At 60.1% G+C, this 57,671-nt stretch carries 47 protein-coding genes, 1 tRNA gene and 2 pseudogenes (1 of these 50 running past the window's edge); 21 read left to right on the forward strand and 29 right to left on the reverse strand.

The genetic code is table 11. From position 1 onward, the window contains the following. The 5 genes and pseudogenes from ACTD9P_RS09760 to ACTD9P_RS09780 all read left to right on the forward strand — a co-directional run. Positions 1–140, forward strand: a pseudogene (locus ACTD9P_RS09760) (group II intron reverse transcriptase/maturase); the annotation flags it as partial. 645 nt (positions 141–785) lie between these two features. Then, a pseudogene (locus tag ACTD9P_RS09765) lies at positions 786–1,295 on the forward strand (group II intron maturase-specific domain-containing protein); the annotation flags it as partial. 219 nt (positions 1,296–1,514) lie between these two features. Beyond that, a complete protein-coding gene (locus tag ACTD9P_RS09770; protein WP_438867569.1) occupies positions 1,515–2,804 on the forward strand; it encodes a GGDEF domain-containing protein in 1,290 nt (429 codons plus the stop codon). 90 nt (positions 2,805–2,894) lie between these two features. Further along, complete coding sequence (locus tag ACTD9P_RS09775) at positions 2,895–4,664, forward strand: acyl-CoA dehydrogenase C-terminal domain-containing protein (protein ID WP_438867570.1); 1,770 nt, start codon at positions 2,895–2,897, stop codon at positions 4,662–4,664. Positions 4,665–4,833: 169 nt separating this feature from the next. After that, entirely contained in the window at positions 4,834–6,612 is a 1,779-nt protein-coding gene (locus tag ACTD9P_RS09780; protein ID WP_438867571.1) for an acyl-CoA dehydrogenase C-terminal domain-containing protein, read from the forward strand. 226 nt (positions 6,613–6,838) lie between these two features. On the opposite strand, the gene ACTD9P_RS09785 is transcribed toward ACTD9P_RS09780, so the two are convergent. Further along, on the reverse strand, positions 6,839–7,738 hold the full coding sequence (locus ACTD9P_RS09785; protein WP_138813587.1) for a LysR family transcriptional regulator: 900 nt from the start codon (positions 7,736–7,738) through the stop codon (positions 6,839–6,841). 209 nt (positions 7,739–7,947) lie between these two features. Here ACTD9P_RS09785 and ACTD9P_RS09790 point away from each other — a divergent pair, with 209 nt between their 5' ends. Further along, on the forward strand, positions 7,948–9,210 hold the full coding sequence (locus ACTD9P_RS09790) for an aspartate aminotransferase family protein (protein ID WP_438867572.1): 1,263 nt from the start codon (positions 7,948–7,950) through the stop codon (positions 9,208–9,210). Between the two features lie 181 nt (positions 9,211–9,391). Further along, positions 9,392–9,550, forward strand: coding sequence for a YqaE/Pmp3 family membrane protein (locus tag ACTD9P_RS09795; protein WP_003194776.1), 159 nt, complete (start codon positions 9,392–9,394; stop codon positions 9,548–9,550). A gap of 5 nt (positions 9,551–9,555) precedes the next feature. Here the strand turns inward: ACTD9P_RS09795 and pqqE are convergent, their stop codons facing one another. The 14 genes from pqqE to rpsU all read right to left on the reverse strand — a co-directional run bounded on the left by pqqE (position 9,556) and on the right by rpsU (position 27,055). Further along, positions 9,556–10,686 carry a pyrroloquinoline quinone biosynthesis protein PqqE gene (gene pqqE / locus ACTD9P_RS09800; protein WP_017138040.1) on the reverse strand — a complete coding sequence of 377 codons (1,131 nt, stop codon included), beginning with the start codon at positions 10,684–10,686 and terminating at the stop codon, positions 9,556–9,558. Continuing rightward, positions 10,679–10,954, reverse strand: a complete 276-nt coding sequence (gene pqqD, locus ACTD9P_RS09805; RefSeq protein ID WP_438867573.1) for a pyrroloquinoline quinone biosynthesis peptide chaperone PqqD — start codon at positions 10,952–10,954, stop codon at positions 10,679–10,681. The genes pqqE and pqqD overlap by 8 nt, the downstream gene beginning before the upstream one ends. Then, positions 10,951–11,703, reverse strand: coding sequence for a pyrroloquinoline-quinone synthase PqqC (gene pqqC / locus ACTD9P_RS09810; protein ID WP_017138042.1), 753 nt, complete (start codon positions 11,701–11,703; stop codon positions 10,951–10,953). The genes pqqD and pqqC overlap by 4 nt, the downstream gene beginning before the upstream one ends. Before the next feature lie 11 nt (positions 11,704–11,714). Continuing rightward, positions 11,715–12,626, reverse strand: coding sequence for a pyrroloquinoline quinone biosynthesis protein PqqB (gene pqqB / locus ACTD9P_RS09815; protein ID WP_032883902.1), 912 nt, complete (start codon positions 12,624–12,626; stop codon positions 11,715–11,717). 71 nt (positions 12,627–12,697) lie between these two features. Further along, complete coding sequence (gene pqqA / locus ACTD9P_RS09820) at positions 12,698–12,772, reverse strand: pyrroloquinoline quinone precursor peptide PqqA (protein ID WP_003194766.1); 75 nt, start codon at positions 12,770–12,772, stop codon at positions 12,698–12,700. A 158-nt stretch (positions 12,773–12,930) separates the two neighbouring features. Continuing rightward, positions 12,931–15,288 carry a pyrroloquinoline quinone biosynthesis protein PqqF gene (gene pqqF, locus ACTD9P_RS09825; protein ID WP_438867575.1) on the reverse strand — a complete coding sequence of 786 codons (2,358 nt, stop codon included), beginning with the start codon at positions 15,286–15,288 and terminating at the stop codon, positions 12,931–12,933. 48 nt (positions 15,289–15,336) lie between these two features. Beyond that, the gene (locus tag ACTD9P_RS09830) at positions 15,337–16,131 is read right to left on the reverse strand and encodes a carbon-nitrogen hydrolase family protein (protein ID WP_438867576.1); all 795 of its coding nucleotides are present in this window, start codon (positions 16,129–16,131) and stop codon (positions 15,337–15,339) included. A 10-nt stretch (positions 16,132–16,141) separates the two neighbouring features. Beyond that, positions 16,142–17,845 (reverse strand): flavin monoamine oxidase family protein, encoded by a 1,704-nt coding sequence (locus ACTD9P_RS09835; RefSeq protein WP_438867577.1) that lies wholly within the window; start codon positions 17,843–17,845, stop codon positions 16,142–16,144. A gap of 146 nt (positions 17,846–17,991) precedes the next feature. Next, positions 17,992–18,438: an Lrp/AsnC family transcriptional regulator gene (locus ACTD9P_RS09840; protein WP_058420501.1), complete on the reverse strand. Its 447-nt coding sequence runs from the start codon at positions 18,436–18,438 to the stop codon at positions 17,992–17,994. Positions 18,439–18,525: 87 nt separating this feature from the next. Next, a tRNA-Ile gene (locus tag ACTD9P_RS09845) sits at positions 18,526–18,602 on the reverse strand. Positions 18,603–18,617: 15 nt separating this feature from the next. Then, positions 18,618–22,361: an EAL domain-containing protein gene (locus ACTD9P_RS09850; protein ID WP_438867578.1), complete on the reverse strand. Its 3,744-nt coding sequence runs from the start codon at positions 22,359–22,361 to the stop codon at positions 18,618–18,620. A 137-nt stretch (positions 22,362–22,498) separates the two neighbouring features. After that, entirely contained in the window at positions 22,499–24,349 is a 1,851-nt protein-coding gene (rpoD, locus tag ACTD9P_RS09855) for an RNA polymerase sigma factor RpoD (RefSeq protein WP_219269544.1), read from the reverse strand. Positions 24,350–24,416: 67 nt separating this feature from the next. Continuing rightward, positions 24,417–26,387, reverse strand: a complete 1,971-nt coding sequence (gene dnaG, locus ACTD9P_RS09860; RefSeq protein WP_438867580.1) for a DNA primase — start codon at positions 26,385–26,387, stop codon at positions 24,417–24,419. 452 nt (positions 26,388–26,839) lie between these two features. Further along, positions 26,840–27,055, reverse strand: a complete 216-nt coding sequence (rpsU, locus tag ACTD9P_RS09865) for a 30S ribosomal protein S21 (RefSeq protein ID WP_002551877.1) — start codon at positions 27,053–27,055, stop codon at positions 26,840–26,842. A 203-nt stretch (positions 27,056–27,258) separates the two neighbouring features. Here rpsU and tsaD point away from each other — a divergent pair, with 203 nt between their 5' ends. Beyond that, entirely contained in the window at positions 27,259–28,284 is a 1,026-nt protein-coding gene (tsaD, locus tag ACTD9P_RS09870; RefSeq protein ID WP_438867581.1) for a tRNA (adenosine(37)-N6)-threonylcarbamoyltransferase complex transferase subunit TsaD, read from the forward strand. 34 nt (positions 28,285–28,318) lie between these two features. On the opposite strand, the gene plsY is transcribed toward tsaD, so the two are convergent. Further along, positions 28,319–28,888, reverse strand: coding sequence for a glycerol-3-phosphate 1-O-acyltransferase PlsY (plsY, locus tag ACTD9P_RS09875; protein ID WP_438867582.1), 570 nt, complete (start codon positions 28,886–28,888; stop codon positions 28,319–28,321). 72 nt (positions 28,889–28,960) lie between these two features. On the opposite strand from plsY, the gene folB reads away from it, so the two are divergent. Beyond that, positions 28,961–29,314, forward strand: a complete 354-nt coding sequence (folB, locus tag ACTD9P_RS09880) for a dihydroneopterin aldolase (protein WP_017138053.1) — start codon at positions 28,961–28,963, stop codon at positions 29,312–29,314. Then, positions 29,305–29,823 (forward strand): 2-amino-4-hydroxy-6-hydroxymethyldihydropteridine diphosphokinase, encoded by a 519-nt coding sequence (folK, locus tag ACTD9P_RS09885; RefSeq protein WP_438867583.1) that lies wholly within the window; start codon positions 29,305–29,307, stop codon positions 29,821–29,823. Before folB ends, folK begins: the two co-directional genes overlap by 10 nt. A 117-nt stretch (positions 29,824–29,940) precedes the next feature. Here folK and ACTD9P_RS09890 read toward each other — a convergent pair whose 3' ends face one another. The 11 genes from ACTD9P_RS09890 to ACTD9P_RS09940 all read right to left on the reverse strand — a co-directional run bounded on the left by ACTD9P_RS09890 (position 29,941) and on the right by ACTD9P_RS09940 (position 44,117). Then, a complete protein-coding gene (locus ACTD9P_RS09890; RefSeq protein WP_438867585.1) occupies positions 29,941–31,170 on the reverse strand; it encodes a multifunctional CCA addition/repair protein in 1,230 nt (409 codons plus the stop codon). Between the two features lie 63 nt (positions 31,171–31,233). Continuing rightward, on the reverse strand, positions 31,234–32,799 hold the full coding sequence (locus ACTD9P_RS09895) for a SpoVR family protein (RefSeq protein ID WP_438867586.1): 1,566 nt from the start codon (positions 32,797–32,799) through the stop codon (positions 31,234–31,236). Further along, positions 32,796–34,067 carry a YeaH/YhbH family protein gene (locus ACTD9P_RS09900; protein ID WP_017138057.1) on the reverse strand — a complete coding sequence of 424 codons (1,272 nt, stop codon included), beginning with the start codon at positions 34,065–34,067 and terminating at the stop codon, positions 32,796–32,798. The genes ACTD9P_RS09895 and ACTD9P_RS09900 overlap by 4 nt, the downstream gene beginning before the upstream one ends. A 100-nt stretch (positions 34,068–34,167) precedes the next feature. After that, positions 34,168–36,090 carry a PrkA family serine protein kinase gene (locus ACTD9P_RS09905; protein ID WP_026013778.1) on the reverse strand — a complete coding sequence of 641 codons (1,923 nt, stop codon included), beginning with the start codon at positions 36,088–36,090 and terminating at the stop codon, positions 34,168–34,170. Between the two features lie 285 nt (positions 36,091–36,375). Beyond that, a complete protein-coding gene (gene glpE, locus ACTD9P_RS09910) occupies positions 36,376–36,705 on the reverse strand; it encodes a thiosulfate sulfurtransferase GlpE (protein WP_438867587.1) in 330 nt (109 codons plus the stop codon). A gap of 9 nt (positions 36,706–36,714) precedes the next feature. Then, complete coding sequence (locus ACTD9P_RS09915; protein WP_438867588.1) at positions 36,715–37,563, reverse strand: symmetrical bis(5'-nucleosyl)-tetraphosphatase; 849 nt, start codon at positions 37,561–37,563, stop codon at positions 36,715–36,717. Beyond that, entirely contained in the window at positions 37,563–37,943 is a 381-nt protein-coding gene (gene apaG / locus ACTD9P_RS09920; protein ID WP_438867589.1) for a Co2+/Mg2+ efflux facilitator ApaG/CorD, read from the reverse strand. Before apaG ends, ACTD9P_RS09915 begins: the two co-directional genes overlap by 1 nt. A gap of 238 nt (positions 37,944–38,181) precedes the next feature. Continuing rightward, the gene (gene rsmA / locus ACTD9P_RS09925; RefSeq protein ID WP_219269536.1) at positions 38,182–38,994 is read right to left on the reverse strand and encodes a 16S rRNA (adenine(1518)-N(6)/adenine(1519)-N(6))-dimethyltransferase RsmA; all 813 of its coding nucleotides are present in this window, start codon (positions 38,992–38,994) and stop codon (positions 38,182–38,184) included. Next, positions 38,991–39,980: a 4-hydroxythreonine-4-phosphate dehydrogenase PdxA gene (gene pdxA, locus ACTD9P_RS09930; protein WP_438867590.1), complete on the reverse strand. Its 990-nt coding sequence runs from the start codon at positions 39,978–39,980 to the stop codon at positions 38,991–38,993. The genes rsmA and pdxA overlap by 4 nt, the downstream gene beginning before the upstream one ends. Continuing rightward, complete coding sequence (locus tag ACTD9P_RS09935; RefSeq protein ID WP_200430317.1) at positions 39,977–41,317, reverse strand: peptidylprolyl isomerase; 1,341 nt, start codon at positions 41,315–41,317, stop codon at positions 39,977–39,979. The genes pdxA and ACTD9P_RS09935 overlap by 4 nt, the downstream gene beginning before the upstream one ends. Further along, positions 41,292–44,117 carry an LPS-assembly protein LptD gene (locus ACTD9P_RS09940; protein WP_438867591.1) on the reverse strand — a complete coding sequence of 942 codons (2,826 nt, stop codon included), beginning with the start codon at positions 44,115–44,117 and terminating at the stop codon, positions 41,292–41,294. The genes ACTD9P_RS09935 and ACTD9P_RS09940 overlap by 26 nt, the downstream gene beginning before the upstream one ends. 130 nt (positions 44,118–44,247) lie before the next feature. Here ACTD9P_RS09940 and ACTD9P_RS09945 point away from each other — a divergent pair, with 130 nt between their 5' ends. The 3 genes from ACTD9P_RS09945 to ACTD9P_RS09955 are packed head-to-tail and all read left to right on the forward strand — an operon-like array spanning position 44,248 to position 46,716. Next, entirely contained in the window at positions 44,248–45,273 is a 1,026-nt protein-coding gene (locus ACTD9P_RS09945; protein WP_438867592.1) for an aminoglycoside phosphotransferase family protein, read from the forward strand. After that, complete coding sequence (murU, locus tag ACTD9P_RS09950; protein WP_438867593.1) at positions 45,270–45,947, forward strand: N-acetylmuramate alpha-1-phosphate uridylyltransferase MurU; 678 nt, start codon at positions 45,270–45,272, stop codon at positions 45,945–45,947. Before ACTD9P_RS09945 ends, murU begins: the two co-directional genes overlap by 4 nt. A 1-nt stretch (position 45,948) precedes the next feature. Then, entirely contained in the window at positions 45,949–46,716 is a 768-nt protein-coding gene (locus ACTD9P_RS09955) for a TerB family tellurite resistance protein (protein WP_438867594.1), read from the forward strand. Positions 46,717–46,869: 153 nt separating this feature from the next. Here the strand turns inward: ACTD9P_RS09955 and ACTD9P_RS09960 are convergent, their stop codons facing one another. Beyond that, positions 46,870–47,844: an alpha/beta hydrolase family protein gene (locus ACTD9P_RS09960; protein ID WP_438867595.1), complete on the reverse strand. Its 975-nt coding sequence runs from the start codon at positions 47,842–47,844 to the stop codon at positions 46,870–46,872. Between the two features lie 176 nt (positions 47,845–48,020). On the opposite strand from ACTD9P_RS09960, the gene ACTD9P_RS09965 reads away from it, so the two are divergent. The 4 genes from ACTD9P_RS09965 (at position 48,021) to trpE (ending at position 52,293) form a co-directional block, all read left to right on the forward strand. After that, complete coding sequence (locus ACTD9P_RS09965; RefSeq protein ID WP_438867596.1) at positions 48,021–49,169, forward strand: iron-containing alcohol dehydrogenase; 1,149 nt, start codon at positions 48,021–48,023, stop codon at positions 49,167–49,169. A gap of 84 nt (positions 49,170–49,253) precedes the next feature. After that, positions 49,254–49,928, forward strand: a complete 675-nt coding sequence (rpe, locus tag ACTD9P_RS09970) for a ribulose-phosphate 3-epimerase (RefSeq protein WP_017138077.1) — start codon at positions 49,254–49,256, stop codon at positions 49,926–49,928. Continuing rightward, positions 49,925–50,743, forward strand: a complete 819-nt coding sequence (locus ACTD9P_RS09975; RefSeq protein WP_068931558.1) for a phosphoglycolate phosphatase — start codon at positions 49,925–49,927, stop codon at positions 50,741–50,743. Before rpe ends, ACTD9P_RS09975 begins: the two co-directional genes overlap by 4 nt. 68 nt (positions 50,744–50,811) lie before the next feature. Next, positions 50,812–52,293: an anthranilate synthase component I gene (trpE, locus tag ACTD9P_RS09980; protein WP_438867597.1), complete on the forward strand. Its 1,482-nt coding sequence runs from the start codon at positions 50,812–50,814 to the stop codon at positions 52,291–52,293. A 136-nt stretch (positions 52,294–52,429) separates the two neighbouring features. Here trpE and estP read toward each other — a convergent pair whose 3' ends face one another. After that, positions 52,430–54,352: an esterase EstP gene (gene estP, locus ACTD9P_RS09985; protein ID WP_438867598.1), complete on the reverse strand. Its 1,923-nt coding sequence runs from the start codon at positions 54,350–54,352 to the stop codon at positions 52,430–52,432. Between the two features lie 421 nt (positions 54,353–54,773). On the opposite strand from estP, the gene ACTD9P_RS09990 reads away from it, so the two are divergent. From ACTD9P_RS09990 to ACTD9P_RS10005, 4 genes are all read left to right on the forward strand, one after another. After that, positions 54,774–55,367, forward strand: a complete 594-nt coding sequence (locus ACTD9P_RS09990; RefSeq protein ID WP_053258301.1) for an aminodeoxychorismate/anthranilate synthase component II — start codon at positions 54,774–54,776, stop codon at positions 55,365–55,367. A 9-nt stretch (positions 55,368–55,376) separates the two neighbouring features. Next, entirely contained in the window at positions 55,377–56,426 is a 1,050-nt protein-coding gene (gene trpD / locus ACTD9P_RS09995; protein WP_106575502.1) for an anthranilate phosphoribosyltransferase, read from the forward strand. After that, positions 56,423–57,259: an indole-3-glycerol phosphate synthase TrpC gene (gene trpC / locus ACTD9P_RS10000; RefSeq protein ID WP_438867599.1), complete on the forward strand. Its 837-nt coding sequence runs from the start codon at positions 56,423–56,425 to the stop codon at positions 57,257–57,259. Before trpD ends, trpC begins: the two co-directional genes overlap by 4 nt. A 75-nt stretch (positions 57,260–57,334) precedes the next feature. After that, a protein-coding gene (locus ACTD9P_RS10005) for a lipoate--protein ligase family protein (protein ID WP_438867600.1) crosses the window boundary here: on the forward strand, positions 57,335–57,671 show its start. It continues 359 nt past the right edge of the window; the window shows 337 of its 696 coding nt (coding positions 1–337); the start codon lies at positions 57,335–57,337; its stop codon lies beyond the right edge, outside the window.

The raw sequence follows: 57,671 nt of genomic DNA on the forward strand, positions 1-57,671 counted from the left end.
AATCTGCCTTTAACGGTCGAGGCCCATGGTGGAACTCGGGAGCGTCACACATGAATCAGGCGCTGCCGAAGAAACTGTGGGACAGCCTCGGACTGGTCTCAATACTGGATACGATAAACCGGCTTAATCGCATAACCTGAACCGCCGTATACGGAACCGTACGTACGGTGGTGTGAGAGGACGGCGGATGTGAATCCGCCTCCTACTCTATGTGCGCCAGGCATGGCGCGTTGCGCGAAGCGCAACCAGCTTGGCTGTGGTGGCCTCGCTGGTGACTTGGAGGTGAAAGTCCTCTACACACCCGGCAAGGGGAAGTGTTAGCCAGAGGCAAGGGTGTCGCGGGTGACTGCGAATCTGAAGGAAGCCCGAGGCAAAATGCTGGCCTGACGAACAGGAAGCGGATAGAGGCGGCGTAGCGGGGTAAGACGGCATAAATCGTTAAAGCCCAATACTTGCACGGAATGCTACGACGTATATCCGACAGGCATAAGCAGGAAGGTCGCGCGAATTACCCTGGGAGATCTGTAGGTTTGCCACTGTGCTACCGGCGTCGAGAGGCGACGGGATGAGCCTGCAGAAGTCAGCCGAGGCCGTAGTAAGTGGCGAAAAAAAAACCACGCCACCAAGGGCCGAACAGGTTATGCCGCCAGTAGGCGTCAGAGTCTCGCTGAATGTTGAAACGCAGAATATTCTCCAAGAGAAAACTGTTATCCCAAGTCCCGGACGGTACCCGAGGATGACGGCTGACAGGGCGCAAACATCGGCGACGTCTGTGACGTGGACGAACGCGGAACCGGGAAAAGAGCCACGTGGCACGGCCATGGGGTTGCGATTACCTGGGTTACGGGATGAGCTGGCATCAACAGCCGAGGCTAAGAGTGGCAACGATGAGCCTGGGCCGCTTGCGTGATCGACTCAGAGTTCTTCTGCGCGGAGCGCGGGGTTGCAAGATGGTCAGGACTATCGAGCGAATAAACCCTGTTTTGCGCGGTTGGGCGGGCTACTTCAAGCTGAGTCAGGGCAAAAGGGCCCTCGAAAAGTTGGACGGCTGGGTGCGGCATAAACTTCGGTGTGTCCTGTGGCGCCAATGGAAACGGCCCTCCACGAGGGCGCGTAACCTAATACGCTTGGGGCTCACTGAAGATCGCGCCTGTAAATCTGCCTTTAACGGTCGAGGCCCATGGTGGAACTCGGGAGCGTCACACATGAATCAGGCGCTGCCGAAGAAACTGTGGGACAGCCTCGGACTGGTCTCAATACTGGATACGATAAACCGGCTTAATCGCATAACCTGAACCGCCGTATACGGAACCGTACGTACGGTGGTGTGAGAGGACGGCGGATGTGAATCCGCCTCCTACTCTATGCGCGATAAAAAACACAGCACAGCACTCAGGGATTGCCTTTGGCTGCCGTTACAGTGATGGCAATGTGATACAGGTCACATTGAATGTGCTTAACTGTGCTCAGTGAAGGCACTGTGCCATCTTTCTGAGCGGGTCGGAGCTTTACCCTTGTCACGCGTGTCCGCTGTACGTTTCAGTCATTTTCTTCCTTCGTTGCTGCTGTTGCTGGCCGGGCTCTCGGCTGCGTATATCAAAGACCTCAACGTGTTTTTCACCTCGCTGTTCAATGTGCTGCCGACCTTGGTGCTGTTGCTCGGCGGAGCCTATTGCGCGGTGTATCGGCGTCAGCGTGAACTGTTTTTGATGATCACGGTGTACGTCGTTTACTTCCTGCTCGACACCCAGACCGATTACTACCGCGACAACGGGCGCGTTCGCGAAGACGCCGCCGTGGTGTTCCATCTGTGTTGCTTGCTGTTGCCGTTGTTGTTCAGCATTTACGCGTTGTGGCAGGAGAAAACCCACCTGTTCCGCGACTTCGTGGCGCGCTGCGCCGTGCTCTTTGCGTTCGGCAGCGTGGCACTGGCGCTTGAACAGAGTTTTCCCCAGGCCTTGCTGAGCTGGCTGGCGGAGATTCGCTGGCCGGCGCTGCATGGCAGTTGGATGAGCCTGATCCAGCTGTCGTACCCGATGTTCCTGATTGGCTTTGTCACCCTGGCGGCGCAGTACTGGTATCAGCCGCGGCCCTTGCACGCGGCGCAACTGGTGGGTTTGCTGGGGTTGTTCTGGATGTTGCCGCAAACCTTCATCCTGCCGTTCACCCTGAACATCATGTGCAGCCAGGTAATGCTGATGATTGCCGCGGGTGTGGCACACGAGGCTTATCAGATGGCCTTTCGCGATGAACTCACCGGCCTGCCGGGGCGGCGCGCGCTCAATGAGCGCATGCAACGGCTGGGGCGCAATTACGTACTGGCGATGAGTGACGTCGATCACTTCAAGCGCTTCAACGACACCCACGGCCACGATGTCGGTGACCAGGTGCTGCGGCTGGTGGCCAGCAAGCTGTCGAAGGTCAATGGCGGCGGGCGTGCCTATCGCTATGGCGGGGAAGAGTTTGCCGTGGTGTTCGCCGGCAAGACGTTGGACGAGTGCATGCCGCACCTGGAAGAGATCCGCGAGATCATCGCCAACTACGACATCAAGCTGCGCAACCCGGACCGCCCCCACGACGACCAACAGGGCCGCCAACGCCGGGCGGGCAGTGGCGCCTCGAGTGTGTCGGTGACGGTCAGCATCGGCGTGGCCGAGCGCCAGGCCGAACAGCGCACGCCCGAAGAAGTGCTCAAGTCCGCCGACCAGGCGCTCTACGCCGCCAAGGGCGCCGGGCGTAACTGCGTGGTCGCGTCTGGCCAGAACCGCCGTGGCGCGGTGCGCATGGAGAGCGCTGCCGGTTGAGTGATGGCGGTGTATTCAGCGGTTCTACAGTGATTGTTCGGGGCGGTGGCCGGCAGTAGGTTGAAGGTATCTGCTGCCGGAGACATTGCCATGCCTGACTACAAAGCTCCCCTGCGCGATATGCGCTTTCTGATCGACAACGTGTTTGATTTTCACGGCCATTACGCCGCGCTGGGCGCCACCGACGCAAGCCCGGATATGGTCAGCGCGATCCTCGAAGAAGGCGCCAAATTCTGCGAAAACGTGTTGTCGCCGCTTAATCGCATTGGCGATGAAGAGGGTTGCCACTTCGACAACGGCGTGGTCACTACGCCCAAGGGCTTCAAGCAAGCCTTCGCCCAGTACGTGGAAGGCGGCTGGCATGGCGTGGCGGCGGACCCGGCCTATGGCGGCCAGGGCTTGCCGCTGTCCCTGGGCCTGGTGCTCAGCGAGATGATCGGCTCCAGCAACACCTCCTGGGGCATGTACCCGGGCCTCACCCACGGCGCCATGTCGGCGATCCACGCCCACGGCACCGAGGAGCAGAAAGCTACGTTCCTGAGCAAACTCACCGCCGGCGAATGGACCGGCACCATGTGCCTCACCGAAGCCCATTGCGGCACCGACCTGGGCCTGATCAAGACCCGCGCCGTGCCCCAGGCGGATGGCAGTTACGCGATCACCGGCAGCAAGATCTTCATCTCGGCCGGCGAACACGACATGAGCGCCAATATCATTCACTTGGTGCTGGCCAAACTGCCGGACGCTCCGGCGGGCACCAAAGGTATCTCGTTGTTTATCGTGCCCAAGTTCCACGCCGATTCAGGCGAGCGCAACGCGGTGCACTGCGGCTCTATCGAGCACAAGATGGGCATCAAGGCCTCGGCCACCTGCGTGTTGAACTTCGACGGCGCCAAGGGCTTTTTGATTGGCGAGGCGAACAAAGGCTTGAACTGCATGTTCACCATGATGAACCACGCACGCCTGGGCACTGGCATGCAGGGTTTGTGCAATGGCGAGGCAAGCTTCCAGGGTGCGATCAAATACGCCAACGACCGCCTGCAAATGCGCTCGCTGACCGGCGCCAAGGCCCCGGATAAAGCCGCCGACCCGATCATCGTGCACGCCGACGTGCGGCGCATGTTGCTGACCATGAAGGCCTTCAACGAAGGCAATCGGGCGCTGACCTACTTCACCGCGCAATTGCTCGACACCGCGCACTTGAGCAGTGACGCCGCCCAACGCCAGGAGGCCGAAGATCTGTTGGCGTTCCTCACACCTATCTGCAAAGCCTTTATGACCGAAACCGGGCTGGAGGTGACCAACCACGGTATGCAGGTGTTCGGTGGCCATGGCTACATTCGCGAATGGGGCATGGAGCAACTGGCGCGTGATGCGCGGATTGCGCCGATCTATGAAGGCACCAATGGCATTCAGGCGCTCGACTTGCTGGGCCGTAAGGTACTGGGCAGCCAGGGCAAGTTGCTGCGTGGGTTTACCAAGCTTGTGCATAAGTTCTGCGCGGCAAATGCCGAGCATCCGCAGCTCAAGGCCCAGGTGGAGCAGCTCAACCAACTGAACCAGCAATGGGGCGAGTTGACGATGAAGGTCGGCATGGCCGCCATGAAAAACCCGGATGAAGTGGGCGCGGCGGCGCTGGATTACTTGATGTACAGCGGTTACATCATTCTGGCGTACCTTTGGTTGCGCATGGCGATTGCGGCGCAGTCACAGGACGACGCAGAGTTCGCCCAGGCCAAATTGGCCACCTGCGATTTTTACTTCAAGCGCCTGTTGCCACGTACCGCAACGCACCGCGCCGCTGTGGAGGCGGGCAGTGAGTGCCTGATGAGTTTGCCGGCGCAGTTGTTTGCGCTGTAAAGGTGCCTGATTCACCGCTGGTCAAATGTGGGAGCGGGCTCTTTGTGTGACTTATAAATACTGTTTGGTCACTAACAGACCCTATGTGTCTCAAATGTTGTTCGGGTACACTCGGAGCCTGTAAAACCGATCCTATCGAATCACTTTTCATGTTCTCACGAGGTTTGCCATGGCTGATTACAAAGCGCCGCTGCGTGATATGCGCTTCGTCCTCAACGAAGTTTTTGAGGTCGCCAACACCTGGGCCCAATTGCCGGCATTGGCAGACACCGTAGATGCCGAAACCGTTGAGGCGATCCTTGAGGAAGCCGGCAAGGTCACGGCCAAATCCATCGCGCCGCTCAGCCGTAATGGCGACGAGCAAGGTTGCCGTTGGGCGGACACTGCTGTCAGCACGCCGGATGGTTTCCCACAGGCTTACAAGACCTACGCCGAAGGTGGCTGGGTGGGCGTAGGCGGCGACCCGATCTTCGGCGGCATGGGCATGCCCAAGGCAGTTTCGGCCCAGGTTGAAGAGATGATCAACTCGTCGAGCCTGGCGTTTGGCCTGTATCCGATGCTGACCTCCGGCGCCTGCGTTTCCATCAACACCCACGCCAGCGAAGAGCTCAAGGCCACCTACCTGCCGAAAATGTACTCGGGTGAGTGGGCCGGTTCCATGTGCCTGACCGAAGCGCATGCCGGCACCGACCTGGGAATGATCCGCACCAAGGCCGAGCCGCAGGCGGACGGGTCCTACACCATCAGTGGCACCAAGATCTTTATCACCGGCGGCGAGCATGACCTCACCGACAACATCATCCACCTGGTGCTGGCCAAGTTGCCGGATGCGCCGGCAGGGCCAAAGGGTATCTCGCTGTTCCTGGTGCCGAAGTTCATGGTCAATGCCGACGGCAGCCTGGGCGCGCGCAACCCGGTGAGCTGTGGCTCGATCGAGCACAAGATGGGTATTCAGGCATCCGCGACCTGCGTGATGAACTTCGATGCAGCCGTGGGTTACCTGGTGGGCGAGCCGAACCGTGGCTTGGCGGCGATGTTCACCATGATGAACTACGAGCGTTTGGGCGTGGGTATCCAGGGCCTGGCGTCGGGTGAGCGCTCCTACCAGAACGCAATTGAATATGCGCGCGATCGTCTGCAAAGCCGTTCGCCGACCGGTGCCCAGGCCAAGGACAAAGTGGCCGACCCGATCATCGTGCACCCGGATGTGCGCCGCATGTTGCTGACCATGAAAGCGTCGAACGAAGGCGGTCGCGCGTTCTCCACCTACGTGGCCACGCAATTGGACATCGCCAAGTTCAGTGAAGACGCCGCCGCCCGCGAACGTGCGGACAACCTGGTGGCGCTGCTGACCCCTGTTGCCAAAGCCTTCCTCAGCGACCTTGGCCTGGAAACCACCGTGCTCGGCCAGCAGATCTTCGGCGGCCACGGTTACATCCGCGAGTGGGGCCAGGAGCAGTTGGTGCGTGATGTGCGCATCACGCAGATCTACGAAGGCACCAACGGCATTCAGGCGCTGGACTTGATGGGGCGCAAGATCGTTGGCAGCGGCGGGGCGTTCTACACCCTGTTTGCCGACGAGATCCGCCAGTTCATCGCTGCTTCAGGCGCAGAACTCGGTGAGTTCACCCGACCGCTCAGCGCAGCCGTGGATAACCTCGATGAGTTGACCGCCTGGGTACTGGACCGCGCCAAGACCAACCCGAATGAAATCGGTGCGGCTTCGGTTGAGTACCTGCACGCCTTTGGCTACATGGCCTATGCCTATATGTGGGCGCGCATGGCCAAGGCCGCGCTGGGCAAAGAAGCGCAAGAAGACTTCTATGCCAGCAAGCTGGGCACCGCGCGTTTCTACTTTGCCCGCCTGCTGCCGCGTATTCATTCGCTGAGTGCGTCGGTAAAAGCCGGTAGCGAATCATTGTTTTTGCTGGATGAAGCACTGTTTTAAGGGCTTGGAGGGCGTGTAAGCATTCTCTTACATGACGTGCTGCTATTCGTCCTCTATCGCCAAATTGGATCCACGGATAATCTACTTCACATGGACGTCGCGCAGGAAGCGCAAAGCAACAACAGGGACACGTAGGATTCTGCCAGGATGGCGGAGTGAAATGGATGTCAGGGAAACAGTCTGCAAAGCCCCGCTTCGGCGGGGTTTTCTTTTGCCCGCGAAAAAGTCAGGCGCTTGCCGACGGGGCATTCATCACGTCTTCCAGCAAGGTGCGCAACAGCGCCACCGTCGCTTGCTGGCGCTGCACGTCGCGGCAGACCAACCCTACTTTCAGCGGCACCCTGGGTTCGCTCAAGGGCTTCCACAGCAGCGCCTTGCTGTTGTGCTCATCCTGGGAGCGCCCCGGCAATACCGTGGCGAGCTGGGTATGGGGCAAGCTGTCGAGAATCCCTGCCATGGTATTCAACTCCGCCTGCACCTGAGGCCGTCGCCCCAGGTTGGATAACTGGCCTTGCCAGATCTGGCGCACCTGAAACTCTTCCCCCAACAGCAGCATCGGCAACTCCGCCGCCTGCTTCAGCGAGACTTTCTTGAATTCCCGCAGTGGATGGTCTTCAGGGATGACGACCTTCAGTTCATCTTCGTACAGCAACACGCCAGTCAACCCCGGCTGCCGGGGTGGCAGGTAGCTGATGCCGATATCCAACGAGCCGTTGAGCAAACGCCGCTCAATCTCAAGCCCAGTCAATTCATAGATCTGCACCACCAGATGCGGTTGGGCTTTGCGCACGCGCTCGAGCATCTGCGGGACCAGGCTGGTGTGCACAGTTTGCAGCACGCCAATGGCCAGGGTGCGCATCGCCTGACCCTTGAAGTTGCGCAACGCCTCGACGGCTTGCTGCATGCCATCGATCAGCGGCAAGGCGTGGTTATATAAGGTGTGTGCCGCCAGTGTGGGCAACAGGCGCTTGCTGCTGCGCTCGAACAGGCTCACATCCAGGTTCTGTTCCAGCTGGCGGATCTGTTGCGACAAGGCCGGTTGTGAGATCGACAGGCGCTCGGCGGCTCGGCCCACGTGGCCTTCCTCATACACCGCGACGAAATAACGCAGTTGCTTGAAATCCATAAGACTTACTTATCGAAAAAGCTGGAAAATCGAAATGGCCGATGGCCCCTCGGACGCCTAGTCTAGCGCCTATTCGCAGGGCTTACAGGGCCGGATCGGGCAATGAATAGCGTTTATGTTGATGGCGTTTACATAGGCAAGGCAAAACACTCCGCGTCAAGGTCTGCTGGGCCTGTCGACCAAGGTCCGGTTGCTATCGGGGGTAAATTGTGAATTTGTTCCGTCGACCTGCACCGAGCCTGGACGATCTGGTTCTCGATATACCGCGTGATGATCTCTCCAGCGAATGCCTGATGCCCACTGTGGCGCGCCCGGCCCAAGTCTTCGTGCGGGGCCAAGGCTCGTGGCTTTCGGACAGCGATGATCGTGCCTATCTGGACTTCAACCAGGGCGGCGCCGCCAATAGCTTCGGCCACAGCTCGCAGGTCGTGCTCACGGCTTTGGCTGAGCAGATGCAAACGTTGATCAACCCCGGCGTTGGCCTGTACAACCGGGCGCAACTCAATTTGGTCGACCGTCTGTGCCATCGCACCGGCAGCGACCAGGCTTACTTGCTCAACAGCGGGTCTGAAGCCTGTGAGGCAGCGATCAAGCTGGCGCGCAAGTGGGGCCAACTGCATCGCGGCGGTGCCCATCACATCATCACGGCCAGCGGCGGTTGCCATGGTCGTAGTTTCGCCAGCATGGCCGCGTCGGCGGGTGCTGGTAACAATCGTTTCGAGCCGCAATTGCCAGGCTTCAGCCACGTGCCTTTCAACGACCTGCCGGCCTTGCACGCCGCCGTCGATGCGCAAACAGTCGCGATCATGCTGGAGCCGATCCAAGGCGCAGCCGGGGTGATTCCTGCGACTGAGCATTACCTCAAAGGCGTTGAACGCCTGTGCCGCGAGCTGGGTATTCTGCTGATTCTTGACGAAGTGCAAACCGGCATTGGCCGCTGCGGGACATTGCTCGCTGAAGAACAGTACGGCGTGCGCGCAGACATCATCACGCTCGGCAAGGGCCTGGGCGGCGGTGTGCCGCTGGCCGCGCTGCTGGCGCGGGGCAAGGCCTGCTGTTTTGAAGTGGGCGAGCTGGAAGGTACGCATCACGGCAATGCGCTGATGGCGTCGGCGGGTGTCGCGGTACTCGACGCTGTGCTGGAAAGTGGCTTTCTCGAGCAGGTCCGCGAAGCCGGCTTGTACTTGGGAGAAGGGCTTGCCCGTTTGGCCTACCGTTATGACCATGGGCAATTACGCGGCAACGGGCTGATGTGGGGCCTGACGCTGTCGGACGATTGCGCAGAGGCGGTGGTAAAGGCTGCGCTGCACGAAGGCTTGATCCTCACGGCCGCGCAGCCTGACTGCTTGCGTTTTACCCCTGCCTTGAACATCAGCAAAAGCCATATCGACGAAATGCTCCTGCGCCTGGCGCGCGCCTTCTCCCGCGTGCGCACCGCACAACTGCAATGCCGCAAGGGCATCGCTGTTTAACCTCATATCCTGAACCGTCTCGCGGCATACGCGGCGCCTCCAGCCTGATTCTTTTGGCTGGGGGCGTTTTTTTGTCTGCTCACTTCAGGATGGCCCAATGCCAGATCCCACTGAACCCTCACGAACGCCCACGGTCGATTAGCTACACGGCTCACACGAGCCGATTTTTCGGAGCTGACCCATGGACATCATTCGTATCATCATCGCTATCCTGCTGCCGCCACTGGGTGTGTTCCTGCAAGTGGGTTTCGGCGGCGCGTTCTGGCTGAATATCCTGCTGACCCTGTGCGGTTACTTCCCCGGCATCATCCACGCGGTGTACATCATCGCCAAGCGCTGAGGCCGTCAACCTTTTGCAATGAGCCGTGAGTTGCGCTCGTTGCGAAAGGCCAACTGCTCGATGGTCTGGGTGGCATGTTCGGCTTCTTCCCGCGCCTTGAGGATGATGCCGTGCTGCTCGGACTTGCTGCACACCGGGTCGGCATTGCTCGCATCGCCTGTGAGCATGAACGCCTGGCACCGGCAGCCGCCAAAGTCCTTTTCCTTTTCATCGCATGAACGGCATGGCTCGGGCATCCAGTCGTAGCCGCGAAAGCGGTTGAAGCCAAACGAGTCGTACCAGATGTGTTGCATGCTGTGGTCGCGCACATTCGGAAATTGCACCGGCATCTGTCGGGCTCCGTGACAGGGCAGGGCGGTGCCGTCTGGTGTGACTGTCAGAAAGATACTGCCCCAGCCATTCATGCAGGCTTTTGGACGTTCCTCGTAGTAATCCGGCGTCACGAAAATGAGCTTGCACGGATGGCCTTCGGCTTCGAGCTTGGCGCGGTATTCGTTGGTGATGCGTTCGGCGCGAACCAGCTGTTCCTGGGTCGGCAACAAGCCCACACGATTGAGCTGCGCCCAGCCGTAGAACTGGCAGGTGGCAAGTTCGACGAAGTCCGCCTCCAGTGCGATGCACAGCTCGATAATGCGGTCGATCTTGTCGATATTGTGCCGATGAGTAACGAAATTCAGCACCATCGGGTAGCCGTGCGCCTTCACCGCGCGGGCCATTTCCAGCTTTTGTGCGAAGGCTTTTTTCGAGCCGGCGAGCAGGTTGTTTACCTGCTCATCGCTGGCCTGAAAACTGATCTGGATATGGTCCAGGCCCGCCTTCTTGAAGTCACTGATCTTCTGCTCGGTGAGGCCGATGCCAGAGGTGATCAGGTTGGTGTAAAAACCCAGCTTGCGCGCCTCGGCGATCAGTTCGGCAAGGTCCTGGCGCACCAGAGGTTCACCGCCGGAAAACCCCAGTTGTGCGGCGCCCATTTCCCGGGCTTCGCGAAACACTTTGATCCACTGCTCAGTGCTCAGCTCTTTACCCTGCTCGGCAAAATCCAGCGGGTTGGAGCAATACGGGCACTGCAACGGGCAGCGATAAGTCAGTTCGGCGAGCAACCACAGTGGCAGGCCGATCGGTGGCTTTTCAGGCAAGTTCGATCCAGTGCTCAGCACGGGCGACCTCCATGAATTGCTCGATGTCTTGACCGAGCTCAGGCACGCCGGGGAATTGCTTATCCAGCTCGGCGATGATGGCGGCCACGTCGCGTTCGCCGTCGATCAAGCCACCAATCAATGCGGCGCTGTCGTTGAGCTTGATCATGCCTTCGGGGTAGAGCAACACGTGGCCCTTTTGTGCGGGCTCGTACTGGAAACGATAGCCCTGGCGCCAGGTTGGTTTTCTGCTGCGATCAAAGCTCATAGGGTGATCCCTTTATGCCAGACCCGCTGCTCGGTCACACTGTGATACGGCGGGCGTTTGAGTTCGTAGGCCATGCTCATGGCATCCAGCATGCTCCACAGGATGTCGAGTTTGAACTGCAGGATTTCCAGCATGCGTTCCTGGCCTTCGCGAGTGGTGTAGTGCTGCAGCGTGATCGCCAAACCATGCTCAACGTCGCGACGCGCCTGGCCCAGGCGGGTGCGGAAATACTCATAACCGGCCGGGTCGATCCACGGGTAGTGCTGCGGCCAGCTATCGAGGCGCGACTGGTGGATCTGCGGCGCAAACAGTTCGGTCAGCGAGCTGCTGGCGGCTTCCTGCCAGCTGGCGCGGCGGGCAAAGTTGACGTAGGCATCCACCGCAAAACGCACACCGGGCAGCACCAGTTCCTGGGAGCGCAACTGGTCGGGGTCAAGGCCGACGGCCTGGCCCAGGCGCAGCCAGGCTTCGATACCGCCGTCTTCACCGGGCGCGCCGTCGTGGTCGAGCAGGCGCTGGATCCACTCGCGGCGGATCTCACGGTCCGGGCAGTTGGCCAGGATTGCCGCGTCTTTGAGCGGGATGTTCACCTGATAATAGAAACGGTTGGCGACCCAGCCCTGGATCTGCTCGCGAGTGGCGCGGCCTTCGTACATCGCCACGTGATACGGGTGATGGATATGGTAGAAGGCGCCTTTAGCCCGCAGGGCGGCTTCGAATTCGGCGGTGGTCAACGGTGTGTCAGTCACTTCGTCTGCTCCTACAATTCAATGCTCATGCCGTCGTAAGCCACTTCGACATTGCGCCGCACCAGCTCGGCGCGCTCTGGAGAGTCTTCATCGAGTATCGGGTTGGTGTTGTTGATGTGGATAAGCACCTTGCGCTGCTCAGGTAGCTGCTCCAGTACTTCGAGCATGCCGCCGGGGCCGTTTTGCGCCAGGTGGCCCATCTCGCGGCCGGTGCGGGTGCCGACGCCACGGCGCTGCATTTCATCGTCGTCCCACATCGTGCCGTCCACCAGCAGGCAGTCGCTGCCGGCCATGATTTCCAGCAGCGGCGCATCGACTTTGCCCAGGCCCGGCGCGTAGAACAGTTTGCCGCCAGTGCGCAGGTCTTCGACGATCAGGCCGATGTTATCGCCTGGGTGCGGGTCAAAACGGTGCGGCGAGTAGGGCGGCGCAGCGCTGCGCAGGGGCAGCGGGGTGAAGCGCAGGTTCGGGCAGGCCGGGATCGTGAAACTGGCGTCCAGCTCGATACGGTTCCAGGCCAGGCCGCCGTTCCAGTGGGTCAACATGGTGAACAGCGGGAAACCGGTGCTGAGGTCTTCATGGACCATGTCGGTGCACCACACCTGATGCGGGCAGCCTTCGCGCAGGCTCAAGAGGCCGGTGGTGTGGTCGATCTGGCTGTCCATCAGGATGATTGCGCTGATGCCGGTATCGCGCAGGGCACGGCCGGGTTGCATGGGCGCAAAGCCTTGCAGTTGCGCACGGATATCCGGCGAAGCATTGCACAGCACCCAGTTCACGCCATCGTCGGAGATCGCGATGGACGATTGGGTACGCGCCTGGGCGCGCAGGCTGCCGTCGCGAAAGCCTGCGCAGTTCACGCAGTTGCAGTTCCACTGCGGGAAGCCCCCGCCGGCGGCGGAACCTAGAATCTGGACAAACATGATTGCTCCATCACGCAAAGCTCAAAACAAAAACGCCCCGGGCGAACCGAGGCGTTGTATTACTCAGCCAATCAACGGCTGGCGAAGTACATGGTGACTTCGAAACCGATACGCAGATCAGTGTAAGCGGGTTTGGACCAGGTCATATTCATACTCCTACCAAGGGATGGGACGTTCACTACCAAGTAATACATATAGTCCACCTCCTATCGGAGATGTTCAGATATTGCGCATGAATATTACGCAATTCTTTTCAAGTTAGCGCTGTCTTGACGGAAAAAGCCTGTTGCAGGGTTGGCAACGATCAGGCGGCTGGCTGCCAGGCGTCGTTGATGCGCGGGCCGTTGGCCACGCAACGCCAGCCGCCGGTCGCGTCGTTGAGTTGCTGGGCCGCGCGCAGTACATCCTCGCGTGTGCGGTTTTGTATCAACTCTTGTAGCAGCTCCAGGTAACCCGACGGATGGCCCGCCAACTGCGCCTGCCACAGCAGCTCGGCGGCCTGGCTGAGCGGCAGTTGCTGGGCACTGAATTGCTGCGCCAAGGCCTGGTTGCCCAGGTCTAGGCTGTTGTCGATTAACGCCGGTAATTGCTTCAGAAAGCTTTGCAGGTGATCGATGATCCCGCTCAGTGAAATGCTGGGGGATTGCACGCCAAATAGCAGCCCGGTTTGCCCGTTGACCTGTCGGATGCCGCTGAATACCGCGTAGCCGATTTGTAGCTCAACCCGCAGACGCTGGTAAAAAGGCCCTTGGAGTAGATGCCCAAGCAGTCGCCAGGCGGCTTCATCGGCCAGGGAAGGCGTGGGCGTGGGGCAAAAAAGCAGTAGAGCAGCTTCGTTGGAATCGGTTTTCACCTCGTGCCAGAGTTTCTGACCGGCGAGGGGCTGCGGCGTGCGTTCAATACTTGTCGGCTGACCCGGTAGCCGCGCTGCGGCAATTTTGATCGCGGCTTCACAAGCGGCCGGTAATCCAAAGCCGAGCCCATGCCATCGAGCCGTCGCCCATGAAGCGGGCCCAGAGCGAGTATCAGAGCAGCAAGCGGGCAGCGCCTTGAGCAACGCTCGGATGGCGATCATCGGTGTCGCGGCGGGTGCTGCTTCTGGTGGCTGGCTTAAGCTCTGCGCCAATACGTCCAGAACAGCCGGCATGGGCTGGTGAAGACCGACCATCTTCACCAGGAAATCATTGCCGATCGTTTCGAAAGACAACTCAACACCGGCCTGCCGGGCATTCTCGCGCAATGGTTGTAACGTATGTTCCAACCCCACGGGCGCGGCGTTATCAAACCGCCATTGCAGATACAGCGCGCCTTCATCGGTGTCATCCGCCAATGCCTGGCTGAATGTCAGCGCCGACACCTCCCGCCGGCCTCGGGAGCGGTCTTGGGCGAAGGTGCGCAAGCCACGGTGGGCGCTGGTCTGGCCACGGATCAGCCCGGCGTGTTGTTCTTTGGCAGATGGACGCAGGAACGGGTTGCTGGGCGGCAACTGCCAAGGGTGTTGGGACGGTTTGAGTTGCAGCGAGTCCAGCAGCGCTTTCAGTGCGGCAGCGCCTTGTTGCGAAAGGTCTTCACGTTCATTTTGCACCACTGCCAGTGCGCTTTGGATCTGTTGCTGGCGAGCGTTCAACAAGGCGAACTCTTCACGCATAAATGCCCAATCGCTGTGTGCGAAAAAGCTCAGCCAGTCGTGCAGCAATGCTTCGATTTGCGTAGCCGAATCGTCTTGAGTAGTGAGGGTAAAGTCGATATCCAACACGGCTTGCCCGACGAACGCATAAAGCACGGACGCCTGCATTGCGCTGGCCAGTTTTCGTGCTTTCAGCTCAGCCAGTAAACCACCCGGCGCCGCAGCGTTGAGCCAGGTGCAGAGAAACTCCAGTGCTTGGCGCGGAGCGCCGCAGGTGATGACGTGGTGCAGGTGATTATCGGCGACGTGTTGATAGCCCCGCGCGTGGCCTGGCATCAATGCCGGCGGTGCGGTTTGTGGGCGCAGCGGGCCTGGGGCCAATTCGTCGCTGAAGCGCTGGGCCAACGCTTGCAGCTCTTCCAGTGACTGCGGGCCGGCAAGCCTCAACGTCATCTGCCCGCTCTGATAGAACTCGCGGTGAAATTCCCGCAGTGCCCGCTGAAACGCCTCACGCTCCACCGGCAGACTATCCCGGTTACCGGCATGAAAACCGCGCAGCGGATGGTCCGCCGCCAAGCCTTCCAGCAGCGCAACCTGCTGCTGCGCCTTGGCATCCTGGGACCAGGCCACAAACTCCGCCTGCAGCACTTCGCGTTCACGCACTTGATCTTCAATCGCCAGGCGCGGATGGGTGAGCATATCCGCCAGGCGCTCGAGTCCACCGGCAAAAGTTGGCTCTGGCAACTCAAAGAAAAAGTCCGTGGTGCGCTCGCGGGTGCTGGCGTTGACCTGCCCGCCCTGGCGCTGCACGTAAGCCATCAAGCCTTCGCTTGTGGGAAAGCGCGCGGTGCCGAGAAACAGCAAATGCTCAAGAAAATGCGCCAAGCCCGGCCACGCCAATGGCACGTCATGGCTGCCGGCGGCCACGCGCAACAGCGCGGCGCAACGCTTCAAGCGTGGCGCATGGCGCAAGGAAACCCGCAGGCCGTTGGCCAAGGTCAAGTCAAGATAATGAGGGTGGGCCGGCGCAGGCATGGGCACTTCCGAAACGTAGAATGTGCCTATGCTAACAAACCGTCTGGCTCAGGGCTTGTGCAGCGCGCCGTACAACTCTGGGCGACGGTCTTGCAGGTAGTGGTTGCCGGCGCGGGCATCCATGATCGACTGGCGATCCAGCGTACCGACGATCAACGCTTCATCCAATCCCGCCTGGGCGATTCGCTGGCCATTGGGTGCAGCAATACTGCTCTGCCCGCAGTACTGAATCTCGCCTTCGTGCCCACAGTAGTTGGCGTAGGCCACATAGCATTGGTTTTCAAAGGCCCGCGCCCGCACGGTCACGTCGGCAACAAAGTCGAACGGCACCATATTGGCTGTCGGCACCAGGATCACCTCGGCACCGGCCAGGGCCAGGCGACGGGTGTTTTCCGGGAACTCCAGGTCGTAGCAGATCAGAAACCCGAGCTTCCAGCCGTTAAGCTCCACCAGCGGGAAGTCATCTTCCCCGGCACTGAACATCGAGTGGTCCAGGTCGCCAAACAGATGAGTCTTGCGGTAGTTGCACAGGCGCTGGCCGTGGGCATCGATCAACTGCACGGCGTTGTAGATTTGCCCGTCCGCAGCCCGCTCCGGGTAACCGTAGAGGATTGCCAAGCCGGCGCTTTTGGCCAGATCGGCAATCGCCTGTGCCGATGGCCCATCCTGAGCTTCGGCGAGTGCGCCCACCGCTTCGGCACCGATGTTGTAGCCGCTGAGGAACATTTCCGGCAGCACCAGCACGTCGGCGCCGGTCGCTTCATGCGCCAACTGATGCAGGCGCTTGAGGTTACCGGCCACATCCAGCGGCAGCGGCGGGCATTGGTACAGGGCGACGCGCATGCTCAACTCCTTAATCGGCCAGGGCGATCGGGCCGATTTCGTCAAAGACATCACCTGGGCCCGGGTTTTCGGGGTGAGTGCTGCCGCCGAAGTGGGTCATGATGCCCCACACCGCGTTCAGCGAGGTTTGCACCGCGCCCTCGACCCACGCAGGCGTCCAGGATACGTCGTCACCGGCGATAAAGATCCCACGCTGTTCGGCGGGCATGTCCTTCTGCATAAAGTGCGCATACATGCGCTGGTTGTAGCGATAGTGGCCGGGCAACGCGCCTTTGAAGGCGCCGAGGAAATGCGGATCGGCTTCCCAGGACACGGTGATCGGGTCGCCGATGATGCGCGCCTTGATATCGACTTTCGGGTAGATCTTTTTCAGCGCGTCGAGGGCCAGCTTCACGCGCTTGTCGATGGGCTGCGGGAGCATCTTCAGCGCGTCGCTCATCCACGAATACGACAGGCAGATCACGCCGGGCTTGTCGTCACCGTTGTCGAACAGATAGGTGCCACGCGTGAGGCGGTCGGTGAGGGTCATGCTCATCAGGTCGCGGCCGGTCTCCGGGTCTTTGTCCTTCCAGAATGGGCGGTCGACCATCACGAAGGTTTTCGACGACTGCATGTAGCGCGTGCGGTCCAGCGCCATCCACATCTTTTGCGAGAACAGCGTTTCGTCGCATTCGATCTGAGTGGTCAGCAGCCAGCTTTGGCAGGTGGTCAGCACGGCGGCGTATTCGCGGGTGTCGCCGTAGTTGTCGGTCACCGCAAAGCGGCCATCGGCAGCGTGGGCAATGCGTTTTACCCCCGCCCGTGGCGCACCGCGATGCAAGGAGCTGAGGCTGGTGCCGGCGGGCCAATGGGCGCAACGCTCCGGCACATGGCGCCAGATGCCCATGGGCACTTGCGCTACGCCGCCAACCACCAGGTGTTGGTGATCGTCGCAGTTGGTCATCACCACGCGGAAGATTTCCAGCATCGAGTTGGGGAAATCCGAGTCCCAGCCACCCGTGCCGAAACCCACCTGGCCAAACACTTCACGGTGCGCGAACGACAGTTTGGCGAACGCCTTGGAAGTGGCGACGAAGTCATAGAAGGTGCGGTCGTCCCACAGCGGTACCAGCTTGTTCCACAGCGCCTTGAGGCGCGGCACGTCACGGTCGCGAATAGCTTGCTGGATATCACCGAACTGCGAGCCGGCCTCCAGCGCATCCGCCCAGGCATCGGCCACTTCCTGGAACAGTACCGGCAGGTCCGAGAGTTTCTGCGCGTAGTGGGTCTGGCCTTCGAGGTCGACCACTGTGCTGCCGGAAGCCGGCGTCAGTGGGTTAGGAAAAGGCTTGGTCTCCAGGCCCAGCTTGTCCACATAGTGGTAGAACGCGGTGGACGACACCGGAAAGCGCATGCCGCCCAGCTCGGCGATGATGCCTTCGGCGCCTTCAAAGGCCTGGGAACGCAAGCGCCCGCCCATCTTCGAGGCTTCATACACCACCGGCTTGAGGCCCAGCTTCATCAGTTCGTAGGCCGCCACCAGCCCCGCGATCCCGGCCCCCACAATTGCCACTTCCGCACCATGGTTGGCGGCGGGAATGCTACCCAGGCCGGCCGGGTGTTCAATCCAGTCATCAAAGGCAAACGGAAAATCCGGGCCGAAGATGGTGATAGGTTTTTTACCGTCGGCGGGATGGCGATTGGTCTTGCTGAGGGTGCTGGACGGAATGCTCATGGCTGACCTTACTGATGACTCGGCGGGATTCGGCCCGTTGAGTATAGGAAAAGATGGCAGCCAGTTTAGGGAGCGTAGCGTTCGTTATTAAGACGCAATGTGTCGTCGGATTGGATTGTTTTTAGTCAGAATGACGAAGTAGCTGGTCAAACTGGCTGGCCACGGTCCAATTTGTTACTGAGGATGATCGACGTGGTGGTTTTTTCCACGCCCTCGACGCTGCCGATCTGGTCCAGCAACTGGTCCAACTGCTCCGGCGAATCAGTGCGCAGCCAAGCCACGTAGTCGAACTCGCCACTCACCGCACACAACTGCTGCACCTGCGCCATGGCGCTCAACCGGCGCAACACTTCCTTGCCCGAGCGCGCCTGAACGGTAATGCCGACATACGCCTGCAAACCCCCATCGACCACACGCTGCCCGAGGCGCACGCCATAACCGGTGATCACCTGGGTTTTCTCCAGACGCGCCAGGCGCGACGTTACCGTGGTGCGCGCAATCCCCAACTGCCGGGCAAGCATGGCTACGCTTTCGCGTGCGTTGATCTGCAAGGCAGCGATCAATTGGCGATCGATTTCGTCGAGGGCGGGCAAGGGTGGGGCTCCAGTGCGAGGGCAGTGAGGCGGTATGTTACAGACTTCCAGACACGAAAAAGCCGCGCAATGCGCGGCTTTCTTGTTTGGTGGGCCCAGTAGGACTCGAACCTACGACCAAAGGATTATGAGTCCTCTGCTCTAACCAACTGAGCTATAGGCCCTCAGTAGGACGCGGATTATAGCGACGGTTTCCGTGCTGTGCCATCCGAAAAGTCTGAAACCCGCATATGAAGAAAAGTCTCGGCAAAAAGCTCCGGCGGCAGCGGCAGGCTGACGATGTAGCCTTGCATCTGTTCACAGCCTTCGGCGGCGAGGAAGGCTTGTTGTGCGGGGTTTTCCACGCCTTCGGCGATGATGGTGAATTGCATGCTGTGGCCCAGGGCGATGATGGCGCGCACGATTGCGGCGTCGTGGGGGTCGTCGGGCAGGCCGCGCACGAAGGACTGGTCGATCTTGAGGAAATCCAGTGGCAGGCGCTTGAGGTAGCTGAGGGATGAATAGCCGGTGCCAAAGTCGTCGATGGCCAGTTGCACGCCCAGGTGCTTGAGTTGGTGCAGCACTTCGAGGGCTTCTTCGGCCTGGCTCATGATGAAGTTTTCGGTGATCTCCAGTTGCAGGCAACCGGGCTCCAAGTGGTAGTCGTGCAGCAGTTGTTCGATGCGCGCCAGCAGGTTGGGGTGGCGCAGTTGCGCGCCGGCGAGGTTGACTGACAGTGGGCCGAAGTCGTCGAAGGCGTGTTTCCACGCGTGCATCTGCCGGCAGGCTTGTTCCAGTACCCAATCGCCAATTTGCAGGATCATGCCGTTCTCTTCGGCCAGGGCGATGAAGTGTTCCGGCGGCACGTCGCCAAAGGTCGGGTGGTGCCAGCGAATCAAGGCTTCGGCGCCGATCAGTTCCTGGGTGATCAGGCTGAGCTTGGGTTGGTAGTACAGAAACAGCTCTTCACGCTCGATGGCGCGGCGCAGTTCGTGTTCGAGGGCCACGCGTTCGTTGGCTTGGGCGGTGAGGTCCTGGGTGTAGCTTTCGACCCGGTTGCGGCCTTTGGCCTTGGAGCGGTACATCGCGGCGTCGGCGTTTTTGACCAGGGTGGCGACGTCGATGCCGTCCTGCGGATACAGGCTGGTGCCGATGCTGGCGCTGATAAAGAACTCATGCTCGCCGGCCTGGAACGGCGGGGTGAAACAGGCGAGCAGTTTATTGGCCAGGTGTTCGGCATCGCTGGCTTGTTGCAGGCCGGGCAGCAGGATGATGAATTCGTCGCCGCCCAGGCGTGCCACGGTGTCGATGTCGCGCAATTGTTCCTTGAGGCGCACGGCGATGTCCTTGAGCAGCAGGTCGCCGACGGGGTGGCCGAGGCTGTCGTTGATATGCTTGAACCGGTCCAGGTCGAGGAACAGCACGGCGCCTTGGTTGCCGGTTTCTTCCTGGCTGTTGAGGGCAGCTTGCAGTCGGCTTTCAAACAGGGTGCGGTTGGGCAGGCCGGTCAGTGGGTCGTGGTGCGCCTGATAGTCGAGGCGAGCCTGGGCGTGCTTGAGGCTGGAGATATCGGCAAACACGGCAACAAAGTGCGTGATCAACTGGTCGCGGTTGCGCACGGCGCTGATGGTCAGCCAACTGGGGTACAGCTCGCCGTTTTTGCGGCGGTTGGAAATCTCGCCCTGCCAATGACCGTGGGCCGTCAATTGATGCCACATCGCCGCATAGAACGCGCTGTCATGCAGGCCGGAAGCGAGCAGGCGCGGCGTGCTGCCGAGGGCTTCGGCTTCGCTGTAGCCGGTAATTTCGCTGAAGGCACGGTTGACGGCGCTGATGTTCTGCCGGGTGTCGGTGATCAATACGCCCTCGGCGGTGCTCTCGAATACGGTGGCGGCCTGCTGCAGTTTTTCCTGCATCACTTGGCGCTCGGTGATGTCGCGGGCGATGGTCAAGATGCAGTCTTCCTCGCCGATGGGTAGCGGGCGGCTGGACACTTCGCACAGGCGAATCGAACCGTCGGCGCGACGGATATGGCAGACGAAGTCGCGCACAAAACCGTCGCGCTGCATCAATTCCAGCAGGTGCTTGCGTTCGTTGAGGTCGACCCAGATGCCCAGGTCCAGGGTCGACTGGTCGAGTGAACTGGCGCTGGTGAAGCCCGTCAGGCGGGTGAAGCCTTCGTTCACTTCGATCAAACGCCCGTCGCGCTGGCGGCTGAGCAGCAAGCCATCGGGTGAGGCGTGGAAGGCCTTGGCGAATTTCTCTTCGGAGGTTTGCAGCAGTTGCTGGGTTTCCTTGAGTTGGGTGATGTCCCGCACCACCACCACCAAGGCTTCGGTGGTGTCGAGTTGGAACGGCTCGGCGGAGATCAGCCCGGTAAACGCTTGGCCATTGCTGCGCAGAAACGGCATTTCCAGGTTGCGGATGCTGGTGGTCTGCACACGTTGCAGCAGGTCGGGGCCGACGCCTTGAACCCCCCAGATATTCAGTTCGGTCGCAGTTTTGCCCACCACTTGGTCGGCGCTCAAGCCGATCTGGTCTTCGAATGCTTTGTTCACCTCCAGCAGACAGCCATCAGAGAGGCGGGCGATCACCAGAATGTCCGGGCATTGCTGAAACACCGAGGCAAACTTCTCTTCGGAAAGCTGCAGCGCTTCTTCAGTACGCTTGGCTTCGCTGATATCAATCATCAAGCCGCGCAACACCGGCTCATGGCCGTGCTCGATCAGGCTGACGATATCGCGCACCCACAAGCAACGGCCGTCGGCGGTAATCACCCGGTAATCGAGGCTGTGATCGCGGTTGGCACGGGTTTCCCGGTAGCAGTATGCCTCTGCGCGGGTCAGGTCGGCGGGGTGGATGATGTTGCGCCAGAAGCCTGGAATCAGCCAATGGGCACGGGGATAACCCAGCAAGTCTTCGGCGTGGGGCGACACGTAGCTGTAGGTGAAGTCGGTGATGCTGGCTTCCCAGGCAATCGCGGACAGGCTCTCCACCAGGCCACGATAATGGTATTCACTGCTGCGCAATTCTTGCTCAAGGGCAACCCGCCGGGCAATTTCCGAGCTGAGCCGGCGGTTGATGCGAATCACGATGGCCAGCACTGTGCTCAACAGCAGGACCGCCGGCAGGCCGTACATGAGCAAATCGGCCCAGAAGGTGCGGTGATCGGTGAAGCTGCCGACCCAGTGTTGTTGGATTGCGTCGGTTTCGTCGGAGCTGAGGTCGGCGAGGACTTTGTCCAGGATGCCCACCAGTATTTTCTGATCGCGCGGCACGCCCATCGCCAACTGGTAGCGGTAGGGCGTTTCGCCACTGACGTATAAACCATCCAGCTTGAGCTGGCGCAGGCTCCAGACGCTGGAGGCGAGGTCGCCGACAACCGCATCCACTTCATCGGTGGCCAGGGCTTGCAGTGTCGAGCTGACGTTGGGCATGGCCACCAGGTTGAGGTCGGGGTGGTGGGTGCGCAACAATTCGTGCGGCGCGTAGTTGTCCACCACGGCAATCTTCAGGCCGTACAGGTCTTTGAGGTTGCGCGGTTTCGCGCCGCCCTCATGGGCGAGGATGACGATGGGAAAGTCCAGGTACGGGCGCGTAAAGGCCAGGTAGTTCTGGCGCTCGGGCGTCGACATGATGCCGGGCAGCAGGTCGAGCCGGTTGTTTTTCGCCTGGTCGAGTACGGCGGTCCAGTTTGCCGGCTCGATGAGCTTGATCCGCACGCCCAGGCGGTCCTGGATCAGGCGTACATAGTCGGCAGCAAGGCCTTGATATCGGCCATTTTCATCACGGTATTCGAAGGGCGGCCAAGAAGCGTCCACCCCCAGGCGCAGCTCCTGATGGTCCGCCAGCCAGCCACGCTCATCATCAGTAAGAGTCAACGCGCCAGCCGTTGCGGTCCAGGTCAGCAGCGACAGCAGTATCACGGTCGGCAGTCTGGGCATAACGGTCTCGTTATGGCACGGGGAATGTGTCGAGTGTAGACGGGCATTGCGGGGGGAGGGGTATTGCGGGGGAAGTTAATCTGTAGAAATTAATCTATAGAAAACAAAACCCCCGGCCTGGGCCGGGGGTTTTGGTATCACTCGTCGAGGAAGGAGCGCAGATGCTCGCTTCGCGTCGGGTGGCGCAACTTGCGCAGCGCCTTGGCTTCGATCTGACGGATCCGCTCGCGGGTCACATCAAACTGCTTACCGACTTCCTCAAGGGTGTGATCGGTATTCATGTCGATGCCGAAACGCATGCGCAGTACCTTGGCTTCACGGGCAGTGAGGCCGGACAGTACGTCGCGAGTCGCTTCTTTAAGGCTCTCAACAGTGGCGACATCGATTGGCGACTGCATGGTCGAGTCTTCGATGAAGTCACCCAGATGGGAGTCTTCGTCATCACCAATCGGCGTTTCCATGGAGATCGGCTCTTTAGCGATCTTCAATACCTTGCGGATTTTATCCTCAGGCATTTCCATGCGTTCGCCCAGCTCTTCCGGGGTCGGTTCGCGACCCATTTCCTGCAACATCTGCCGGGAAATACGGTTGAGCTTGTTGATTGTCTCGATCATGTGCACCGGAATACGGATGGTGCGGGCCTGGTCGGCGATCGAGCGAGTGATCGCCTGACGGATCCACCAGGTGGCATAAGTCGAGAACTTGTAGCCGCGACGGTATTCGAACTTGTCCACCGCCTTCATCAAGCCGATGTTGCCTTCCTGGATCAGATCGAGGAATTGCAGGCCACGGTTGGTGTACTTCTTGGCGATCGAGATCACCAGACGCAAGTTTGCTTCAACCATCTCTTTCTTCGCGCGGCGGGCCTTGGCCTCACCGATCGACATGCGACGGTTGATGTCTTTGATTTCAGCAATCGTCAGACCGGTTTCGGTTTGCAGCGCGATCAGCTTTTGCTGGCAACGAATGATGTCCGGTTGCAAGCGGCCAATGGCTTCGGCGTATTTGCCTTTGCCCTTGGCGAGGCCGTCGGACCAGCTTTCGTCTACTTCATTGCCCGGGAACTGGCGCAGGAAGTCGGCACGCGGCATGCGTGCATCACGCACACACAGCTGCATGATTGCGCGCTCTTGAGCACGCAGGCGCTCAAGGGCACTGCGAACACGCTCAACCAGGCCTTCAAATTGCTTGGGCACCAGCTTGATCGGCATGAACAGCTCAGCCAGGGCCACCAGCTCGGCAATTACCAGCTTGTTGGCGCGACCGTGCTTTTTCAGAGCCTTGCGGGTGATTTCCATTTGATCGGAAACCGCACCGAAACGCTGGGCTGCGATGATCGGGTCCGGACCGCTTTCAACTTCGTCTTCGTCGTCGCTGCTGGCTTCAGCATCGTCGTCTTCGGCTTCGTCGTCGGCTTTCGCGGCTTTCGCATCGACAGGCGGCGGCACTTCGGCGGCAGGCGGCGCAATGCCGTCATCCGGGTCGATGTAGCCACTCAGAACGTCGGACAGGCGACCACCTTCGGTGGTAACGCGGGTGTACTCGGAGAGAATATGGTCAACCGTGCCTGGGAAGTGCGCAATAGCGCCCATCACTTCACGGATGCCCTCTTCGATACGCTTGGCGATTTCGATTTCGCCTTCGCGTGTCAGCAGCTCCACGGTACCCATTTCACGCATATACATGCGCACCGGGTCCGTTGTGCGGCCGATATCGGTCTCCACCGCAGCCAACGCGGCGGCGGCTTCTTCAGCGGCGGCTTCGTCGGTATCGGCGTCGGCCAGCATAAGGGAATCCTTATCTGGCGCAGTTTCGAATACGTTGATCCCCATGTCGTTAATCATGCGGATGATGTCTTCCACCTGCTCTGGATCTGAAATATCCTCAGGCAGGTGGTCGTTGACCTCCGCGTAAGTCAGGTAACCCTGCTCACGACCCAGTGTGATCAACTCTTTGATACGAGACTGCTGTTGCGCTTTTCCGGACATAACACCCTATCCACTGAAGGTCTTGGCGGGCAAAAAACAAGCCGAGGATTATACCCGAGCTATGACCTCACACGCCAGCTGAGGTCGGGTTTGATGTGCAAACATTCTGTTTTAAGAGGTCGCGCATCTGTTTTGCTATCTGAATTTGCTCTTCAGCCGACAAACCCGGCTGTCTTGCTCGCTTGATCAGCTCATCCAGGGTCTGAGTGTGCTGACCTGCGGATAACCTAGTAATGGTGTCTAAAAACTGTTGTTCAAGGTTGTCGCCGTCAATTAGCCACTCCTTTTCCGCCAATGCTTTGAGCAAGCGTCCTTGTTCGGTGCCATGCCAGCGAGCCATCAGTTGAATTGAGTTTAGCTTAGGATTTTTCTGTACCGCCTCGATCAAGGCGATCAGTACCTGAGCATAAGTGTTGCTCTCGTTGGCAAAGTGATCGGCGCTTTCAACTTTTTTCGCCAATTGCGGGTGGTGAATAAGTGTGCGCAGTGCAATGAGCGTTGGAGCTTCGACAGCGACAGGCGTTCGCGGCGTGTAAGCCTCGTCACGGTCCCCGCGCTTGCCGCCCTTGCTCCAGGGTTTTTTGTCCCATTTTTTGCCGCCGGCGCCAGGTTTTTTCGGTGTCCACTCCTGCTGGGGCGCGTAGGCTTCCTGCGGTTGGTGGAAGTCGGAATAATCCGGCATGGCGTCGTAATCCATGCCTGGGTCGTAGGCCGGTGGTGCTCCCTGCGGCGCGCTGTGCACCAGTTGGCTGACGGCCTCGCCACTCAAGCCGGTGATTTCCAGCAGGCGCATGCGCATCAGCGATTTCAGGTTGGCGCCCGGTACTTTGTCGATCAGCGGTGCTGCGAGGGTGGCCATGTGGGCCTTGCCTTCGAGGGAGCGCGGGTCGGCTTCTTCGGTCAATTGCTGGAAGAAATAGTCCGCCAGCGGCTGCGCGTGTTGATTGATGCGGGCACGGAAGGCGTCGGTGCCTTCGGAGCGCACCAGTGTGTCCGGGTCTTCGCCTTCGGGCAGGAACAGAAAGCGCGCGCGGCGTCCGTCCTGCAGACTCGACAACGTGGCTTCGAGCGCACGCCAGGCGGCGTTGCGGCCAGCCTGGTCGCCGTCGAAACAGAACAGTACGCTGGGCACCACGCGAAACAGGCGCTTCATGTGTTCTTCGCTGGTAGCGGTGCCCAGCGTAGCGACGGCATTGCGCAGGCCCTGCTGGGCCAGGGCAATCACGTCCATGTAGCCTTCCACCACGATGATTTCATCGAGGTTGCGATTGTTCTTGCGTGCTTCAAACAGGCCGTAGAGTTCCTGACCCTTGTGAAACACCGGTGTTTCCGGGGAGTTCAGGTACTTGGGCTTGTCGTCACCCAATACGCGACCACCAAAAGCGATGATGCGGCCACGGCTGTCGCGGATCGGAAACATTACGCGGTCGCGGAAGCGGTCATAGCGCTTGCCGGTCTCGGCGTTTTCCACCAGCAGGCCGGCATCGATCATGGCCTTCTGCTGCAGCGTGTCGCTGCTCAAGTGTTTGTACAGGTTGTCCCAGCCCGGCGGGGCGAAGCCCAGGCCAAAATCCCGGGCGATCTCACCGGTGAGGCCTCGGCCCTTGAGGTACTCGACGGCGGCCTTGCGCTGCGGATGGCTTTTAAGCGCCTGACGGTAGAAGTCGGCAGCGGCCGTCAGCAGCGGGTACAGCGGCGAATCAGTCGGTTGGCGCGGCTTGTGCGGGCGGCCACTTTCTTCGCGGGGGATTTCCATGCCGGCGGCTTTAGCCAGTTCCTCGACAGCCTGGGGGAAGTCCAGGTTGTCGTGGTCCATGATAAAGCCGAGGGCGTTGCCGCCTGCGCCACAACCGAAGCAGTAGTAGAACTGCTTGTCGGGGCTGACGCTGAATGACGGGGTTTTTTCTTTGTGGAACGGGCAGCAGGCGGTGTAGTTCTTGCCGGCCTTCTTCATTTGCACGCGCGAGCTGACAACATCGACGATGTCGGTGCGGTTAAGAAGGTCGTCAATAAAACTCTGGGGAATCAGCCCGGCCATGGCGTTCTCGTCATCACTGCGTGTAAATGAGGGCCCGTGAAGTGATCAAGCGCGCGTATCGAGTGCTCGAACATCTGTCGTTTATATGGGGAGTGTATCTGCCGAGCATTCACTGACGTTAATTTCTATCAGTCTTCGGCTTGGAATGTTGCCCGTGCGTCCGGTGTTGGCCAATAGTGGCCTCGGAAACGCCTTGATGGGCACAGCCGACACAGTTGATCGTCTGTTTGTAGAAATCTGTGTTGCAAGAAAAAGGGGTGTGCTCGTCAGTAGCCTTGTTAGGCTCGTCAGAAGAGACGCGCACCGCTGGCAGAAGAGCCAGTCCTGACGTGTGAAGCAGTGTCTCGGTCGCGTGTGCGGCGTCGACGGTGAAGCATCAAGCGATATCCGCAAATGCCAACAGCCCGGCTGAGGGCCGGGCTTGGCAGAAGCTTGCTACGTAAGTCTGTGTATTAGTACAGACGAACGGCGCGGCGCTGTTCGCGCTGAACTTTCTTGGCGTGACGCTTAACAGCGGCTGCTGCTTTACGCTTACGCTCAGAAGTAGGCTTCTCATAAAATTCGCGGCTACGAACTTCAGCCAGAACACCGGCTTTTTCGCAGGAGCGCTTGAAACGACGCAGAGCTACGTCGAAGGGTTCGTTCTCTTTTACTTTGACGGCTGGCATCCAGAGCTACCTTCTTTCATTACCGGGAATCAACGTTCTCGTCGCAAAAAATTCGCGGCTGAGGTCGTCGGTTTTTAAGGGTTGCGGATGTTAACCCCTCATTGACCGGAATGCAAAGCCTCTGATCGAAAACCGCTAGTCGGGAGGGGGAGTGGCGACTATTATGCGCGCCTTCGAATTCAGCCTCTACAAGGCGCAAACCCATGCTAGTACTGGGACTTGAAACCTCCTGCGACGAAACCGGTGTCGCACTTTACGACAATGAACGCGGGCTTTTGGCCGATGCGCTGTTCAGTCAGATCGACCTGCACCGCGCCTATGGCGGGGTGGTGCCGGAGCTGGCCAGCCGTGATCACGTCAAGCGCATGCTGCCCTTGATTCGCCAGGTGTTGGACGAGGCCGGCTGCGTGCCGACCGAGATCGACGCGATCGCCTACACCGCAGGCCCCGGATTGGTCGGAGCCCTTCTGGTTGGGGCCTCTTGCGCCCAGGCGCTGGCATTTGCCTGGGGCATTCCGGCCCTTGGCGTGCACCATATGGAAGGCCATTTACTGGCACCGATGCTGGAAAAAACACCGCCGCAGTTCCCGTTCGTCGCTTTGTTGGTTTCCGGGGGCCATACGCAGTTGGTTCAGGTGGATGGAATTGGCCAATACACGCTTTTGGGGGAGTCGCTGGACGACGCCGCCGGCGAAGCTTTCGACAAAACCGCGAAGATGATGGGCCTCAATTATCCCGGTGGCCCGGAAATCGCGCGGCTGGCCGAAAAAGGCGTGCCGGGCCGCTACGCGTTCCCGCGCCCGATGTGCGACCGCCCAGGCCTGATGTTCAGCTTCAGCGGCTTGAAAACCTCCGCGCTGAACACGTGGCAGCAAAGCGTCAGCGCCGGGGACGACAGTGAACAAGCCCGTTGCGACATCGCGCTGGCGTTCCAGCAGGCCGTGGTGGAGACTTTGACCATCAAGTGCAAGCGCGCCCTGAAACAGGCGGGTATGCAGCGCCTGGTGATCGCAGGCGGTGTCAGCGCCAACAAGGCGTTGCGCACCTCGCTGGAAAAAATGCTCGGCGACATGAAGGGGGATGTGTTTTACGCACGCCCTGAGTTCTGCACCGACAACGGCGCGATGATTGCCTACGCCGGTTGCCAGCGCTTGCAGGCCGGGCAGCGCGAAAGCCTGGCGATCAGCGTGCAGGCACGCTGGCCGATGGAGCAGCTTTCGCCTTTGTAAGCGGATTGGCCTGAGCCGGGCTCATCAACGGTATTTAAAAATGCCGTTCGCGCCCGGCAAACAGGTCGCGTAAATTGCCGCGGTGGCGCCACACGATCAGCAGTGTCAGTACGCTCATCGGCAGCAACGCCGCCGGTGCCTGCCAGGCCAGCAACGGCAGGGTGAGTGGCGTTGCGATCAGTGCGGCCAGCGAGCTGGTGCGGGTCAGGTAGAACGTCAGCAGCCAGGCCAGCACGGCCAGCAGCGCTGCCGGAGGGTAAACCCCCAGCAGCATGCCGGCCGCGGTCGCGACGCCTTTGCCGCCGCGAAAGCGGAAGTACAGCGGAAACAGATGGCCCAGGACGGCGCACACGCCCACCCAGGCCTGCTGTTGCAAGGTAAAACCGGCGAAGCTGGCGATCAGTACGGGCAGCAAGCCCTTGCAGAGGTCGCCCAGCAGCGTCAGTACGGCGAGTTTCTTGCCGGCCAGGCGCAACATATTGGTGGCGCCGGCATTGCCTGAGCCACTCATTCGCGGGTCGGGATTTCCCGTCAGGCGGCTGAGCAAAATGGCAAAGGACAGCGAGCCGAGCAGGTAGGCGAGAATCGCCAGTAACCAAAACATGCTAACTATTCCGGGCGAGGACGCCCTGATTCTAACGGGGCAATGCGCCCTTGTCGTGCTGCGGAGAAGAGCTTGGACAGAGTGTTTATCGAAGGCCTGGAAGTCGACACCGTGATCGGGGCCTACGACTGGGAGCGCGGCATCAAGCAATGCCTGCGCCTGGACCTGAGCTTCGCCTGGGACAATCGCCCGGCGGCTGCCGGTGACGACCTGACCCTGGCGCTGGATTACGCCAGTGTGTCCACGCGCATCCAGGCCTTTGCCGAGCAATCCCAGTACCAACTGGTGGAAACCTTTGCCGAGCGGCTGGCCGAAGTGCTGATGAACGAATTCCAGATTCCCTGGCTGCACCTCAAATTGACCAAGCCCGGCGCCGTACCGGCTGCCAAAGGCGTGGGCGTGGAGATCGAGCGCGGATGTCGCTAACTCAGGTTTACCTTGGCCTTGGCAGCAATATTGAGCGCGAGCCGCACCTGCGTGCCGGTTTGGACGCGTTGGCGAGCTTCTTGACGGATGTACGCTGCTCTGCGGTGTTCGAAAGCCAGCCGGTGGGCATCAAGAGCGGGCCATTTTTCAACCTCGTTGTGTCGGCGTATACCGACCTGCCGTTGATGGAGCTGGATCGCCGTTTGAAATTCATCGAAGCCGACAATGGTCGTTATGCCCCGGACCGCAAAGGGCTGCCGCTGGATATCGACGTGCTGCTGTATGGCGACCTGGTGGGGAATTTCGATGGTTTGATCCTGCCGCGCGCCGAGATCCTGAAGAATGCTTTTGTGTTGTGGCCGTTGTCGTTGATGGCGCCGGATCGTGTGCACCCTGAAGCCGACAAGACAATGGCCGAGTTATGGCGCGATGCGCAGATCGACCAGGTGCTGGCGCCTGTCGGGTTTGAATGGCGGGGCCAGCAGTTGACCCCGAGCGCACTCCTATAGGCACCAAGCTTTCTGTGGCGAGGGAGCTTGCTCCCGCTGGGGTGCGCAGCGCCCCCAAAGCTTGCGACTGCTGCGCAGTCAAGCGGGAGCAAGCTCCCTCGCCACAAAGAGTTACGACTACAGGTTCTGTTGTTCTTTGTAGGCTTTGAGCACCTTGAGCCGCTCACGCTTGAGCGCCTCGCCCAGCTCCGGGCCTTTGAACCCTTTTTCCAGCAAGGGCGCCACCGCTACTTCGCGAGCCGCCTTGGCTGCGCCGCGTAAATAATCCGCTTGTGGATAACTTCTGTGTTCCAGGCCTTTGCGACCACGGGCGTCCATTTCACAACTCACCACAAACTCTTCAAAGCGCTGTGGCCGGCGATACACGTCAAAACTTTGCAGCAGCTCCAGCAATGTCGAGGCTTTGAGCTCCAGTGCACGGTGGCCATGGGTGTGATATTGGCCGACCAGCAGGGCCAGTTCCTGGCAATCCTTCGGCACCTTGAAGCGTTCATTGACCGCCTTGATCAGCATCAAGCCCGTATGTTCGTGGGCAATGTGCTGTGGCAACTTATCCACAGGCGTCAAGCCTTTGCCCAGGTCGTGCAGCAGGCAGGCCCAGCGCACGGTCAGCGGCTGCTGATGCAAGGCGGCCTGTTCAAGCACGCTCAAGGTATGGATGCCGGTGTCGATTTCCGGGTGGTGGGCTTCAGGTTGTGGCACGCCAAACAGCGCATTCACTTCAGGCATCAGGGTTTTCAGCGCGTCGCAGTCGCGCAGTACCTGAATGAACACCTGCGGCCGATCCTCCATCAGCGCTCGGGAAATCTCTTTCCAGCTGCGCTCCGGGGTCAAGGCTTGCAGTTCACCGGATTCGCTGAGTTGGCGCATCAATTCCAGGGTTTGCGGGGCAACGGTAAAACCCAGGTGGGCATAACGCGCAGCAAAGCGCGCAACACGCAGCACTCGCAAGGGATCTTCGGCGAACGCGGGGGAAACGTGACGTAAAATCCGTGCTTTGAGGTCGCTCTGGCCGCCATAAGGATCGGTCAGGTTGCCGTCATCATCTTCGGCCATGGCGTTGATGGTCAGGTCGCGGCGAATCAGGTCTTCTTCCAGCGTGACCTCGGGGCTGGCGTGAAACACAAAGCCGCCATAACCCCGACCGCTCTTGCGTTCGGTGCGGGCGAGGGCGTATTCATCGCCGTTCTTTGGGTCCAGAAATACCGGGAAGTCAGCGCCGACAGGCTTATAGCCTCTGGCGAGCATTTCTTCAGTGGTCGCACCCACAACGACGCGATCGATATCGGTGACCTTGAGGCCGAGCAGGCGATCACGCACCGCACCGCCGACTGTGTAGATTTTCATGAAAAAGCCTCCATTAGCGGCACAGGATACCGCCTGTGCCGGACCAATGGAGGCTTTGCTGTTTCAGAGGTGCACGACGGCCAGGTCCAGGCGGCCGTAGTCGTTATCGTTGTGGTCGGTGCGTGGCGGCACATGGTGGGTTTTCATTACCTGATCGCCCTGCAAGGTTTCCAGATGAATGTCGAAGCCCCACAGCCGGTGCAGGTGTTTGAGCACTTCCTCGGTGGATTCGCCCAGGGGTTTGCGGTCGTGCTGCTGGTGACGCAGGGTCAGCGAGCGGTCGCCGCGTACATCGATGCTGTAGATCTGCACGTTGGGCTCACGGTTGCCGAGGTTGTACTGCGCCGCCAGGGTTTCACGGATGGTGCGGTAGCCGGGCTCATCGTGGATGGCAGGCACCACCAGATCATCCTTGAGGTCGTCATCGAGAATGCTGAACAGCTTGAGGTCGCGAATCACTTGGGGTGACAGGTACTGCAGGATGAAACTCTCATCCTTGAAGCTGCTCATGGCGAACTTGATGGTCGACAGCCAATCGGTGCCAGCGATTTCCGGGAACCAGCGGCGGTCTTCTTCGGTGGGGTGTTCACACATGCGCCGAATGTCGCGGTACATGGCAAAGCCCAGCGCGTAGGGGTTAATGCCGCTGTAATACGGGCTGTCAAAGCCCGGCTGGAACACCACGCTGGTATGGGAGGTGAGGAACTCCATCATGAAACCGTCGGTGACCAGGCCTTCGTCGTACAGGTCATTCATCAAGGTGTAGTGCCAGAACGTCGCCCAGCCTTCGTTCATCACCTGGGTCTGGCGCTGTGGGTAAAAATACTGGGCGATCTTGCGCACAATGCGCACGATTTCCCGCTGCCATGGCTCCAGCAGCGGCGCGTGTTTTTCCAGGAAATACAGGATGTTTTCCTGAGGTTCGGCGGGGAAGCGTGCATTGTCCTTGTCGCTGTTTTTGCCGGCTTTTTTAGGGATCGTGCGCCACAGGTCGTTGATCTGCTTTTGCAGGTGCTCCTCACGCTCCTTCTGGCGCAGGCGTTCTTCCTCGGCAGAAATCGGATACGGGCGTTTGTAGCGGTCGACGCCGTAGTTCATCAGCGCGTGGCAGGAGTCGAGCAGGTCCTCTACCGCGTCGATGCCATGGCGCTCCTCGCATTGCATGATGTACTGCTTGGCGAACACCAGGTAATCGATGATCGAACTGGCATCGGTCCAGGTGCGGAACAGATAGTTGCCCTTGAAGAAGCTGTTATGCCCGTAGCACGCGTGGGCCACCACCAGCGCCTGCATGCAGATGGTGTTTTCTTCCATCAGGTAGGCGATGCACGGGTCGGAGTTGATCACGATCTCGTAGGCCAGGCCCATCTGGCCACGGGTATAGGACTTCTCGGTGCTGAGGAAGTGTTTGCCGTAGGACCAATGGTGGTAGCCCAAGGGCATGCCGACCGAGGCGTAGGCATCCATCATCTGCTCGGCGGTGATCACTTCGATCTGGTTGGGGTAGGTGTCCAGGGCATAACCCGCCGCGATGCGGCTGATTTCCCGGTCATAGGCCTGGATCAGTTCAAAGGTCCACTCGGAGCCAGTGGAAATGGGTTGGCGCTTATGCTCTTTTTTGGCGGTCATGTCACTAACCTGCGCTGGAAGAGTTCACGGAAGACCGGGTAGATATCGCCGGCCGAGACCAGTTGCTGCTGGGCGAACGTATCGGCAAAGGCTTCACCGATGCGCTCGTATTCGAACCACAGGGCCTGGTGCTCACGAGGGGTGATTTCAACGTAGGTGTAGTACTGCACGAACGGCATGATCTGGTTGATCAGGATGTCGCGGCAGATCGGCGAGTCGTCGTTCCAGTTATCGCCGTCGGAGGCTTGCGCGGCGTAGATGTTCCACTCGTTGGCAGGGTAGCGCTCGGCCATGATCTCCTGCATCAGCTTCAAGGCGCTGGACACGATGGTGCCGCCGGTTTCCCGCGAATAGAAGAACTCTTCTTCGTCCACTTCCCGGGCACTGGTGTGATGGCGGATGAACACCACGTCGATCTTGTCGTAGTTACGCTTCAGGAACAGGTACAGCAGGATGAAGAAGCGCTTGGCAATGTCCTTGGTGGCCTGGGTCATGGAGCCGGATACGTCCATCAGGCAGAACATTACCGCCTTGGAGCTGGGGTTGGGTTGCTTCACCAGCAGGTTGTATTTCAGGTCGAAGGTGTCGAGGAACGGCACGCGGTGAATGCGTGCGCTGAGTTTCTCGATTTCCGCCTCGATTTGCTGAATATCGCCGAAGTTATCCGGTTCCTCGCGCTTCAGGCGCGCCAGTTCTTCCTTGGCTTCCTTCAGTTTGGCGCGGCTGCTGCCCGACAGCGCAATACGCCGCGCATGGGCCGAGCGCAGTGTACGAATGATATTGATGCGGGACGGGTTGCCTTCGTTGCTGATCCCCGCGCGCACGGTCTTGAAGGTGTCGGTGCCGGTCAGGTTGCGTTTAACCAGATTGGGCAGTTCCAGGTCTTCGAACATGAACTCGAGGAATTCTTCCTGGGTGATCTGGAACACGAATTCATCCATGCCCTCGCCGGAATTGCCGGCTTTACCCGGGCCTTTACCGCCGCCACCGCCTTGCGGGCGCTGGATATGCTCGCCGGTGGTGAATTCCTTGTTGCCTGGGTGTACGACGGTCTGTTTGCCGCCCCTGCCGTGGTGCAGCACCGGTTCGTCGATGTCGCGTCCGGGAATGCTGATTTGTTCGCCATGTTCCATGTCGGTGATGGAGCGGCGGCTGACGGCCTCTTCTACGGCCTTTTTGATGTGGTCACGGTAACGCCGCAGGAAACGCTGGCGGTTTACCGTGCTTTTGTTCTTGCCATTGAGGCGTCGGTCGATCACATAGCTCATGGGGCCCCTCCGGGGAGCTTCAAGTCGTAAGCGACAAGCTGTAAGTTGGAGCGGCGTGCGCTGTTCTCTTGCAGCTTGTAGCTAGAAGCTTGCAGCTACTTCATTGCGATTTCCGGACCCGTAGGTACCATTCCGACAGAAGCCGTACCTGTTTGTCGGTGTAGCCGCGCTCGACCATGCGTGTAACAAAGTCGTTGTGTTTTTGCTGATCCTCTTTGCTGGCCTTGGCATTGAAGCTGATGACCGGCAGCAGGTCTTCGGTGTTGGAGAACATTTTCTTCTCGATGACCACCCGCAGCTTCTCGTAGCTGAGCCAGGTAGGGTTCTTGCCGTTGTTGTTGGCACGGGCGCGCAGCACGAAGTTGACGATTTCGTTGCGGAAATCCTTCGGATTGCTGATGCCGGCCGGTTTTTCGATCTTTTCCAGTTCCTCGTTGAGGGCTACGCGGTTGAGGATCTCGCCGGTTTCCGGATCGCGGTATTCCTGGTCCTGAATCCAGAAGTCGGCGTACAGCACGTAGCGGTCGAAAATGTTCTGGCCGTACTCGCTGTAGGACTCCAGGTACGCAGTCTGGATTTCCTTGCCGATAAACTCGATGTAGCGCGGCGCCAGGTATTCCTTGAGGAAACGCAGGTAGCGTTCGCGGGTTTCAGCCTGGAATTGCTCCTGTTCGATCTGCTGTTCCAGCACATAGAGCAGGTGCACCGGGTTGGCGGCGATCTCGTGTGGGTCGAAGTTGAAGACTTTGGAGAGGATCTTGAACGCAAAGCGTGTCGACAGGCCGTTCATGCCCTCGTCCACACCCGCCGTATCGCGGTACTCCTGGATCGACTTGGCTTTCGGGTCGGTATCCTTCAGGTTCTCGCCGTCATACACGCGCATCTTCGAGTAGATGTTCGAGTTTTCCGGCTCCTTGAGACGTGAGAGCACGGTGAACTGGGCGAGCATCTTTAAGGTGTCGGGTGCGCAATGCGCCTTGGCCAGGGAACTGTTGAACAGCAGCTTGTCGTAAATCTTGATTTCATCGCTGACCCGCAGGCAGTACGGCACCTTGACGATGTAGATCCGGTCGATGAAGGCTTCGTTGTTCTTGTTGTTGCGGAAGGTGTGCCATTCCGATTCGTTGGAGTGGGCCAGCAGGATCCCGGTAAACGGAATCGCGCCGAGGCCTTCGGTACTGTTGTAGTTACCTTCCTGGGTGGCGGTGAGCAGTGGGTGCAGCACCTTTATCGGCGCCTTGAACATCTCCACGAACTCCATCAGGCCCTGGTTGGCCCGGCACAGCGCGCCCGAATAGCTGTAGGCGTCGGCGTCGTTCTGTGGGAATTCTTCCAGTTTGCGGATATCGACCTTGCCCACCAGCGCCGAGATGTCCTGGTTGTTCTCGTCGCCGGGCTCGGTCTTGGCCACGCCGATCTGGTTGAGAATCGACGGGTAGAGTTTCACCACGCGGAACTGGCTGATGTCGCCGCCAAACTCCGACAGGCGCTTGGTGGCCCATGGCGACATGATGGTGTTGAGGTAGCGGCGTGGGATGCCGAAGTCTTCTTCGAGGATCGCGCCATCTTCCGTGGCGTTGAACAACCCCAAAGGCGACTCGAACACCGGCGAACCCTTGATCGCGTAGAAGGGCACCTTCTCGATCAGTTGTTTGAGTTTTTCCGCCAGGGACGACTTGCCGCCGCCGACCGGGCCGAGCAGGTAGAGGATTTGTTTCTTCTCTTCCAGGCCTTGGGCGGCATGCCGGAAGTAGGAGACGATCTGATCGATGCATTCTTCCATGCCATGGAAGTCTTCAAAGGCCGGGTAGCGGCGGATCACCTTGTTGGAGAATATTCGCGACAGGCGCGAATTATTCGAGGTGTCCACCAGCTCCGGCTCACCAATCGCCAATAGCAGGCGTTCGGCGGCAGATGCGTAGGTGCTGCGGTCCTTTTTGCACAGCTCGAGATACTCCTGCAGGGTGAGTTCTTCCTGCTGGGTGGACTCGAAGCGTTGTTGGAAGTGGCTAAAGATACTCATGACGTCGTCACCTCGCTCGATACGTGGAGCCGACGCCGGATCAATCAGTCGATGCTGGCAGCCATTGGCGATCGCCACTGGCTGTTTTCCCCCCAGAACACCCTGAAACGCTACCGATGACCCGCACGCCGGTGTACCGGCTCTCCCCTGATTCGGATGGCCTGCGCTTAAGGATAGTTCGGAATCCGGGAGGTCAAGGCGCGATGCGCAATTAGTTTGGCTGCGCCGTTCGTCAGAAACGGCGCAAGCCCAAGCGTCACGCGGGGTGGCGGGGTGTGAAAAAAATTATTGCGAATTGTCGGAGGCAATTTCTGCAGGATAGGTCGTACGCCACAGCTCGAAGCCACCGTCCAGGCTATAGACGTCGGAGAAGCCCTGGCTGATCAGATAGGCCGCTGCACTCTGGCTGGAATTGCCGTGGTAGCAGGCCACGATCACCGGCGCGTCGAGGTCGGCGGCACGGATGAAATCCTGGATGTTGTGGTTATCCAGATGCTGCGCGCCGCTGATGTGGCTTGCTGCATAGGTCGGCTGGTCGCGGATGTCGACCACCACGGCGCCTTGCTCGCGCAGGGCCTGGGCTTGTTCGGGAGGGATACGTTTGAATTCGCTCATGGTGGGCTCCTAGGGCTTGGCGCCTGGCAGTGTTACAGAAGGGGGAGGTTCACACTGGCAGCAAAGGCGCTCGCCGGTGTCGATGTTCATCAAGGTCATGCTGCCACCCCACACGCAACCGGTGTCGAGGGCGAATACCCCGGGTTCGTTGCACTGGCCTTCAAGGGCGGCCCAGTGGCCGAAAACGATCTTGGTGTCACGGGTCTTGCGTTCTTTATGCTCGAACCACGGCTTGTAGCCAGGCAGCGCGGTGTCGGCGCCTTCCTTGCTCTTGAGGTCCAGCTTGCCTTCGGCGGTACAGAAGCGCATGCGTGTGAAGTAGTTGGTGATCACCCGCAGGCGGGCCACGCCGGTGAGGTCGTTGTCCCACTTGACCGGCTCGTTGCCGTACATGCCATCCAGATACGCCGTGTAGAGGTTGTCATCGGCCAGGGCGCTTTCGACTTCGGCGGCGCACTTGAGGGCTTTCTTCAGCGTCCATTGGGGCGGAATGCCGGCGTGCACCAGGGCCATGTTGCGGCCTTCGTCGTAGTGCATGAGCTTTTGGCGGCGCAGCCAGTCCAGTAATTCAGTCCTGTCCGGCGCTTCCAGGATCTCGCGCAAGGTGTCGCCCTTTTTCAGGCGCTCAATGTTATTGCCGGCCGCCAGCAGGTGCAGGTCATGGTTGCCCAGCACGCACACCAAGGAGTCACGCATCTTATAAAGAAAGCGCAGGGTCTCCAGGGACGCGGGGCCGCGATTGACCAGGTCACCGACCAGCCACAAGCGGTCGCTCGCCGGGTTGAAGGCTACGCGCTCCAGCAGGCACTTGAGGGGTTCCAGGCAGCCTTGCAGGTCACCGACCGCGTACGTCGTCATCAGTGCAGGGCCCCAGGGACTGCGAGGCGAAACGGCGCGATGATGGCGTCGAACAGTTTTCCGTCGGTGGCTTTCATCTGATACGAGCCCTGCATGGTGCCGACCTTGGAGGTCATTACCGTGCCGCTGCTGTAGGTATGGCTGGCGCCGATGTCGATCAACGGCTGCTGGCCAACCACGCCGGCACCGCGCACTTCCTCGACCTGGCCGTCACCGTCGGTGATCACCCAGTGGCGCGACAGCAGCTTGGCCGGCACTTGCCCGCTGTTTTTCACCGTGATGGTGTAAGCAAAGGCGAAACGGTTGTCTTCGGGGTGTGATTGGTCCGCGAGGAAGCGGGTGACGACGCTGACGTCGATCTGGTAGCGAGGATCGGACATGCAAGAGGCCTTAAGAGCAAAAGCGGAGGACAGCAGATGCGGATCAGTCTAGGCCATGAGCGGGGCACTAGGCCAGACATGTGTCGGGCGGCCGGTAAGCGTTATCGGTATAACGCCGAACAAATGTGGGAGCGGGCTTGCTCGCGAAGGCGGTGCATCAGTGACACATTTGGTGACTGACACTGCGTATTCGCGAGCAAGCCCGCTCCCACATTGGATTGCATCGAACTCTTACGGCTTATTCCACAATCGGCGCGGGCTGGATCGCTAACTGGTCAGCCAGGCGTACAAACGCGGCCAGGTCCAGTTGCTCGGGGCGCAGGCCGCCGTCGACACCGGCGGCTTCGATCTCGGCGTTGCTCAGCAGCGCCTTGAGCGTGTTGCGCAGGGTCTTGCGGCGTTGGTTAAACGCTTCACGTACCACGCGCTCCAGCAACTTGTGGTCCTTGGCCGGGTGCGGCAGCACCGCGTGCGGCACCAGGCGCACGATGGCCGAGTCGACCTTCGGCGGCGGGTTGAAGGCGCCAGGGCCGACGTTGAACAGGTGCTCTACGCGGCAATGGTACTGAACCATGATCGACAGGCGACCCCAATCACCACCGCCTGGGCCTGCGGCCAAACGCTCAACCACTTCTTTTTGCAGCATGAAGTGCATGTCGCGGATGATCCCGGCATTGTTCAGCAGGTGAAAAATCAGCGGCGTGGAGATGTTGTACGGCAGGTTGCCGACCACTCGCAGGCTGTTGGGCGCAGCGTTGAGGCTGTTGAAGTCGAACTTCAGCGCATCGCCCTGGTGCAGGTTGAAGTTGGGCATGCCGGCGAATTGCTGGTTGAGGATCGGGATCAGGTCCTTGTCCAGCTCTACCACGTCCAACTGGCCGCCACTGTTGAGCAGGCCTTGGGTCAAGGCGCCCTGGCCCGGGCCGATTTCCAGCAGGCGGTCTTCGGGCTTGGCATGGATGGAGCGCAGGATCCGGTCGATCACGCCAGCGTCGTGCAGGAAGTTTTGCCCGAAGCGCTTGCGCGCCCGGTGTTGGTAGTGCTCAGTCATATACGGGTCTCGGCCATCTGATAGGCGGTTTCCAGGGCCACGTGCAGGCTGCCGGTATCGATCTTGCCGCTGCCCGCCAGGTCCAGGGCAGTGCCATGGTCGACGGAGGTACGGATGATCGGCAGGCCCAGTGTCACGTTGACTGCGGCGCCGAAGCCTTTGTACTTCAGCACGGGCAATCCCTGGTCATGGTACATCGCCAGCACTGCGTCGCAGTGCTCCAGATATTTGGGGGTAAACAGAGTGTCTGCAGGCAATGGACCACGCAAGTCCATGCCTTCTTGGCGCAGGCGCTCTAATGTCGGTTCAATGATGTCGATTTCTTCATGGCCCAAATGGCCGCCTTCACCGGCGTGCGGGTTGAGCCCACAGACCAGGATGCGCGGTTGGGCAATGCCGAATTTCTGTTGCAGGTCGGCATGCAGGATGCGCGTGACGCGCTCCACGCGTTCAGCGGTAATGGCATCGGCGATATCACGCAACGGCAGGTGCGTGGTCACCAACGCAACTCGCAGGCCGCGAGTGGCCAGCAGCATCACCACTTGTTCGGTATGGGTCAGTTCAGCGAGGAATTCGGTATGGCCGGAGAAGGCAATGCCGGACTCGTTGATCACGCCCTTGTGCACCGGAGCGGTGATCATGCCGGCGAAGTCGCCGTCGATGCAGCCTTGGCCTGCGCGTGTCAGGGTTTCCAGCACAAACGCGGCATTGGCCTTGTTCAGTCGCCCGGCAACCACCTTGACTGCCAGCGGGGTGTCCCACACATACAGGCTGCCGGCCGGGGCGGGCAGGTCGGGCCAGTTGCCCGGCGCCACGTCCAGCAAGGTGACAGCCACACCCAGCTGCGCGGCCCGCTCAAGGAGCAGGTCGCGACTGGTAATGGCAATCAGGGGGTGTGGCTGAGGGTGCGAGGCGAGCAGCAGGCACAGGTCTGGACCAATGCCGGCCGGCTCGCCGGGTGTTACCGCGAAACGCTGGGGTTTCACTGTGCTGCCTGGTCGGTGCCTGTTTGCTCGGCGCCTGGCAGCTTGTTCTCTACGTAGGCTTCGTCACGGATCTGACGCAACCAGGTTTGCAGCTCTTCGTCGTACTTGCGGTTACGCAGTACGGTGAGGGCTTGTTGCTCGCGGGCCTGGGTGGTGTTGTCGGTGGCGCGACGGCCAAGGACTTCCAGGACATGCCAGCCATATTGAGTGCGGAACGGCTTGGACAGAACACCTTGTGGGGTCTTGGCCATGACGTCCTGGAACTCGGGCACCAGGCCTTTCGGGTCGATCCAGTTGAGGTCGCCACCGTTGAGGGCCGAACCCGGGTCTTCCGAGAAGCTCTTGGCCAGGGTGGCGAAGTCTTCACCGCCTTCGATGCGGTCATAGATCTTCTGGGCCAGTTCCTTGGTTTGCGCCTCGGTACGGATTTCGCTTGGTTTGACCAGGATGTGACGAACATGCACTTCGTCTTTCAGCGAGGTCTCGCCGCCGCGTTTGCCGAGCAACTTGAGGATAATGAAGCCGCCCGGCGTGCGGGCCGGTTCGGTGATTTCACCCACGCTCATGGCGCTCAGCTCGCGGTCGAACGGAGGTGGCAGTTGCGCAGCTTTACGCCAGCCCATGTCACCGCCATCCAGGGCGTTATCGCTGCCGGACATGGCAATGGCCGTTTGGGCAAAGTCAGCACCGGCTTTCAGGCGATCATAGATAGCCTTGGTTTTCGCCGCAGCGGCATTGAGCTGCTCGGAGCTGGCGCTGTCCGGGGTTGGAACCAGGATATTGGCCAGGTGCAGTTCTTCGGAGAGCTGCATCTTGCCCAGGTCCGAGGCCAGGAAGTTCTTCACTTCCTGTTCAGACACCTGAACCCGCTCCGCTACACGGCGCTGACGCACACGGCTGATGATCATTTCACGCTTGATCTGGTCACGGGCGTCGTCATAGGACAAGCCATCGTGGGCCAGGGCAGCCTTGAACTGGTCAATGCTCATGTTGTTACGCTGAGCGATGGTGCCGACGGCCTGGTTCAGTTCTTCGTCCGAAATACGGATGCCGGAGCGCTCGCCGATCTGCAATTGCAGGTTTTCGACGATCAGGCGCTCCAGTACCTGTGGGTCCAGTACGCTGGTAGGCGGTACGCCGCCGCCACGCTTGGCGATGGTTTGCTGAACTTCCTTGACCCGTTGGTCGAGTTGGCTCTGCATGATCACGTCGTTATCGACGATGGCCACTACCTTGTCCAGCTGTTGAACCGCAGCGTGTGCCGATGCGGCCCCCAGGAACAGCGCGCCCAGCACTAGCGGGCGCAAGCAATCAGAAAGCTTGGTCTTCACGTTCACGATAACCTTCAATGCCTTTGTCGAGGAAGCTCTCTACCTTGGCGCCGGTCAGGCCGCCGAGTCCTTTGAGGACGATCTGGAAGAAGAGCCCGTGGTCACCCTTTTCGTTAAGCGGGGCGATCTGGCTGTATTCGTCGTTGGAAACCCAGTAACGGTTGATGACGCGCAGTTTCCAGCAGCAGTTGTCGTACTCGAAACCACCAAAGGCTTCCAGGGTACGGTTGCGGGCATAGTCATACTGCCAGCGGGTGATCAGGTTCCACTGCGGAATGATCGGCCACATCATCGAGAAGTCGTGTTGCTGGATTTTGTAGTAATCCTTCACGAAGTTCGGTTGACCTTCGGTGCCGTAGTCGCCACCGAACTGCCATTTGCCGGTCAGCTGGTTGTAAACGACCTGGTCGTTGCGATAGCGATAGCCGAGGTTGATAACCTTGTTCGGGTTGTCTTCCGGCTGGTAGTGGAACATTGCGCTGCCGGAACGAGGACTATGGCTTTCGGTGTCCCAGTTGTAGTCGGCAGTGGCGCGCCAGTCGCGGTTGAAGCGGAACTCGTATTCCAAGGCGATCGGCGAGACATTCGAATGAGCGTCATCACGTGTCGAGGCATCAATGCCCGGCAATTGAACTTCACGATCCTTGAAGTAGACAGCCTGGCCGATGGATGCACGTTGACGCTCAAAGCCATTCTCTTGAATCCAGCGGCTGGTCAAGCCAAACGACAGCTTGTTCTCGTCGCCGATACGGTCCGAACCGGAGAAGCGGTTGTCGCGGAACAGCGAGGAGTAGCTGAACACGTTTTCGCTGGTATCGAATACCGGAATGTCTTTCTGATCTTTCTCTGGGACGTAGAGATAGAACATGCGCGGTTCAAGGGTCTGACGATAGTTTTCGCCGAACCATTGGGTATTGCGGTCGAAATACAGGCCGCTGTCGATGCTGGCGATTGGAACTGCGCGATCTTGTGAGCTGTTGAAGCTCTCACCCAGTGCCGAGGAGCCGAGACGGTTGGTCAGCAGATCATTTTTGCCGGTGCCGTCCAGGTCAAGATCGTACTTGGTGTAGACGTACTTGAGCTTCGGCGTGATGTAACCATAGGTCGCAGTCAACGGCAGGGAAATGCTTGGAGCCAAGTTCAGGCGCGTGCCGTTGGCTCGGTTCAAGCCCAATACGTAGGTGTCCAGGCGAGGCGTACCATTTGCCTGGGGGAACGGATTGAATGGGCCGCCGTCTTTTTCCGTGTAGTTGCCGGTTTCGAGATCCCGATCAAACCTTACAGCCTCGGTTTCATAAGCGAGGTCTACGCCGCCTGGATGGTAAGGCAGCGTACCGTTGAAGGTCAGCTGCGGCAGACGGTCATACGGGGTGATCTGCGAAACGGTTGCCAGCTGATAAGCCTGGACGTTCAAACGCGCTTGATAGGAGTCGCCACGATAGGTCAGGGAACCCTGTTGGTTCACGAAATCCTGGGCTTGAATACCTTCTTGATAGGTCTTCAGATCCTGGAAGAAGTAAGGGTCACTGATCTTGGTGTAGTCGACCTGGGTAGTCAGACGCGAATCCAGCCCGCCCTTATGCTGCCAGTTGAGCATGTAGCGGGTGCTTTCGTAGTCGGTCTGCTTTTTCCGCTCGTCGCTGTCGTCGTTCAGGTACGCACCGCCGAACTGACCTTCGCTGGACTTGGTGAGGTAGCGGAATTCGCCTTCCACCATCATGCCGCGCTTGGTCATGTATTGCGGGTACAACGTGGCGTCGTAGTTTGGCGCCAGGTTGAAGTAGTACGGCGTGACCAGTGTGAAGCCGGTTTCGCTGCCGGTGCTGAAGCTCGGCGGCAGGAAGCCGGATTGACGACGGTCGTCGATCGGGAAGTAGATGTACGGGGTGTAGAGGATCGGGATGTTCTTGATCCGCAACGTCGCGTTGGTGGCCGTACCGAAACCGGTGGCCGGGTTCAACGTGATGTTGTTGCCCTTGAGCTGCCAGGCGTTGCTGTCCGGCTCGCAGGTGGTGTACGTACCGTCCTTGAGACGGATGATCGCGTTTTCGGCACGCTTGGCGTACAGCGCGTTACCGCGAATGCGCGACTTGTGCAGCACGTACTCGGCATTGTCGATCTGGGCCGCGCCGGTATCGAGCTGGACTTCGGCGTGGTCGCCGACGATCAGGGCACCGTTGTCGCGCAGACGCACATCGCCGTTCAGCTCGCCACGGTTCTCGGCCTGGTACAGGTTGGCTTCCTGAGCCTCCAGCTGCATGCTGCCCTGGCGCATGACGACGTCACCGGCCAGGGTCGCAACCTGCTGTTCCTGCTCGTAGCGAGACACCTTGGCACCGATGAAGGTCGGCGAATCGCTTTTGTCCGTCTTGTCATTCATGCCAGGACGGGTCGGCTCGATGTACGCGCCGGAGCAATACGGGCCGGTCTCAGCCAGTTGGGCTGCGGTCAGCTTATCGCGAGGCACCCAGTCCAGGTGGCTGTAGTCGGCACTGCGCGAACGCAGGCCACGGCCCTTGGCCTCGGTGACCAGGGTGGTCTTCGGCTCGGCCGCAGCAGTGCCGCCAGCATCGGCTTGCGCCGTGCTGCCAGCGGCGCTGGCGGCTGCGCCGTCGTGCACCGGGCGCGGTGGTAATGGGGCTGCGGCGGTTTTTGGCGCGCAATCCCAGGCACCCGAAGCAGAGACTGAGCAGTCATACTGTTCCGCGGCGACCACGAATGAGGTGGCGAAAGGTTGCATGGCCAGCAGACTGCCGGTTACCAGCAACGGAAATTTTCTACGAAACGCGGGGGATTTCAATGCCATCTTATTAGTCCGGGCTTCCTGCGTGCCATCTGCCCGCGGTTTGGGCCGCACGCCTCTCGATGGTCTGAAAAAGATGCGTGATAATAAAGCATGACCCGCTTGACGGCTAGCGCCGTCGGAGACCCTTGTAATGCCCGAGCAAGATCTACGTTTACAACAGCTGAAAGTTTGGCTGGATGAGCAGTTGCCGATCCTTTTCAACGCTCAGGACTGGGGTGTCGTACCTCCGGCCACATTGACCGCGGCCAGCAGCGACGCGAGTTTCAGGCGTTATTTCCGCTGGGAGGGTGGCGGTCGCACGTTCGTCGTCATGGACGCTCCACCCCCCCAGGAAAACTGCAAACCTTTCGTCGATATCGCTGATTTACTCGCGAAATCGGGAATAAATGTGCCAAAAATTTATGCAGAAGATTTGCCGCGCGGCTTTCTTTTGCTGAATGACCTGGGCCAAAAAACCTATCTGGACGTAATTGACGCGCAAAACGCCGATCAATTGTTTGCCGATGCCATCGACGCGTTGCTGGCTTTTCAGCAATTGCCGATGGACGCGCCGCTACCCAGCTATGACGTGGCCTTGTTACGTCGTGAGCTGGAATTATTTCCGCAGTGGTACGTGCGCCAACATTTGGGTATCGAATTCGACACCCGGCAGTTGGCCTTATGGCAGCGCGTCAGTGATCACCTGATCGACAGCGCCCTGGCCCAGCCCAAAGTGCTGGTGCATCGCGACTATATGCCGCGCAACCTGATGATCAGCGCGCCGAACCCCGGCGTGCTGGACTTCCAGGACGCGGTCTATGGCCCGGTTACCTATGACATCACCTGCTTGTTCAAGGATGCGTTCCTCAGTTGGCCGAAGGCGAGTGTGCGCGAGTGGCAGCGTGGTTACTGGGAGCGTGCAGCTGCGTTGGGCATTCCTGTGCAGGCTGATTTTGACGAGTTCCTGCGCGCGAGTGACCTGATGGGCGTGCAGCGCCACCTCAAGGTCATCGGCATTTTCGCACGCATCTGCCATCGCGATGGCAAGCCGCGCTACCTGGCCGACGTGCCGCGCTTCTTTGCTTATATAGAAGCGGTACTGTCCGATCGGCCGGAGCTGGACGAGTTGGGTGAGTTGCTCGCCAGCCTGCGCGAACCGACCGAGGCGCGCGTATGAAGGCGATGATCCTGGCGGCGGGCAAAGGTGAGCGGATGCGCCCGCTCACCTTGCACACGCCCAAACCGCTGGTGCAGGCGGGCGGCAAGCGTTTGATCGAGTATCACCTTGAAGCGCTGGCCAAGGCCGGCTTCAGCGAAATCGTGATCAACCATGCCTGGCTCGGCCAGCAGATTGAGAGCTACCTGGGTGATGGCGCGCAGTTTGGCTTGCGCATTCAGTACTCGCCCGAGGGCGAGCCGCTGGAAACCGGTGGCGGTATTTTCAAGGCGCTGCCGTTGTTGGGCGACGAGCCATTCCTGCTGGTCAATGGCGATATCTGGACGGACTTCGACTTTGCCAGTCTGCACAACAAGGCGCTGGAAGGGCTTGCCCACCTGGTCATGGTCGACATGCCTGCCCATGCGCCAACGGGAGGCGACTTCTATTTGGACAACGGCCTGCTTCATGATGCCGCGCCCGGTGCCGATAACCTGACCTTCAGTGGCATTTCAGTGCTCGACCCACAGCTGTTCGCGGGTTGCAGCGTAGTTGCCTTCAAACTGGCGCCGCTGTTGCGGGAGGCCATGGTCAAAGGTCTGGTAACGGGAGAGCACATGACAGGACACTGGATTGATGTCGGCACGCTGGAGCGTCTGGCGCAGGTTGAAACCTTGCTGACTGCGGGGCAATAAGATGTTGTGGCCAGGGACACTGATCGGTGCCGGGGCTGGCTTTGCCATTGCCAGTATTCCGGGGGCCTTGTTGGGCGCATTGCTGGGGCAGGCACTGGATCGCCGCCTGCAGCTGCACAGCTGGGCGCAATTGCGCGAGCGGCTGGGCGGGCGCCCGGCGTTGCGCAACGACGAATTGCTGTTTGTTTTGTTGGGGCGCCTGGCCAAGAGTAATGGCCGGGTGGTGGATGGGCATATCCAGCAGGCGCGCCAGGAAATGCGCGCGCTGGACATGAGCGAGCCGGCCCAGCGCCGGGCGATTACCGCGTTCAATCGTGGCAAGTCCGGTTCCGACCGGGTGCGCAATTACCTGCGTGTGCTCAAGGCTCAGCCCCATGCGGCGGAAGGTGTGTTGCGTGCATGCTGGCGCATGGCTTGGGCGGACGGCAAGGCCGATGACGCCGAGCGCGACCTGATCGACCTGTGGGGCAAGTGGCTCGGGTGGACGCCGCAACAGTTACAGGCGCTGGCGTCTGATTACGCCCCCGAACGCAAGCCACTGGCCAATCGAGGCGGGGCGTATCAGGAGGCGCTGAGGGTTCTGGGGGTGACGTCCACCAGCGAACCGGCCGCCATCAAACGCGCCTATCGCCGCCTGCTCAGTCGCCATCACCCGGACAAAATCGCTGGCACGGGAGCAAGCCTGGCGCAAGTGCGTGAGGCCACCGAGCGCACCCGCGAGCTGCATAATGCCTATGCGTTGATTCGTGAGCGGCGCGATTTCAGGTAGCCACCACAACCTGAGCCTAGCAACCCAATCGGGTGTGGGAGCGGGCTTGCTCGCGAATGCGCAGTGTCAGTCACTGAAGATGTCGGCTGATGCACCGCATTCGCGAGCAAGCCCGCTCCCACATCAGGTCTGCAGTGTTCTTGAAATAGCGTGTCAGCCTTCTTTCGCCTGCGGGCTCAACCACCCACGAATCCGCCGATACAACTGCTCTTGCTCAGCCGCACTGTTGCCCGGCAGGGTCTTGAGCGACACCTGTTTGTACCCGTCATTCTTCGCCCGCTTGGCAGCCTGGCTGCGTTCCAGCGCGTTTTTGCGTTCCTGGGCGCCGTCCTGGTAATACACATCCGCCGTCGGCACTTTCAGCGCCGGCGCCAGTTTTTGCAGGTCCGGCTGCCTGGCCGCAGGCGTTTTGCCGGCCACCATCACCAACTTCTGCACTTGGGACGGTTGCTTCTCGCTCAGGTAGCGCGCAGCCCACCAGGCGCCGGTGCCGTGGCCGAGCAGCACCACGCTGCGCGCGCTCTGGGTTTGGGCAAAGGCAACGGCGGCGTCGATGCGATCGAAGATGCGCTTGGCGTCGGTCTTGTCCTGTTCATCGGCGCCCGGCACCACCGCTGGGTCAGTGCCTTCGGCTTCGGCGCTGGCGGCTTGTTCGATCGGTTTGGCGGCCGTACTGCCGTCTTTACTGCTGGTGTCGACCGCGGCTTTAGGCGACTCCATGACCCGAGGCGGCAAGGTGTCGAGGTTCACATCCGGCAACGACAGGCTCAAGGTGCCCCAGTCGGCGTCGGGTAATTTGCGGCGCAAGGGCGCGATTGCTTGTGGCCAGTCGGCGCTTTCTCCGGCGCCCGGCACAATAACCACCACACCTTCAGGTTCGGCGCTGTTGGCCGGTTTCCACAGGGCCAGGAATGAATCGCTGCCAGCCTGCAATTGTTGCTGTTCCTGTGCCGGCAGTTGACGCTCCAGGGCGTTGGCTTCTTCCTGGCTGCGCTCGGGCAGCGGTTGGCGTTCAGCCGGTTTTTCGGCGGCGGGCGCAGGTGCATCGGCGGCCTGGGCAGTAAAGGCGCTGGTCAATAGCAGTGACAGGCACAGAGCTGGCAGTGCCGAACGGTAGTGAAAGGGCATGGTGGGTTCCCGGCCAGAAGTGATTCCAGCAGCCTAATGGGTTGGTCGGTATTTGTCAGTGTATCGGCGGTGTGTGCCGGGCCTTGATGGCGGCGCCATTTGGTCTGTGAATGCTGGGCAACCGAAAATCCCGAGCTACTCTTGTGCCAGCCCATCATTAACAAGAGGCCACGCACATGAGTACTTCCTCATTCAAGATCGCCCATAAACTGCTGACCGGCGCTGGCGCCATTGAACAACTGGCCGCCGAGCTCACGCGTCTGGATGTGGATAACCCGCTGATCGTCACCGATGCCGCGCTGGTCAAGTCCGGCACCGTCGCGCTGGCGCTTGAGCACCTGGGCGAGCGCACCTATGAGATTTTTGACCGCGTGCTGCCCGACCCGGAAATCGCCATTGTCGAGGACTGCATGCGCGTGTACCGCGAAGGCGGGCATGACGGCTTGATCGGCGTGGGCGGCGGCAGTGCCATCGACATTGCCAAGAGTGTCGCGGCCTATGCCGGTTACCACGGCGCCCTGGCGGACTTGTTCGGCGTCGACCAGGTGCCGCGCAAAGGCCCGCCGCTGATCGCCATCCCGACCACTGCTGGTACTGGCTCAGAGGTGACCAACGTGGCGATCCTCTCCGACAAGGCCGCACAGCTGAAAAAGGGCATCGTCAGCGATTACTTATTGCCGGATGTGGCGCTGATCAGCCCGCAAATGACTCTCACGTGCCCGCGCAGTGTCACCGCCGCCAGTGGCGTGGATGCGTTGGTGCATGCGATCGAGTCCTACCTGTCGCTGAATGCCTCGCCGATCACTGACGCGCTGGCCATCGGCGCGATCAAGCTGATCGCCAACGCGCTGCCCAAGGCCTATGCCAACCCGACCAACCTGCAGGCCCGTGATGATATGGCCACCGCCAGCCTGATGGCCGGCATGGCGTTCGGCAATGCGGGCGTCGGCGCGGTGCATGCCTTGGCGTACCCGCTGGGCGGGCGATTCAATATCGCCCATGGTGTGAGCAATGCGCTGTTGCTGCCTTATGTAATGCACTGGAACAAGCTGGCCTGCGTGGAGCGCATGCAGGACATTGCCCAAGCCATGGGCGTGAATATCACCGGGCTCAGCGTCAACGATGCTGCCGACCAGGCGGTCGAGGCGATGACGCGGCTGTGTGCCGCCGTGGAAATCCCGGCAGGGCTGCGCAGCTTCGGCGTGCCGGAAGACGCGATCCCCGCCATGGCGACGGAAGCGGCGGGTATCGAGCGCTTGATGCGCAACAACCCGCGCAAGCTCAGTGCGGCGGATATCGAGAAAATCTATCGGGCGGCATACTGACCATTGAGTTAGGTCACGGTGCGCTGGGTAAAGCATGAGGTATACAATGCGCGCCATCGTGATTTAGCTCAAAAAAGGTGCGTCATGCAGCCCTTCGTTATCGCTCCATCGATTCTCTCCGCCGACTTCGCCCGCCTGGGTGAAGAAGTGGACAAGGTATTGGCCGCCGGTGCCGACTTCGTGCACTTCGATGTCATGGACAACCACTACGTGCCCAACCTGACCATCGGCCCGATGGTCTGCGCGGCACTGCGCAAGTACGGCATTACTGCGCCGATCGATGCGCACCTGATGGTCAGCCCGGTGGACCGCATCGTCGGCGACTTCATCGAGGCCGGCGCTACCTACATCACCTTTCACCCGGAAGCCACGCTGCACGTCGACCGCACCCTGCAACTGATCCGTGAAGGCGGTTGCAAGGCGGGCCTGGTGTTCAACCCCGCCACGCCGTTGAGCGTGCTGGAGTACGTGATGGACAAGGTCGACATGGTCTTGTTGATGAGCGTCAACCCAGGCTTCGGTGGGCAGAAGTTCATTCCCGGTACGCTGAACAAGCTGCGCGAAGCCCGCGCGCTGATCGATGCGTCGGGCCGTGATATCCGCCTGGAAATCGACGGCGGGGTTAACGTCAACAATATTCGCGAAATCGCCGCGGCTGGCGCTGACACCTTTGTGGCCGGCTCGGCGATCTTCAACGCCCCCAACTACCAGGAAGTCATCGACAAGATGCGGGCCGAACTGGCGCTGGCGCGTCCATGAGCGGTTTTGAGCAGTTGTTCCCCGGCAAACTGCCACGGCTGGTGATGTTCGATCTGGACGGTACGTTGATCGATTCGGTGCCAGACCTGGCGGCGGCGGTGGACGAGATGCTGCTCAAGCTGGGGCGCAAGCCGGCGGGCATCGAATCGGTGCGTGAGTGGGTCGGCAATGGCGCGCAGATGCTGGTGCGTCGGGCCTTGGCCAACCACATCGATGCTGAAGGTGTGGATGAGGTCGAGGCCGAGCACGCCCTGGAACTCTTCAATGTCGCCTATGAAAGCAGCCATGAGCTCACCGTGGTCTACCCCGGCGTGCGCGACACGCTCAAGTGGCTGCACAAGCAAGGCGTGGAGATGGCGCTGATCACCAACAAGCCGGAGCGTTTTGTCGCGCCGCTGTTGGACCAGATGAAAATCGGCCGGTATTTCCGCTGGATCATCGGCGGCGACACCTTGCCGCAGAAAAAACCTGACCCGGCGGCGCTGTTCTTTGTGATGAAAATGGCCAATATTCCGGCCTCGCAATCGTTGTTTGTCGGTGATTCGCGCAGTGATGTGCTGGCCGCCAAAGCCGCTGGCGTGCAGTGTGTGGCGCTGAGCTACGGGTATAACCATGGCCGGCCGATCGCCGAAGAGTCGCCGGCGCTGGTGATTGATGATCTGCGACTGCTAATCCCCGGTTGCTTGGGAGCGGGCGCTGAGATAACGTTGCCCGACATCGAATCAACCCCTTCTGGAAACTCCATCGTGGTGGTCACTCGCAAACTCTGGATGAAAGTCATCAAGGCCCTGGCCCGCTGGCGTTGGCGCGCCTGACTGATCCTGGCCGCGCTGCGGCACGTTTGCACACCTGACCGTTTGACCCTCAAGCCACGAGGCACCTCATGATCCGCGAAGAATTCCTGCGTTTGGCCGCTGCCGGCTATAACCGTATCCCCTTGGCCTGCGAAACCCTGGCCGACTTCGATACGCCGCTGTCGATCTACCTCAAACTGGCCGACGAGCCCAACTCCTACCTGCTCGAATCGGTGCAGGGCGGCGAGAAATGGGGCCGTTACTCGATTATCGGCCTGCCGTGCCGCACCGTGCTGCGCGTGCATGACCATCATGTGAGCATCGCCCATGATGGCGTCGAGATCGAAAGCCATGACGTAGAAGACCCGCTGGCCTTCGTCGAAACCTTCAAGGCGCGCTACAACGTGCCGACCATTCCCGGCCTGCCGCGTTTCAACGGTGGCCTGGTGGGGTATTTCGGCTACGACTGCGTGCGCTACGTGGAAAAACGCCTGGGCAAATGCCCGAACCCGGACCCGCTCGGCGTGCCGGACATTCTGCTGATGGTCTCTGACGCGGTGGTGGTGTTCGACAACCTCGCCGGCAAGATGCACGCGATTGTCCTCGCCGACCCGTCCCAGGCCGATGCCTTCGAGCAAGGCCAGGCCAGCCTTGAGGCATTGCTGGAAAAACTGCGTCAGCCGATCACCCCACGTCGTGGCCTGGACCTCAGCCGTCCGCCAGCCGCCGACCCGATCTTTCGTTCAAGCTTTACCCAGGATGACTACGAGCGCGCAGTCGACACCATCAAGGAATACATCCTTGCCGGTGACTGTATGCAGGTGGTGCCGTCGCAACGCATGTCCATCGACTTCAAGGCCGCGCCGATCGATCTGTACCGCGCGCTGCGTTGCTTCAACCCGACGCCGTACATGTACTTTTTCAACTTCGGCGACTTCCACGTCGTGGGTAGCTCGCCGGAAGTGCTGGTGCGGGTCGAAGACAACCTGATCACCGTGCGCCCGATTGCCGGCACGCGCCCGCGTGGCGCGACCGAAGAAGCCGACCTGGCGCTGGAAGAAGACCTGCTGAGTGACGACAAGGAAATTGCCGAGCACTTGATGCTGATCGACCTGGGCCGCAACGACACCGGGCGGGTGTCGGAAATCGGTTCGGTGAAGCTCACCGAGAAGATGGTCATCGAGCGGTATTCCAACGTGATGCACATTGTGTCCAACGTCACCGGCGAGCTGAAAGCCGGGTTGACCGCCATGGACGCGCTGCGGGCGATTCTGCCGGCGGGCACCTTGTCGGGCGCGCCGAAAATTCGCGCGATGGAGATCATCGACGAACTGGAGCCGGTCAAGCGTGGTGTGTATGGCGGCGCCGTGGGGTATTTTGCCTGGAACGGCAATATGGACACCGCGATTGCGATCCGCACCGCCGTGATCAAGGACGGCGAGCTGCATGTGCAGGCGGGTGGCGGGATTGTGGCTGACTCGGTGCCGGCCCTGGAATGGGAAGAAACCCTGAACAAACGCCGCGCGATGTTCCGGGCGGTGGCGTTGGCTGAGCAAACGCCGCAAGCTTGAGATTAGATGTAAATAAAAATGTGGGAGCGGGCTTGCTCGCGAATGCGCAGTGTCAGTCACTGAATGTGTAACTGATAGACCGTATTCGCGAGCAAGCCCGCTCCCACAGTTGTTTTGTGGGGCGTTTAAGATCCGCTTAGAAATCCAGACTCACCCCAACATTGACGCCTTGCTGGGTAAAACTGTCATCCTTCCTCACGTTATACGCCGCCCGTAGCGCCAGCTCCTGAGTCAGCTTATGGCTGACGCCCAGACTCAATCGATCCGAATTACTGCGCGGTGTGTAGCCGTCCAGCTTGAAGTCGATGCCTGGCACGCTGTTGAGCGAAATCTTTACCTTCTGGGTGTCGTTTTCGAACTCATGCTCGTGGGCCACTTCGCCAAACACTTGGGTTTGCGGCGTAATCCGGTAGCTGCCTTGCAGGCCGACGCCCAGGCGCTTGGAGTCGCGTTGCTGATCATCGAAGGTCAGCGCGGTGGAGCGGTTGTCTTTTTCCGAATAGCCATCGACTTCGACCCGCGAATAGTCGGCGCTGATGAACGGTGAGAGGTGCCAATCGCTGCCGGCGCCGGCAATGTCGTAGCCCAAGCGGCCGCTTAAGGCCCAGAGCCAACCGTCGGTGTCGCCTTTTTCGCCGCCTTCGCTGACGCCCAGGGCGAACTTGCGCTTGAGGCTGTCGAAGTCCAGCTTGCTGCCGGTCAGCGCCGCATCGGCCCACCAGTGGTTTTGCTGATATTGCGCAAACGCGGTGCCCATGTAGCTGTTGAGCTTGTAGTCCGAATCGCGGGCACCGGCTTCGAGGGTCTGGCGATACAAGCCGGCGGCCACGCCGACGCGCCAGTTTTCGTCGAGGCGATAGCTGCCGCCCACGTTCACGTTGTAGCCACTGCCGTCGCCGCTGGCCGAACTGCGTTGATCATCAAAGTCCAGATGCTGGCCACCACCGGCGACAATCGCGCGCCATTGGCCAACGGCCTGCCAGTTGCCATTGTCGGCTTGCCACTGGTTGCGCAGTTCATCCTGATGGGCGCGCAAGGTGCCTTGGGCCATCTCTGGCAGCAAGGTTACTTCCCACGGCGCGGCGAGCAGCGAGTAGGCGTAGTCGGCGATTAACTGTTGCCCGGCGATGGTGGGGTGTACCGAGTCGTTATAGATCAGCTTGGTCGGGTCCGGGGTGGTGCCGCCAATGCCATACACTGGGTTGGCCGTGCAGCCGTTGCCGCTGAAGCAGGTGCCGGTGAGGTTTTGCCCGCTGGCCAGGCCAAAGCGCGCAGGGTCGGCGAAGGTTTCATTGAGCAGTAACGGGATGTTCAGCGGGATGACCTGGGCGTCGATCTGCGACAGGCGCTGCACCAGCGCCTGGTTGAAAATACTGCTCAGGGCCGAGCTGGCGCCTTGCGCGGGCGTGCCGTTGATGGCGGGCGTCAAGCCCAGGTCGGGCAGCATCCACACCATGATGTACCGCGCGCCGGCCTGTTGCAGTGCTTGGGCGCTGTCGGCCAAGCGCCCGCCGGCGGCAACGGCCTGGCCTGGGCTGAGGACGCGCCCTTGAAGGAAGTCATTGCCACCGCCAGACAGGAAGTACAGCGCGTTAGGGTCGGCGCGCCCGCCGTTGGCGGGCAAATAGCCCTGGCGACTGCGCAGTACGGTGCCACCTCCGGCGTTGCCGGGCGGGATCGCCGCATTGGAGACCGAGGTGATGGAGTCCAGGATGTTGTCGGTACGGTAGCCGCCGACCGCCCAGTTATTGCCATCGGGTAAGCCTTGGGCGGCACGCACGGGCGAGGTGGATGCATTCAGGTCGTTGGGCGCCACGCCCAGCTTGGAACCCAATAAAGTTGATGACACCAGGCCATAGTCGCCCTGGAACGTCGGCCCGGTGCGGTTGGTAAAACGCAAGGTGGCGCCGGCCGAGCCATCGGGGAATTGGCCGGCATCCGCCAGGCTGTCGCCGAACACGACCATGGTTGAGTAAGGTGAAGGTGCTGCAAACGCCTGCGCGCAGGCCAGGGACAGAAGGCAGCCGGCAAGGGGCGCAAAAAACGGTGGTCTGAGCATGCAAAATTCCATTTAGTTGTTTTTGTGTCGGAAGCGAAACACTAGCAATGTAGTGAGGGTTTTCTTCGAAGAAAACAGTTTTTTCTTACAAATACTCGGTGGTGACCCCCGGAATCGCTGCTCCATATTGCACCGCTGGCGAGGCTACGTTACTGTGCCTGAACGTATGAATGAGACCCTCCCCGTGTTGATCATCAGCAAACTCTTGATGCGAGTAGTCAAGGCACACGCCCGTTGGCGTTGGCGCGCCTGACATTTTTCTCTGCCGGCTTGGCCGGACCTGTACCGATTTGCCTTCTTCACCCTTTGTTTGACGCCCCTTGCCGGCTCACCCTGGCAACCGGAACGTGCGTCTGGCAGCGGGACACTCTCTTGGAAGGCGGTCATTCGAAATCAGTGAATTCAAGAGGTTTGAACCCACATGTTGCTGATGATTGATAACTACGATTCCTTTACCTACAACGTTGTGCAGTACCTGGGCGAGCTGGGTGCCGAGGTCAAGGTGGTGCGCAACGACGAACTGACAGTCGCCGAAATCGCCGCCCTGAACCCGGAGCGCATCGTGGTTTCGCCTGGCCCGTGTACGCCGACCGAAGCGGGCATCTCGCTGGAAGCCATTCAGTATTTCGCCGGTAAATTGCCGATCCTGGGCGTGTGCCTGGGCCACCAGTCCATCGGCCAGGCGTTTGGTGGTGACGTGGTGCGTGCGCGCCAAGTGATGCACGGCAAGACCAGCCCGGTGTTCCATAAAGACCTCGGCGTCTTCCACGGCCTCAACCTGCCAGTGACCGTCACGCGCTACCACTCGTTGGTGGTCAAGCGTGAAACCCTGCCCGAGTGCCTGGAACTGACCGCCTGGACCCAGCTGGAAGACGGCTCGGTCGACGAGATCATGGGCCTGCGCCACAAGACACTGAATATCGAAGGGGTGCAATTTCACCCCGAATCAATCCTGACCGAGCAGGGCTATGAGCTGTTCGCCAACTTTCTCAAGCAGAGCGGCGGCACGCGCTAAGGACTTTCCATGGATATCAAGACTGCCCTGAGCCGTATCGTCGGCCATCTGGACCTGAGCACCGCTGAAATGAGCGATGTGATGCGCGAGATCATGACCGGCCAATGCACCGACGCACAGATCGGCGCGTTCATGATGGCGATGCGCATGAAGAGCGAAAGCATCGACGAAATCGTTGGCGCCGTGTCAGTGATGCGTGAGCTGGCCGACAAGGTTGAGCTCAAGACCCTCGATGGTGTGGTCGATGTGGTCGGCACCGGCGGCGACGGTGCGAATATTTTCAACGTGTCGACGGCTTCCTCCTTTGTGGTGGCGGCTGCCGGTTGCACGGTGGCCAAACACGGTAACCGTGCGGTGTCGGGCAAAAGCGGCAGCGCCGACTTGCTGGAGGCGGCCGGGATTTATCTGAACCTGACGCCGGTGCAAGTGGCGCGCTGCATCGACAGCGTGGGCATTGGTTTCATGTTTGCCCAGTCCCACCATGGCGCCATGAAGCACGCTGCCGGCCCACGCAAGGACCTTGGCCTGCGCACCCTGTTTAACATGCTCGGCCCGCTTACGAATCCGGCCGGCGTTAAACATCAGGTGGTCGGTGTGTTCAGCCAGGCGCTGTGCCGGCCGTTGGCCGAAGTGTTGCAACGTCTTGGCAGCAAGCACGTGCTGGTGGTGCATTCCAAAGATGGCCTGGATGAATTCAGCCTGGCGGCACCGACCTTCGTGGCGGAGCTGAAGAATGACCAGGTCACTGAATATTGGGTCGAGCCCGAAGACCTCGGCATGAAAAGCCAAAGCTTGCATGGTTTGTCGGTGGAAAGCCCGGCGGCCTCGCTGGAGTTGATCCGTGATGCCTTGGGGCGCCGCAAGACGGAAAACGGCCAGAAAGCCGCAGAAATGATTGTTCTGAATGCTGGCGCGGCACTTTACGCGGCGGACCACGCCTATAGTCTTAAGGAAGGTGTCGCCTTGGCCCACGATGCGCTGCACACCGGTCTGGCTCGCGAAAAGCTCGAAGAGCTGGGAGCCTTTACCGCTGTGTTCAAAATGGAGAATGAAGGATGAGTGTCCCGACCGTTCTGGAAAAAATCCTCGCGCGCAAGGCTGAAGAAGTCGCCGAGCGCCGCGCCCGTGTGAGCCTGGCTGAACTTGAGGCCCAGGCGAAAATTGCCGACGCGCCGCGCGGCTTTGCCAATGCGCTGATCAAGCAGGCTAAGGAAAAGCAGCCTGCCGTCATTGCCGAGATCAAAAAAGCTTCGCCCAGCAAGGGCGTGATTCGCGAAGTTTTCATTCCTGAAGACATTGCCAAGAGCTATGAGAAGGGCGGCGCAACCTGCTTGTCGGTATTGACCGATATCGACTTCTTCCAGGGTTCCGACCTGTTCCTGCAACAAGCCCGCGCCGCGTGCAAGTTGCCGGTGATCCGCAAGGACTTCATGGTTGACCCGTACCAGATCGTCGAGGCCCGTGCCTTGGGCGCCGATTGCGTGTTGTTGATCGTCTCCGCGCTGGATGACGTGAAGATGGCCGAGCTGGCGGCCGTGGCCAAAAGCGTCGGCCTGGACGTACTGGTCGAAGTACACGACGGCGATGAGCTGGAGCGTGCGTTGAAAACCCTCGATACACCGTTGGTGGGGGTTAACAACCGTAATCTGCACACCTTTGAAGTCAGCCTGGAAAATACCCTGGACCTGTTGCCGCGTATTCCGCGCGACCGCCTGGTGATTACCGAGAGCGGCATCGTCAACCGCGCCGACGTGGAACTGATGGAAATCAGCGGTGTGTACTCGTTCCTGGTGGGCGAGACGTTCATGCGCGCCGAGAACCCAGGGGCGGAATTGCAGCGCCTGTTCTTCCCGGAGCGTGGCGTGGCGGTGAGCGGTTCCACCCTCGACTGATTTGAAACACGGTCAAAAATGTGGGAGCCAGCTCCCACATTTTGTTTTGTGTCTGTTCAGAGAAATAGGTGTTCGATGATTGAGCCGGTGTCGATGACAGTTGAAGCAGGGCTTGCCGCCGAGCAAGACTTGCTGGCGGCCATTTGCGCCGGTGAACAGGAATTCGGGCTACTGTTCTGGCAGCCAAATGACCAGGCTTTGGTGATGCCGCGCCGTTTGAGCCGCTTGCCGGCTTTTGACGCTGCCAGCCAGGTTTCGGCTGCTGCCGGTTGGCCGGTGTTGCTGCGCGAAACCGGCGGAGAGCCGGTGCCGCAGTCGGCTGCCACGGTCAATATCGCACTGGTTTACGCGCCGCCACGCAGCGAAGGTGATCAAGGGCGCATCGAAACCGGTTATCAGCGTTTGTGCCAAC

This window comes from Pseudomonas onubensis, from assembly GCF_965653655.1.
GTDB lineage: Bacteria > Pseudomonadota > Gammaproteobacteria > Pseudomonadales > Pseudomonadaceae > Aquipseudomonas.

Coding starts and splice junctions, on each gene's coding strand:
- ACTD9P_RS09775 (WP_438867570.1), top strand. CDS start 2,895: ATGCCTGACTACAAAGCTCCCCTGCGCGATATGCGCTTTCTGATCGAC.
- rpe (WP_017138077.1), top strand. CDS start 49,254: ATGCAGCCCTTCGTTATCGCTCCATCGATTCTCTCCGCCGACTTCGCC.
- ACTD9P_RS09960 (WP_438867595.1), bottom strand. CDS start 47,844: ATGCCCTTTCACTACCGTTCGGCACTGCCAGCTCTGTGCCTGTCACTG.
- rpsU (WP_002551877.1), bottom strand. CDS start 27,055: ATGCCAGCCGTCAAAGTAAAAGAGAACGAACCCTTCGACGTAGCTCTG.
- ACTD9P_RS09895 (WP_438867586.1), bottom strand. CDS start 32,799: ATGACCGCCAAAAAAGAGCATAAGCGCCAACCCATTTCCACTGGCTCC.
- ACTD9P_RS09795 (WP_003194776.1), top strand. CDS start 9,392: ATGGACATCATTCGTATCATCATCGCTATCCTGCTGCCGCCACTGGGT.
- trpC (WP_438867599.1), top strand. CDS start 56,423: ATGAGTGTCCCGACCGTTCTGGAAAAAATCCTCGCGCGCAAGGCTGAA.
- ACTD9P_RS09830 (WP_438867576.1), bottom strand. CDS start 16,131: ATGCGCGTCGCCCTGTACCAATGCCCGCCGCTGCCGCTGGATGTGGCC.
- ACTD9P_RS09905 (WP_026013778.1), bottom strand. CDS start 36,090: ATGAGTATCTTTAGCCACTTCCAACAACGCTTCGAGTCCACCCAGCAG.
- ACTD9P_RS09785 (WP_138813587.1), bottom strand. CDS start 7,738: ATGGATTTCAAGCAACTGCGTTATTTCGTCGCGGTGTATGAGGAAGGC.
- ACTD9P_RS09945 (WP_438867592.1), top strand. CDS start 44,248: ATGCCCGAGCAAGATCTACGTTTACAACAGCTGAAAGTTTGGCTGGAT.
- murU (WP_438867593.1), top strand. CDS start 45,270: ATGAAGGCGATGATCCTGGCGGCGGGCAAAGGTGAGCGGATGCGCCCG.
- estP (WP_438867598.1), bottom strand. CDS start 54,352: ATGCTCAGACCACCGTTTTTTGCGCCCCTTGCCGGCTGCCTTCTGTCC.
- dnaG (WP_438867580.1), bottom strand. CDS start 26,387: ATGGCCGGGCTGATTCCCCAGAGTTTTATTGACGACCTTCTTAACCGC.
- pqqD (WP_438867573.1), bottom strand. CDS start 10,954: ATGAGCTTTGATCGCAGCAGAAAACCAACCTGGCGCCAGGGCTATCGT.
- rpoD (WP_219269544.1), bottom strand. CDS start 24,349: ATGTCCGGAAAAGCGCAACAGCAGTCTCGTATCAAAGAGTTGATCACA.
- tsaD (WP_438867581.1), top strand. CDS start 27,259: ATGCTAGTACTGGGACTTGAAACCTCCTGCGACGAAACCGGTGTCGCA.
- ACTD9P_RS09975 (WP_068931558.1), top strand. CDS start 49,925: ATGAGCGGTTTTGAGCAGTTGTTCCCCGGCAAACTGCCACGGCTGGTG.
- pqqB (WP_032883902.1), bottom strand. CDS start 12,626: ATGTTTGTCCAGATTCTAGGTTCCGCCGCCGGCGGGGGCTTCCCGCAG.
- trpD (WP_106575502.1), top strand. CDS start 55,377: ATGGATATCAAGACTGCCCTGAGCCGTATCGTCGGCCATCTGGACCTG.
- folK (WP_438867583.1), top strand. CDS start 29,305: ATGTCGCTAACTCAGGTTTACCTTGGCCTTGGCAGCAATATTGAGCGC.
- ACTD9P_RS09990 (WP_053258301.1), top strand. CDS start 54,774: ATGTTGCTGATGATTGATAACTACGATTCCTTTACCTACAACGTTGTG.
- ACTD9P_RS09965 (WP_438867596.1), top strand. CDS start 48,021: ATGAGTACTTCCTCATTCAAGATCGCCCATAAACTGCTGACCGGCGCT.
- glpE (WP_438867587.1), bottom strand. CDS start 36,705: ATGAGCGAATTCAAACGTATCCCTCCCGAACAAGCCCAGGCCCTGCGC.
- rsmA (WP_219269536.1), bottom strand. CDS start 38,994: ATGACTGAGCACTACCAACACCGGGCGCGCAAGCGCTTCGGGCAAAAC.
- ACTD9P_RS09900 (WP_017138057.1), bottom strand. CDS start 34,067: ATGAGCTATGTGATCGACCGACGCCTCAATGGCAAGAACAAAAGCACG.
- ACTD9P_RS09780 (WP_438867571.1), top strand. CDS start 4,834: ATGGCTGATTACAAAGCGCCGCTGCGTGATATGCGCTTCGTCCTCAAC.
- ACTD9P_RS09955 (WP_438867594.1), top strand. CDS start 45,949: ATGTTGTGGCCAGGGACACTGATCGGTGCCGGGGCTGGCTTTGCCATT.
- ACTD9P_RS09890 (WP_438867585.1), bottom strand. CDS start 31,170: ATGAAAATCTACACAGTCGGCGGTGCGGTGCGTGATCGCCTGCTCGGC.
- ACTD9P_RS09915 (WP_438867588.1), bottom strand. CDS start 37,563: ATGACGACGTACGCGGTCGGTGACCTGCAAGGCTGCCTGGAACCCCTC.
- apaG (WP_438867589.1), bottom strand. CDS start 37,943: ATGTCCGATCCTCGCTACCAGATCGACGTCAGCGTCGTCACCCGCTTC.
- trpE (WP_438867597.1), top strand. CDS start 50,812: ATGATCCGCGAAGAATTCCTGCGTTTGGCCGCTGCCGGCTATAACCGT.
- ACTD9P_RS09940 (WP_438867591.1), bottom strand. CDS start 44,117: ATGGCATTGAAATCCCCCGCGTTTCGTAGAAAATTTCCGTTGCTGGTA.
- pqqF (WP_438867575.1), bottom strand. CDS start 15,288: ATGCCTGCGCCGGCCCACCCTCATTATCTTGACTTGACCTTGGCCAAC.
- plsY (WP_438867582.1), bottom strand. CDS start 28,888: ATGTTTTGGTTACTGGCGATTCTCGCCTACCTGCTCGGCTCGCTGTCC.
- ACTD9P_RS09835 (WP_438867577.1), bottom strand. CDS start 17,845: ATGAGCATTCCGTCCAGCACCCTCAGCAAGACCAATCGCCATCCCGCC.
- ACTD9P_RS09850 (WP_438867578.1), bottom strand. CDS start 22,361: ATGCCCAGACTGCCGACCGTGATACTGCTGTCGCTGCTGACCTGGACC.